Annotated in this window: 59 protein-coding genes (1 of these 59 running past the window's edge); 19 read left to right on the top strand and 40 right to left on the bottom strand. The window is 37.7% G+C overall.

Annotated elements, in window-relative coordinates; genetic code table 11:
• From EDD71_RS10550 to EDD71_RS10490, 14 genes are all read right to left on the bottom strand, one after another.
• A protein-coding gene (locus tag EDD71_RS10550; RefSeq protein WP_133628704.1) for an HAD-IA family hydrolase crosses the window boundary here: on the bottom strand, positions 1-369 show its 5' portion. Its footprint begins 255 nt before the window's first position; the window shows 369 of its 624 coding nt (coding positions 1-369); it begins with the start codon at positions 367-369; its stop codon lies off the left edge, out of view.
• Between the two features lie 131 nt (positions 370-500).
• Entirely contained in the window at positions 501-1,034 is a 534-nt protein-coding gene (locus EDD71_RS10545; protein ID WP_243116448.1) for a shikimate kinase, read from the bottom strand.
• The gene (locus EDD71_RS15385) at positions 992-1,132 is read right to left on the bottom strand and encodes a hypothetical protein (protein WP_166636444.1); all 141 of its coding nucleotides are present in this window, start codon (positions 1,130-1,132) and stop codon (positions 992-994) included. Before EDD71_RS15385 ends, EDD71_RS10545 begins: the two co-directional genes overlap by 43 nt.
• A 22-nt stretch (positions 1,133-1,154) precedes the next feature.
• Entirely contained in the window at positions 1,155-2,234 is a 1,080-nt protein-coding gene (gene aroC / locus EDD71_RS10540) for a chorismate synthase (RefSeq protein WP_133628703.1), read from the bottom strand.
• On the bottom strand, positions 2,206-3,489 hold the full coding sequence (aroA, locus tag EDD71_RS10535; protein ID WP_133628702.1) for a 3-phosphoshikimate 1-carboxyvinyltransferase: 1,284 nt from the start codon (positions 3,487-3,489) through the stop codon (positions 2,206-2,208). Before aroA ends, aroC begins: the two co-directional genes overlap by 29 nt.
• 543 nt (positions 3,490-4,032) lie before the next feature.
• Positions 4,033-5,457 (bottom strand): glycogen synthase GlgA, encoded by a 1,425-nt coding sequence (glgA, locus tag EDD71_RS10530; RefSeq protein WP_133628701.1) that lies wholly within the window; start codon positions 5,455-5,457, stop codon positions 4,033-4,035.
• Positions 5,458-5,471: 14 nt separating this feature from the next.
• A complete protein-coding gene (glgD, locus tag EDD71_RS10525; RefSeq protein ID WP_133628700.1) occupies positions 5,472-6,590 on the bottom strand; it encodes a glucose-1-phosphate adenylyltransferase subunit GlgD in 1,119 nt (372 codons plus the stop codon).
• A gap of 68 nt (positions 6,591-6,658) precedes the next feature.
• Positions 6,659-7,822 (bottom strand): glucose-1-phosphate adenylyltransferase, encoded by a 1,164-nt coding sequence (locus EDD71_RS10520; protein WP_133628699.1) that lies wholly within the window; start codon positions 7,820-7,822, stop codon positions 6,659-6,661.
• Positions 7,823-7,865: 43 nt separating this feature from the next.
• Complete coding sequence (gene glgB / locus EDD71_RS10515) at positions 7,866-9,749, bottom strand: 1,4-alpha-glucan branching protein GlgB (RefSeq protein WP_133628698.1); 1,884 nt, start codon at positions 9,747-9,749, stop codon at positions 7,866-7,868.
• A 396-nt stretch (positions 9,750-10,145) separates the two neighbouring features.
• Positions 10,146-11,357: an ABC transporter permease gene (locus EDD71_RS10510; protein ID WP_133628697.1), complete on the bottom strand. Its 1,212-nt coding sequence runs from the start codon at positions 11,355-11,357 to the stop codon at positions 10,146-10,148.
• A gap of 11 nt (positions 11,358-11,368) precedes the next feature.
• The gene (locus EDD71_RS10505) at positions 11,369-12,061 is read right to left on the bottom strand and encodes an ABC transporter ATP-binding protein (RefSeq protein ID WP_133628696.1); all 693 of its coding nucleotides are present in this window, start codon (positions 12,059-12,061) and stop codon (positions 11,369-11,371) included.
• Positions 12,058-13,209, bottom strand: a complete 1,152-nt coding sequence (locus tag EDD71_RS10500; RefSeq protein WP_133628695.1) for an efflux RND transporter periplasmic adaptor subunit — start codon at positions 13,207-13,209, stop codon at positions 12,058-12,060. Before EDD71_RS10500 ends, EDD71_RS10505 begins: the two co-directional genes overlap by 4 nt.
• Positions 13,206-13,646 carry a MarR family winged helix-turn-helix transcriptional regulator gene (locus EDD71_RS10495; RefSeq protein WP_166636443.1) on the bottom strand — a complete coding sequence of 147 codons (441 nt, stop codon included), beginning with the start codon at positions 13,644-13,646 and terminating at the stop codon, positions 13,206-13,208. Before EDD71_RS10495 ends, EDD71_RS10500 begins: the two co-directional genes overlap by 4 nt.
• A 146-nt stretch (positions 13,647-13,792) precedes the next feature.
• Positions 13,793-15,073 carry a S8 family peptidase gene (locus EDD71_RS10490; RefSeq protein ID WP_423244821.1) on the bottom strand — a complete coding sequence of 427 codons (1,281 nt, stop codon included), beginning with the start codon at positions 15,071-15,073 and terminating at the stop codon, positions 13,793-13,795.
• 728 nt (positions 15,074-15,801) lie between these two features.
• Here EDD71_RS10490 and EDD71_RS10485 point away from each other — a divergent pair.
• From EDD71_RS10485 to EDD71_RS10475, 3 genes are all read left to right on the top strand, one after another.
• Positions 15,802-17,073 (top strand): DEAD/DEAH box helicase, encoded by a 1,272-nt coding sequence (locus tag EDD71_RS10485; RefSeq protein WP_133628692.1) that lies wholly within the window; start codon positions 15,802-15,804, stop codon positions 17,071-17,073.
• Between the two features lie 375 nt (positions 17,074-17,448).
• Positions 17,449-17,949 (top strand): DUF3189 family protein, encoded by a 501-nt coding sequence (locus EDD71_RS10480; RefSeq protein ID WP_133628691.1) that lies wholly within the window; start codon positions 17,449-17,451, stop codon positions 17,947-17,949.
• 118 nt (positions 17,950-18,067) lie between these two features.
• Positions 18,068-18,568 carry a metallophosphoesterase family protein gene (locus tag EDD71_RS10475; protein WP_133628709.1) on the top strand — a complete coding sequence of 167 codons (501 nt, stop codon included), beginning with the start codon at positions 18,068-18,070 and terminating at the stop codon, positions 18,566-18,568.
• Between the two features lie 151 nt (positions 18,569-18,719).
• Here the strand turns inward: EDD71_RS10475 and EDD71_RS10470 are convergent, their stop codons facing one another.
• The 4 genes from EDD71_RS10470 to EDD71_RS10455 all read right to left on the bottom strand — a co-directional run bounded on the left by EDD71_RS10470 (position 18,720) and on the right by EDD71_RS10455 (position 22,059).
• The gene (locus EDD71_RS10470) at positions 18,720-18,899 is read right to left on the bottom strand and encodes a hypothetical protein (RefSeq protein ID WP_133628690.1); all 180 of its coding nucleotides are present in this window, start codon (positions 18,897-18,899) and stop codon (positions 18,720-18,722) included.
• A gap of 391 nt (positions 18,900-19,290) precedes the next feature.
• Positions 19,291-19,479, bottom strand: a complete 189-nt coding sequence (locus EDD71_RS10465; protein WP_133628689.1) for a hypothetical protein — start codon at positions 19,477-19,479, stop codon at positions 19,291-19,293.
• Between the two features lie 85 nt (positions 19,480-19,564).
• A complete protein-coding gene (locus EDD71_RS10460; protein WP_133628688.1) occupies positions 19,565-20,401 on the bottom strand; it encodes a rhomboid family intramembrane serine protease in 837 nt (278 codons plus the stop codon).
• A gap of 77 nt (positions 20,402-20,478) precedes the next feature.
• A complete protein-coding gene (locus EDD71_RS10455) occupies positions 20,479-22,059 on the bottom strand; it encodes a bifunctional metallophosphatase/5'-nucleotidase (protein ID WP_207669334.1) in 1,581 nt (526 codons plus the stop codon).
• A 186-nt stretch (positions 22,060-22,245) separates the two neighbouring features.
• Here EDD71_RS10455 and EDD71_RS10450 point away from each other — a divergent pair, with 186 nt between their 5' ends.
• From EDD71_RS10450 to EDD71_RS10440, 3 genes are all read left to right on the top strand, one after another.
• Entirely contained in the window at positions 22,246-23,514 is a 1,269-nt protein-coding gene (locus EDD71_RS10450) for an MFS transporter (RefSeq protein ID WP_207669333.1), read from the top strand.
• A 174-nt stretch (positions 23,515-23,688) separates the two neighbouring features.
• Entirely contained in the window at positions 23,689-24,948 is a 1,260-nt protein-coding gene (locus tag EDD71_RS10445) for a DNA polymerase Y family protein (RefSeq protein ID WP_133628686.1), read from the top strand.
• Positions 24,949-24,977: 29 nt separating this feature from the next.
• Entirely contained in the window at positions 24,978-25,241 is a 264-nt protein-coding gene (locus tag EDD71_RS10440; protein WP_133628685.1) for a hypothetical protein, read from the top strand.
• 30 nt (positions 25,242-25,271) lie between these two features.
• Here EDD71_RS10440 and EDD71_RS10435 read toward each other — a convergent pair whose 3' ends face one another.
• The 9 genes from EDD71_RS10435 to EDD71_RS10395 all read right to left on the bottom strand — a co-directional run bounded on the left by EDD71_RS10435 (position 25,272) and on the right by EDD71_RS10395 (position 31,645).
• Complete coding sequence (locus EDD71_RS10435) at positions 25,272-25,778, bottom strand: hypothetical protein (RefSeq protein WP_133628684.1); 507 nt, start codon at positions 25,776-25,778, stop codon at positions 25,272-25,274.
• Between the two features lie 198 nt (positions 25,779-25,976).
• The gene (locus tag EDD71_RS10430) at positions 25,977-26,168 is read right to left on the bottom strand and encodes a hypothetical protein (RefSeq protein WP_133628683.1); all 192 of its coding nucleotides are present in this window, start codon (positions 26,166-26,168) and stop codon (positions 25,977-25,979) included.
• A gap of 155 nt (positions 26,169-26,323) precedes the next feature.
• Positions 26,324-26,827: a phosphatase PAP2 family protein gene (locus EDD71_RS10425; protein WP_133628682.1), complete on the bottom strand. Its 504-nt coding sequence runs from the start codon at positions 26,825-26,827 to the stop codon at positions 26,324-26,326.
• A 275-nt stretch (positions 26,828-27,102) separates the two neighbouring features.
• Positions 27,103-27,558 carry a 2-amino-4-hydroxy-6-hydroxymethyldihydropteridine diphosphokinase gene (folK, locus tag EDD71_RS10420; RefSeq protein ID WP_133628681.1) on the bottom strand — a complete coding sequence of 152 codons (456 nt, stop codon included), beginning with the start codon at positions 27,556-27,558 and terminating at the stop codon, positions 27,103-27,105.
• Complete coding sequence (gene folP / locus EDD71_RS10415) at positions 27,555-28,391, bottom strand: dihydropteroate synthase (protein ID WP_133628680.1); 837 nt, start codon at positions 28,389-28,391, stop codon at positions 27,555-27,557. The genes folK and folP overlap by 4 nt, the downstream gene beginning before the upstream one ends.
• Positions 28,388-29,158 carry a GTP cyclohydrolase FolE2 gene (gene folE2, locus EDD71_RS10410; RefSeq protein ID WP_133628679.1) on the bottom strand — a complete coding sequence of 257 codons (771 nt, stop codon included), beginning with the start codon at positions 29,156-29,158 and terminating at the stop codon, positions 28,388-28,390. The genes folP and folE2 overlap by 4 nt, the downstream gene beginning before the upstream one ends.
• Positions 29,139-29,516: a 6-carboxytetrahydropterin synthase QueD gene (gene queD, locus EDD71_RS10405; protein ID WP_133628678.1), complete on the bottom strand. Its 378-nt coding sequence runs from the start codon at positions 29,514-29,516 to the stop codon at positions 29,139-29,141. The genes folE2 and queD overlap by 20 nt, the downstream gene beginning before the upstream one ends.
• A gap of 259 nt (positions 29,517-29,775) precedes the next feature.
• Positions 29,776-30,450, bottom strand: a complete 675-nt coding sequence (locus EDD71_RS10400) for an MBL fold metallo-hydrolase (RefSeq protein WP_133628677.1) — start codon at positions 30,448-30,450, stop codon at positions 29,776-29,778.
• Positions 30,451-30,466: 16 nt separating this feature from the next.
• Positions 30,467-31,645: a DNA polymerase IV gene (locus EDD71_RS10395; RefSeq protein WP_133628676.1), complete on the bottom strand. Its 1,179-nt coding sequence runs from the start codon at positions 31,643-31,645 to the stop codon at positions 30,467-30,469.
• A gap of 530 nt (positions 31,646-32,175) precedes the next feature.
• On the opposite strand from EDD71_RS10395, the gene EDD71_RS10390 reads away from it, so the two are divergent.
• The 3 genes from EDD71_RS10390 to EDD71_RS10380 all read left to right on the top strand — a co-directional run bounded on the left by EDD71_RS10390 (position 32,176) and on the right by EDD71_RS10380 (position 36,210).
• The gene (locus tag EDD71_RS10390) at positions 32,176-33,408 is read left to right on the top strand and encodes an aminopeptidase (protein ID WP_133628675.1); all 1,233 of its coding nucleotides are present in this window, start codon (positions 32,176-32,178) and stop codon (positions 33,406-33,408) included.
• Between the two features lie 67 nt (positions 33,409-33,475).
• A complete protein-coding gene (locus tag EDD71_RS10385; protein ID WP_133628674.1) occupies positions 33,476-35,176 on the top strand; it encodes an ABC-ATPase domain-containing protein in 1,701 nt (566 codons plus the stop codon).
• 470 nt (positions 35,177-35,646) lie between these two features.
• Positions 35,647-36,210 carry a GDSL-type esterase/lipase family protein gene (locus EDD71_RS10380; protein ID WP_133628673.1) on the top strand — a complete coding sequence of 188 codons (564 nt, stop codon included), beginning with the start codon at positions 35,647-35,649 and terminating at the stop codon, positions 36,208-36,210.
• A gap of 63 nt (positions 36,211-36,273) precedes the next feature.
• On the opposite strand, the gene EDD71_RS15940 is transcribed toward EDD71_RS10380, so the two are convergent.
• From EDD71_RS15940 to EDD71_RS10370, 3 genes are all read right to left on the bottom strand, one after another.
• Positions 36,274-36,408 (bottom strand): hypothetical protein, encoded by a 135-nt coding sequence (locus EDD71_RS15940; protein WP_279233023.1) that lies wholly within the window; start codon positions 36,406-36,408, stop codon positions 36,274-36,276.
• A 117-nt stretch (positions 36,409-36,525) separates the two neighbouring features.
• Positions 36,526-38,046, bottom strand: a complete 1,521-nt coding sequence (ptsG, locus tag EDD71_RS10375) for a glucose-specific PTS transporter subunit IIBC (RefSeq protein ID WP_133628672.1) — start codon at positions 38,044-38,046, stop codon at positions 36,526-36,528.
• Between the two features lie 329 nt (positions 38,047-38,375).
• Positions 38,376-39,620 (bottom strand): VanW family protein, encoded by a 1,245-nt coding sequence (locus EDD71_RS10370; RefSeq protein WP_133628671.1) that lies wholly within the window; start codon positions 39,618-39,620, stop codon positions 38,376-38,378.
• Between the two features lie 256 nt (positions 39,621-39,876).
• On the opposite strand from EDD71_RS10370, the gene EDD71_RS10365 reads away from it, so the two are divergent.
• Positions 39,877-40,455, top strand: a complete 579-nt coding sequence (locus tag EDD71_RS10365; RefSeq protein WP_133628670.1) for a hypothetical protein — start codon at positions 39,877-39,879, stop codon at positions 40,453-40,455.
• Between the two features lie 136 nt (positions 40,456-40,591).
• Here EDD71_RS10365 and EDD71_RS10360 read toward each other — a convergent pair whose 3' ends face one another.
• Positions 40,592-41,317, bottom strand: coding sequence for a YetF domain-containing protein (locus EDD71_RS10360; RefSeq protein ID WP_133628669.1), 726 nt, complete (start codon positions 41,315-41,317; stop codon positions 40,592-40,594).
• 286 nt (positions 41,318-41,603) lie between these two features.
• Here EDD71_RS10360 and EDD71_RS10355 point away from each other — a divergent pair, with 286 nt between their 5' ends.
• The 8 genes from EDD71_RS10355 to EDD71_RS10320 all read left to right on the top strand — a co-directional run bounded on the left by EDD71_RS10355 (position 41,604) and on the right by EDD71_RS10320 (position 47,118).
• Positions 41,604-41,810: a DUF1657 domain-containing protein gene (locus tag EDD71_RS10355; RefSeq protein ID WP_133628668.1), complete on the top strand. Its 207-nt coding sequence runs from the start codon at positions 41,604-41,606 to the stop codon at positions 41,808-41,810.
• A 14-nt stretch (positions 41,811-41,824) separates the two neighbouring features.
• The gene (locus EDD71_RS10350; RefSeq protein ID WP_133628667.1) at positions 41,825-42,685 is read left to right on the top strand and encodes a DUF421 domain-containing protein; all 861 of its coding nucleotides are present in this window, start codon (positions 41,825-41,827) and stop codon (positions 42,683-42,685) included.
• A gap of 13 nt (positions 42,686-42,698) precedes the next feature.
• Positions 42,699-43,178 (top strand): stage V sporulation protein AC, encoded by a 480-nt coding sequence (gene spoVAC, locus EDD71_RS10345; protein ID WP_133628666.1) that lies wholly within the window; start codon positions 42,699-42,701, stop codon positions 43,176-43,178.
• Positions 43,179-44,180 carry a stage V sporulation protein AD gene (spoVAD, locus tag EDD71_RS10340; RefSeq protein ID WP_133628665.1) on the top strand — a complete coding sequence of 334 codons (1,002 nt, stop codon included), beginning with the start codon at positions 43,179-43,181 and terminating at the stop codon, positions 44,178-44,180.
• Between the two features lie 17 nt (positions 44,181-44,197).
• Positions 44,198-44,551 carry a stage V sporulation protein AE gene (gene spoVAE / locus EDD71_RS10335; protein WP_133628664.1) on the top strand — a complete coding sequence of 118 codons (354 nt, stop codon included), beginning with the start codon at positions 44,198-44,200 and terminating at the stop codon, positions 44,549-44,551.
• A 29-nt stretch (positions 44,552-44,580) separates the two neighbouring features.
• Positions 44,581-44,787, top strand: coding sequence for a DUF1657 domain-containing protein (locus tag EDD71_RS10330; protein ID WP_133628663.1), 207 nt, complete (start codon positions 44,581-44,583; stop codon positions 44,785-44,787).
• Positions 44,788-45,017: 230 nt separating this feature from the next.
• Positions 45,018-45,527, top strand: a complete 510-nt coding sequence (locus EDD71_RS10325) for a superoxide dismutase family protein (protein WP_423244819.1) — start codon at positions 45,018-45,020, stop codon at positions 45,525-45,527.
• A gap of 589 nt (positions 45,528-46,116) precedes the next feature.
• On the top strand, positions 46,117-47,118 hold the full coding sequence (locus EDD71_RS10320; RefSeq protein WP_133628661.1) for a C40 family peptidase: 1,002 nt from the start codon (positions 46,117-46,119) through the stop codon (positions 47,116-47,118).
• 33 nt (positions 47,119-47,151) lie between these two features.
• Here the strand turns inward: EDD71_RS10320 and EDD71_RS10315 are convergent, their stop codons facing one another.
• The 6 genes from EDD71_RS10315 to EDD71_RS10290 form a co-directional block, all read right to left on the bottom strand.
• Entirely contained in the window at positions 47,152-48,093 is a 942-nt protein-coding gene (locus EDD71_RS10315; RefSeq protein WP_133628660.1) for a dipeptidase, read from the bottom strand.
• Between the two features lie 167 nt (positions 48,094-48,260).
• A complete protein-coding gene (locus EDD71_RS10310) occupies positions 48,261-49,259 on the bottom strand; it encodes a zinc dependent phospholipase C family protein (protein WP_133628659.1) in 999 nt (332 codons plus the stop codon).
• A gap of 254 nt (positions 49,260-49,513) precedes the next feature.
• On the bottom strand, positions 49,514-50,908 hold the full coding sequence (locus EDD71_RS10305; RefSeq protein WP_133628658.1) for an MATE family efflux transporter: 1,395 nt from the start codon (positions 50,906-50,908) through the stop codon (positions 49,514-49,516).
• A gap of 199 nt (positions 50,909-51,107) precedes the next feature.
• Positions 51,108-51,500 (bottom strand): YkvA family protein, encoded by a 393-nt coding sequence (locus EDD71_RS10300; RefSeq protein ID WP_166636441.1) that lies wholly within the window; start codon positions 51,498-51,500, stop codon positions 51,108-51,110.
• Positions 51,501-51,610: 110 nt separating this feature from the next.
• Entirely contained in the window at positions 51,611-51,934 is a 324-nt protein-coding gene (locus EDD71_RS10295; protein WP_133628656.1) for a hypothetical protein, read from the bottom strand.
• Positions 51,935-52,004: 70 nt separating this feature from the next.
• Entirely contained in the window at positions 52,005-52,883 is an 879-nt protein-coding gene (locus EDD71_RS10290) for a diacylglycerol/lipid kinase family protein (RefSeq protein WP_133628655.1), read from the bottom strand.
• A 338-nt stretch (positions 52,884-53,221) separates the two neighbouring features.
• Here EDD71_RS10290 and EDD71_RS10285 point away from each other — a divergent pair, with 338 nt between their 5' ends.
• Positions 53,222-53,641: a DUF3842 family protein gene (locus EDD71_RS10285; RefSeq protein ID WP_133628654.1), complete on the top strand. Its 420-nt coding sequence runs from the start codon at positions 53,222-53,224 to the stop codon at positions 53,639-53,641.
• Positions 53,642-53,674: 33 nt separating this feature from the next.
• Here EDD71_RS10285 and EDD71_RS10280 read toward each other — a convergent pair whose 3' ends face one another.
• The 3 genes from EDD71_RS10280 to EDD71_RS10270 form a co-directional block, all read right to left on the bottom strand.
• Positions 53,675-54,736 (bottom strand): HD-GYP domain-containing protein, encoded by a 1,062-nt coding sequence (locus EDD71_RS10280; RefSeq protein WP_166636440.1) that lies wholly within the window; start codon positions 54,734-54,736, stop codon positions 53,675-53,677.
• A gap of 240 nt (positions 54,737-54,976) precedes the next feature.
• Entirely contained in the window at positions 54,977-55,933 is a 957-nt protein-coding gene (locus EDD71_RS10275; RefSeq protein WP_133628652.1) for an ROK family protein, read from the bottom strand.
• A 290-nt stretch (positions 55,934-56,223) separates the two neighbouring features.
• Positions 56,224-57,309 carry a permease gene (locus tag EDD71_RS10270; protein WP_243116446.1) on the bottom strand — a complete coding sequence of 362 codons (1,086 nt, stop codon included), beginning with the start codon at positions 57,307-57,309 and terminating at the stop codon, positions 56,224-56,226.
• Positions 57,310-57,671 lie beyond the last annotated feature (362 nt).

Below are 57,671 nucleotides of genomic sequence, written 5' to 3'. Positions count from 1 at the left end.
GAGAGATTCCATTTCATAATATTTTAGATATTTATGAGTTGAATTTCCCCTGTGAGTGAGAAGAAAATTTCTTCCCTCCTTCTTAATCACAGCCTCACATATCTCCCTTGCATATGGAAATGGAGCCCTTTTAGTCTCTTCTATATTTTTTTCATAGGCGCTGTACCTTTCAATAAAATCATCCCTTAAAGAATATTTATCCTTATAATGATTAACTGCACAACTCAGCGAGCTTTTCATAAGACTTAAAATATCTTCTCCATCCTCCTCTATACCATCCTCCTTTAAAGCTCTTTGAAAAGCATCAACCATACCGGGATATGTATCAAAAAGCGTTCCATCAAAATCCCATATGATATCCGTGAACATAACGCAATCCTCCATTTTTTCGTTTTCATTTATTAGTATATCCCCATTATATCATTATCTTTAAAACTAAAAATTGCTGGAACATTTTTAGCAGTAATAAGCCGTGGATAATAAACTGATAGAAGTTCTAGCTACTCTAAACCATCATACAGCATTTTCCCTAAAAAACGAATGATTTTATTTACAACATCCTGAAACTCCCTATCATTCATAACCTCAATATCGCAATACTTCTTGTACAAGGGATATCTTTCCTGATAAAGCTCATAAATCTTTGACGCATCTCCTGCCAAAAGAGGTCGTACAGATATATCGATATCCTGAAGTATCTTCTCTATCGGCCGGTTTATAAAGAATATGACTGAATTTTCCCGTAATATTTTCATATTGAGAGGAACCTTTACTGCTCCCCCTCCGGTAGATATCACCGAGGGACGATTTTGACTGATTTCCCTTATGGCTTCGCTTTCTATTCTTCTAAAATGCTCTTCTCCATGCTGAAAAATCTCCTTGATTGTCTTTCCTGCTTTTTTTTCGATGTACTCATCCACATCATAAAAAGGCAGCTTAAGTCTTTCCGCAACAATCTTTCCTATACTGGATTTACCGCAACCCGGCATTCCTATAAATACGATGTTTTTATTGGTATCCATTCTTTTTCCCATACCTTCTCCCTCCTTAAAAACACTTTCAATAATCTAGTTATTGGAGGTATACCTGTCATTTGATGCATCTCTTTCCTTAATTCTAACAACTCCTTCATTTGCATCCCACACCTTAAAACCTTAATTGGAATACAGTAAATCTAAAATAGCCATGGCTGTTACAGCTTCCACTACGGGTATGGCCCTTTGTACAATACAGGGATCGTGACGTCCTTTCACTTGCAACTGTGTACTCTCTTTTTTAGATATATCAATGGTTTTTTGAATCTTTCCTATAGAAGCTGTAGGTTTAAAAGCAGCTCTAAAAATTAAGGGCATTCCACTTGTAATTCCTCCTAATATTCCTCCGTTATGATTTGTAAATGTCTTTACTTTTCCATTTTCTATGTAATACTCATCATTAGCCTGAGAGCCCTTCATTTTTGCAATCTCAAAACCTGTTCCAAATTCTACTCCTTTCACCGCAGGAATAGAAAATAATAGATGTGCTAGATTGCTTTCTACAGAATCGAAAAAAGGAGAACCTAAACCTGCCGGCAAATTCACCGCTGCCGCCTCTATCACTCCACCAATAGAATCCAGCTCTTTTTTTGTTTCCAATATCAAATTTTTCATTTCCTGGCCTTTTTTTTCATCTAACACGGGAAAACTGTTTCTTCTAAGTTCTCTCAAAAGCTGAGGTTCTATTCTTACTTTATCAAAAGGAACGTCATATATCCCTCCTATATGGTAGATATGACTTCCAATAAAAATCTCTCTTTTAGCTAAAATCTGCTTTGCCACAGCTCCTGCAAAGACCAGAGGAGCAGTTAAACGTCCGGAAAAATGTCCTCCCCCTCTATAGTCATTAAATCCTGCATATTTGACATAGCCTGTATAATCTGCATGTCCCGGCCGTAAAACGTTTTTCAGCTGCTCATAGTCCTTTGAATGCTGATCGCCATTCCATATAACAGCGCATAGTGGAGCCCCTGTAGTATGATCATTAAAATATCCGCTCAATATTTCAAAACTATCCTTTTCCTTCCTTGGAGTAGAAAATTCATTTTTTCCAGGGGCCCTTCTCCCCATCTCAAATTCAATCTCCTCCAAATCAAGGTTTATTCCAGGCGGAAGTCCATCAATAGTTATCCCTATTGCTTTTCCATGAGATTCTCCAAAAATTGAAAACTTAATCCTTTGCCCCCATACTCCACTCATTTACAATTCCTCCTAACATTAAAAAGTCTTTAAAAAATTCAGGATAGGATTTTTTTACAGCACCGCTGTTTATGATCTCCACCGGTTCAGTGCATTTTATGGAAGCAATAGAAAGTGCCATCGCTATACGATGATCATTCCAACTATCCACTGTTCCTCCTCTTAACTGCTCTTTTCCATGAATCACTAAGCCTTCCGACTCTTCTTTTACCTCTGCACCTAATTTATTTAGCTCTGTAGCAATCGCCTTTAATCGGTCAGATTCCTTTATTCGAAGTCTTCCTGCATTGATAATTTCAGTCGTCCCCTCACTGAGTGCCCCTAAAACTGTCAAGATTGGTACAAGGTCAGGACACTGGGAAGCATCAATGGTAATCCCCTTTGTCCTTGAAGCCCTTGTTGTGATTGTATCCCCCTCTATGGATATATTTCCTCCCATTTCCTTGATAATGTCTACAATGACTTTATCCCCTTGAAGGGAATTCCTATTTAAATCAGTACATTCAACCTGTCCTCCAAGTATTCCTGCTGCCAGCCAGAAGGCTGCTTGAGAAAAGTCTCCTTCCACCTTATAATTCTTTGCAACATATTTTTGATTCCCTGGAATGTAAAACTCTCTATAACGACGATTTTCAACCCTTATGAAAAACTCGCGTAAAACATCCAGGGTTAAATCAACATATCCTTTGGACTCCAATTCAGTGGTGATAATAACCCTGGAATCTCCCTCTAAAAGTGGAAGTGCAAATAGAAGCCCTGTAATAAATTGAGAACTTATATTTCCTGCTATTTCGTAATCTCCCGGCGCAAGATATCCCTGTAAAGTAAGGGGTAGCCCTTCTTGACTGCTATAATATATGTTTTGTTTTTCAAAGATTTTATAATAAGGAGTTAGGGGCCGACTTGTTAGACTACCTCTACCCTGGAACGTGATCTTCTCCCCTGTCAAAAGAGCAATGGGAATTAAAAAACGTAAAGTTGAGCCAGATTCAATACAATTAATTTCTTCTTCCCTTAGATGCAGCGGCTGTGCCCCTTTTATCACCAAACCGCTGCGGTTCTTTTGAATCTCTACTCCTAACGCTTTCATACCATTACAGGTAGCTGTAATATCCTCAGAAAATATCACATTCTCTATATGACTTATTCCACTGGCAAGTCCTGCAGCTATAATTGCTCTATGGCAAAGGCTTTTCGATGGGGGAATCTTTACTTTTCCCTGCAGCTTCGATGGTGTGATTCTTACACAGTTCAAACCCTGAGTTCCTCCCTTCTATTTCCTAAATATAAAGAAGCAAATTCAGCAATTCTCCTGCAAAAGCATAGAATCTTGTTTTGCCTCCACATTGATTTTAGTGGTTTGTCTCGGCTTTAACTCCTACCATTTATTTTAGCTATTTCTCTTAGGGATGTCATCAATGTACAGAATCTATCAGGTTTGATGGATTGTTCTCCATCGCTCTTATTTTAGGAGCTTCAGAGACTGTGCCTACAGTAAGACAGGCTTTCAGTGCATCAAAACAGATAAATCCTTAATACTTCATAAACATATGCAGATAACAAAAACCTCTCTAAGAAGCTAAATGCTTTCAGAGTTATCTCTGTTCACCATCTTTGACCGCAGTCTGTTCATATTTATTTTTAAGTTTAATGCTTTCAAATGCTCTTCCTCTAATCTATTTTTAGTGAGAAGAAACAGGGATTTTATAATTCCTGTTTCTTCTCATGATATAAAAATGTGCACAAAAATAATATGAAGAAAGTGGATGAACGATAAAATAGAAAGGCACAGGCCTTTCTATTTTATCATGCTTCTATAAAGCTTTTCATACTCTCCTGCCGACCTTTCCCAGCTAAAGTTGCTATCCATCGCATTTTTTACAATTCTGTTCCATTTATCTTTGTCGTAATAAAATCCTACAGCACGCCTTATGGTATAGAGCATATCGTGGGCGTTATAATTTGTAAAACTAAAACCATTCCCCTCTTCTGTATATTCATTGTAGGGCACTACCGTGTCCTTAAGCCCACCCGTTTCCCTGACTATAGGAAGGCTTCCATACCTCAGAGCTATTATCTGTCCAAGGCCACAGGGTTCAAAGCGTGAGGGCATAAGGAAAAGGTCCGATGCTGCATAGATCCTGTGGGCAAGGGTGTTATCAAACCTTATGTTTGCTGACATCTTATCACAATATCTATAAGCATAATATTTAAACATATCCTCGTATTTTTTTTCTCCCGTCCCTAAAACCACCATTTGAACATCCATATCGAGTATTTCATTTAATACACAATTAACTAAATCGAGCCCCTTTGAATCTACAAGCCTTGTTACCATTCCCATCAGGGGAACGTCCCTCTGTGGAAGCCCCAGTTCCTGCTGAAGCCTTATTTTATTCTCCTTTTTATTTTCAGCTCCATTTTCATAAACTGCGTATATAAACCTATCGGTATACGGATTGTACTCATCATAATCTATTCCGTTTAATATTCCTGTTAAATCACATTGCCTCTTTCTAAGTATTCCATCAAGCCCTTCTCCAAAGTAGGGGTATTTGATCTCACCTGCATAGGTTTTGCTAACAGTTGTTAGCTTATCTGAAAATACAAGGCCACCCTTCAGGCAGTTTACAGATCCGTAGTATTCCAGCCCGTCAATGTTGAAGTACTCATCCCCAAGTCCTAATATATCCCCAAGTATACTTTTTGAGAACACTCCCTGATAGTGGAGATTGTGGATTGTAAAAACCGTTTTTATATCGCTATAGAAAGGATTCCCTCCATAATGCGCCTTTAAAAATACGCTTAAAAGTCCAGTATGCCAATCATGGCAGTGAAGTATATGGGGCTTAAAACCGAGGTGGGGAAGGGATTCTAAAACTGCCTTAGAGAAAAATGCATATCTTTCGGGATCATCGTTATATCCGTAAAGCCCTTCACGCTTAAAGTAATATTCGTTGTCTATGAAATAAAAGTGAACACCATCATACTCCATTTCCTGTATTCCGCAATATTGATTTCTCCAGCTTAAAGGTACGTTAATTACCTGTCTGGTCGTCATCTTTTCCTTGAAACTCTCTTGTATGCCTCCATGTTTTGGAAGCATCACCCTTACGTCCAGCCCGTATTTCTTTAAAGCCTTTGGAAGGGATCCTATAACATCTGCAAGTCCCCCTGTCTTTATAAACGGAACCCCTTCTGAAGCTGCAAAAAGTATATTCATTTCATATCCCCCTGTTATATAACTGTTTTTTTCTCTATTACAATCGGAAAGCCATCAGAACCCGTAATGTGGCGCCCCTTAGTAATTTTGCTGTCTTTATCAAGAATTACATTTTCGAGTATGGCTTCCTCCCCTATTTCACAGTTTTGCATCACGATGCTGTTTTTAATCTGTGCTCCCTTATGAACTTTAACCTTTCTAAAAAGTATGCTGTTTTCAACATTACCTTCTATTATACATCCATTCGCTATTAAGGAGTTTTTAACCGTTGAACCCTTCATATATTTTGCAGGACCGTTGTCCATTGCCTTTGTATATATTCTTCCATTCTTAAAAAATATCTCGTGCCATTTATCGGTGTTTAAAAGCTCCATGCTGTATCTGTAATAATCCTGAATCGAATTGACGTGTGCAACATAGCCATCGAATTTAAAGCCGTATATTTTAAGCTTTCCTATGTTTTCTATTATTCCGTTTTTGACAAAATCAGTTTTTCCCCTTGATATGCATCTCTGGGTAATCTTGGCAAGAAGCTTCTTACTTAATATATACATATTCATTGACATGGCGGTTCCTATACTTTCATCGGGACCTACTTCCATATCAAGTATTCTTCCATCATCTCCAACCTCAAGATTGGTACACATCGATAAATCCCTCATATCATCTCCCATATCCTTGTAGATTACCGTAATATCGTTACGATTCTCCATGTGAAATCTCAGTGCCTCACTGTAGTTTATATTGCAGAGTATGTTTACACCGGATATTATAACTTCTTTCTGTTTACACCTTGCTATATAATCGAGATTACTGTGTATTACTTGAAGATCCCCCATTAAAGCCCCTGGTATTCCGAAATCATATCCAGGTGGAAGTATAAAAAGCCCATCTCTTTTCCTGTCGAGATCCCATTCCTTGGGTGAGCGCAAATGTCCTATAATCGATCGATAATTCCTCTGAACGAGTATTCCAACGTTTTGAATCCCTGAATTTATCATGTTTGAAAGCACAAAATCGATCATCCTGTACCTTCCCCCAAAGGGGATTGAGGCCATGGAACGGTAATTTCCTATCTCCTTAAGATTATAATCATATCTTGCGTCGTTGATGATTCCTAACACTTCATTCATCTATTTCACCCCAACCCGTTTTTATAAATCATCTCAGCATCTTTTGAAAATAAAACCATCACAATTCATTAAATCACAGTGTTTTCACCTATAACTATTATTCCAGTATCGGAGACATCGTAGTTTTCTGTCTGCTTATGCTCCTTTCCTCCGATAAGCTTTACTCCTTCCCTTACAATGCTACCTTCTCCAACAATTACCCTGTCAAGTGTAGCATTATCCATTATCCTTGCACCAGGCATAATAAGAGAATTCTTTATCTTTACATTCTTTCCTACGTAAACTCCCTGAAAGAGTATTGAATTTTCCACTTCTCCAAATACTACACAGCCTTCATTAATAAGGGAACACTTGACTGATGCATCTGGACCTGCATAATGGGGAGGCTGAGTGGAATTTTCAGAATATATCTTCCAGTTTGAATCGTAAATATCCAGTTCAGAACTGTCAGAAATGAGATCCATGTTAACTTCATAAAAGCTTTCAATGGTTCCGACATCCCTCCAGTACCCCTTAAATCTATATGCAAACATCCTTCTTCCATCCTTAAGCATGGAAGGGATTATGTTTTTTCCAAAATCATGGCTTGAATTTTCATTTTTGCTGTCCTCTATAAGGAAATCCCTAAGCAGTTTCCAGTTGAAAATATATATTCCCATGGAAGCAAGGTTGCTTCTTGGAACCTTTGGCTTTTCTTCAAACTCTATGATTCTTCCATCTCGTTCAGTATTCATTATCCCAAACCTGCTGGCCTCATCCCACGATACTTCAATAACTGATATTGTAGCATCCGCCCCCTTCTTCTTATGGAAGGCTAGCATTTTCGAATAATCCATCTTGTATATATGGTCTCCTGAAAGCACAAGAACATAATCAGGATCGAATTGGTTTACATAAAATATATTCTGATATATTGCATCTGCTGTTCCTCTAAACCATTTTCTCCCTTCAGTATCCGTATAGGGAGGAAGGAGAGTAACGCCTCCGTTGTTTCTGTCAAGATTCCACGGGCTGCCTATTCCTATATATGAATTTAATACAAGGGGCTGGTACTGAGTAAGCACCCCCACTGTATCTATGTCTGAATTACTGCAGTTGCTTAATGTAAAATCAATTATCCTGTACCTTCCTCCAAAGGGTACAGCGGGCTTTGCAAGATTTTTTGTAAGACTTCCAAGCCTGCTTCCCTGTCCTCCTGCAAGTATAAGCGCTATACATTCTTTTTTCTTCATGACCTACCCTCCAGTTCTGCCAATTACCCAGAAATTTTTTATTTTATTTAATCGGCTTTAGGAACACTGCACCATATGGTGGCACCTTCATGACTATTGAATAAGGTTGTCCACAACATTCAAACCCCTCCGCCTTTAATGGAACAGAATTATCTACGCCAGAACCTCCATAAATATTTAAGTCACTGTTAAAAATCTCCTTATATCTGCAGTTCAGTGGAACTCCAACTCTATATTCCTCATAAACCACAGGGGTAAAGTTACATATGAAGATAAGCATATCCCCTGCTTTTTTGCCTTTTCTTATAAATGAAACAATGCTTCTTGTATTGTCATCGGCATTTATCCACGTAAAGCCATCCCAGCCATGATCAACCTCCCACAGAGCTCGGTGCTTTTTATAAAAGTTGTTAAGGGTCTTTACATAATAATGCAAATTTCTATGCATATCATATTCTAAGAGATTCCAATCGAGGCTGCTTTTGTAATTCCACTCTATAAACTGCCCAAACTCTCCTCCCATAAAGAGAAGTTTCTTGCCAGGATGGGCCATCATATATGCATAAAGTGCCCTCAGGGATGCAAACTTCTGCCAGTAGTCGCCATACATCTTGCTTATAAGAGAACTTTTGCCGTGTACAACTTCATCATGAGAAAGTGGCAGTATAAAATTTTCAGAAAAGGTATACACAAAGGAGAAGGTTAAAAGGTTGTGACTTCCACTTCTAAATAGAGGATCCATCTCCATATACCTTAGTGTATCGTTCATCCACCCCATATTCCACTTATAGTTAAATCCAAGGCCTCCGGATTCTAAAGGCCTTGTAACAAGTGGATATGTAGTGGAATCCTCAGCCGCAATTATAGCATTTGGGAAATCTTTGAATATCACTTCATTGAGCCTTTTTATAAATTCAATTGCATGAAGGTTCTCGCTTCCTCCGTACTCATTTGGGATCCACCTGCCGTCTTCCTTTTCAAAGTTCAAATAAAGAAGGTTTGCAACGGCATCTACCCTTATACCATCGATATGAAAAACATCGAATAGGAAATATGCATTTGATATGAGAAAACTTCTAACCTCGGGCTTTTCAAAATCAAAGCTTAATGTACCCCATTTATAGTTTTCAGATATAAGTGGATTTTCATTTTCAAACAGTGGAGTCCCATCGAACCTTGCAAGTCCATGGGCATCTTTACAGAAGTGCCCCGGAACCCAGTCTACTATTACCCCAAGACCTTTTTCATGGCATTTATCAACAAAATACATAAAGTCCTCAGGAGTACCATATCTGCTTGTTATAGAGTAATATCCTGTCCCCTGATATCCCCATGAACCATCAAAGGGATGCTCTGCAAGGGGCAGCAGTTCTATATGGGTATAGCCCATATCAGCTGCATAATTCACAAGCTCCTCCGCAAGTTCTTTGTAGGATAGAAGATCCCCATTTTCCTTTCTCCTCCAGGACCCTAAATGCACTTCATATATAAGCACAGGCTTTTCGTAAACAGGAACTGGCCTTTTTCTCCTTAAATATGTATGTTTTTTCCATACATATTTGTTTAGTTTACAAACCCTTGAAGCTGTGGCAGGCCTTACCTCACTGAAAAAGGCATATGGATCTGCCTTCATAAACACCTCTCCACTTGAAGTTTCAATTTCATACTTATACAGATCCCCTTCCTCAAGTCCTGGTATAAACAACGACCATATGCCCCATTTCCTTATCCTTTCCATGACGTGGGAACTTCCATGCCAGTTGTTGAAATCGCCAACTACGCTTACCCTTTTAGCGTTGGGTGCCCATACTGTAAATCTTACGCCTGTGACTCCATCTTCTTCCACAATATGTGCACCCATAACATTATAGCTTTGATAACTCTCTCCATTATGAAAAAGTTCAAGCTCATCGGGTTTTATCCCCATGTAAATCCCCCCTGCTTTTTCTAAGGTTACTATAAATATATATATACTTATACCATAAATCTTATAACAATTAATAGTGTTTTTACATAAATTTTCCTGTTTAATTTGACGCAAGTTTCGCAATAAATTGCATGATTAGACATTTATATTAATATACAAACCTTATTGTCCAAGTATTTGCTATGAAATTACTCAATAATCGATCGATTTTCCTTCGAATCATAAAAAGGTATTATACTCAATTCATAACATAACTCGTTGTGTTAGATAAATTTACAGATCGGCGCTGCAATAAAAAATATATTTCATTCACCAGCACGCTTAGCAAAGAAGTTCTAAGGCTCGGGATTTGAAAAAAAAGTGTACAACCTATTTGGGTTGCACACTTTCATAACTCTATTCATATCTGAGTGCTTCAATTGGATCAAGCTTTGAGGCCTTATTTGCAGGATATATTCCAAAGAATATTCCAACCGCTGAGGAGAAGAGGAATGCAATAAGAACAGTGAGAAATGAAATTCCCGGAGCTATACCTAAAAACGATCCTATAATAGTCGCAAAGAGTATTCCAAGTGCCATACCAATTGCTCCACCTATAAGGGATATTATTACTGACTCAATCAAAAACTGAACAAGTATATCCCTTCTTGTTGCGCCTATTGCCTTTCTTATCCCTATTTCCCTCGTCCTTTCAGTTACCGAAACAAGCATTATGTTCATTACTCCTATTCCTCCAACCACAAGGGAAATTCCTGCTATTGCACCTATTATCATGGTAAATATATTGAGTATCCTATTTACCTCATCAAGCTGCTTCATAAGGTTGTCAACCTTATATTTATCCTTATTGTGATGGGCACTGCTGAGTATCCTGTTTATAGAGTTTGAAGCAGATTCAAAACTTTTAGCATTATCCACGAGTATCTCAATCTGATTGATTCTGAAGTCATCCTGAAACATTTTTTCCGCAAAGGTTATCGGTGTATACAATATAACTGGCATTCTATCGCCAAAGCTTGATGCAAAGGCTCCCCCCTGGCTTTTATAAACTCCTACTATCGTAGCGCTTACCATCATGGAGCGCTCACCAATTTTTATGGTCTTTCCCGTACTGTCTACATACCCAAACAGGCTTTTGGAGCTAATATCATCTATTATGACGACATTTCTTCCCGACAGGACATCCTTTTCAGATATGAACCTTCCATACAGCATATTGACGCTTAAAATGCTGTTATAATCATTGTTTGTCCCTATAACCACTGCCCTTTTTGTCTCATTTCCTACCTTAACGGTAACTCCACCTTTTTGAAATATGGGAGCAGCATTTAAAACCTCAGGTATCCTTGATTTTATATTTTTAACATCATTCATCGTAAAATAGTCGTTTTGATTGATTTGTGCGCTTGTGTCAATGGTGGCTTCCAAAACATTTACTCCTATCTTGTTAAACTCTCCTGTAATGGCACTCTGCCCGCCCTTTCCTATGGAAACTATGGTTATAACTGATGAAATTCCAATTATTATTCCAAGCATTGTAAGAAAAGATCTCATTTTATTCGATAAAATGCTTGCTATTGCAACCTTGAAACTTTCAAGTATATTCATTTTCTCACCGCCTAAAGGGTTATTCTGTTATCAACAGCCCTGTCTTCAATTATATTACCATCCCTAACCATGACTATCCTCTTTGTATACTGAGCGATATCGGGCTCATGGGTTACCATAACCACCGTTGTGCCATCGTTATTTAGTTCCTGAAAAATCTTCATTATTTCATAGCTTGATGCCGTGTCAAGGTTTCCAGTCGGTTCATCAGCCATAAGAACTGAAGGGTTAAGAACAATGGCCCTTGCTATTGCTACCCTCTGCTTCTGTCCTCCTGACAATTCGTTTGGTCTATGGTACATTCTGTCCTCAAGCCCAACCTTTGCAAGGGCTTCCCTTGCCCTTCTCCTCCTCTCCCATGCCGAAATCCCTGCATACATCATTGGAAGCTCTACATTTTCAAGGGCGTTGAGCCTTGGAAGCAGGTTAAAGGCCTGAAATACAAATCCTATTTCCCTGTTTCTTATCCTTGCAAGTTCATTGTCTGTAAGCTTTGATACATCCTTATTATTGAGTATGTACCGCCCCTCAGTCAGCCTGTCAAGGCAGCCAAGGATATTCATAAGGGTTGATTTACCGGAACCTGATGGGCCCATTATAGCTGTATACTCGCCTTTACCTATAAAAAGGTTAATTCCTTTTAATGCGGTAAATTCAATATTGCCTGTCCTATAAACCTTCCAGAGATTCTTAACCTCTATCATTGCTGCTCCTCACCCTTTTCAATGACCTTTGTTCCATCTGTTATATTGGATGAAGGGTTAAGTATCACCTTATCCCCTTCCTTAAGGCCTTCAATAATTTCAGTCTCAACATCAGATGCGAGCCCTATCTTTACCTTTTTCTTTCTTGCTACTCCATTTTCAATTACATAAACGCTTTCATTGTCATTTTTATCTGTAATCACTGCCTCCGCTGGAATCTTGATTATTCCGCTTTTTTCTCCCGTTTTTATATCAACATCAACATCATATCCTGATTTTAATGTTCCATCGTTATTTGAAATATCAACGGTAACCTTTACAACCGTTTCACTTCCAGTGGCCGATACGCTTTTCGTTGCAATTGGATTTATTCTTGAAACAACCCCTTTAAAGGTCTTACCGCCAAACTTTATAAAAGCTTCCTGACCTTCCTTCAAGTTTGATACGTCATACTGATTTATGTTTAGGTTTACAACAAGGCTTGAGGTATCTGAAACGACTGCCGCCGGCACTCCTACGTTTGCAGTGGCACCTTCCTTTAAGTTAAGGGTGGAAATTATTCCATCTGCATCCGCTTTAATGTACCTTTGCTGCTTGTTTATGCTATCCTCTATGGATTTCACGTTAAGCCTCGCTATTTCAACGGCGTTTTCCTGCATCTTAATTTGATCGTCGAGGCTCATTTGCCCTGTTTGACCTCCCTGTGCTGCCTGGCCTTCCTTAGTTATTTGACTAGCTTGTGGTATCTGCACTTGAGCCTGTGGCCTTTGACTATTCTTTGATAATTCATCCTTTGCGGTTTTTAGTGCATCAAGTTGTATCTTCGCATTTTCGTAGTTTTTCTGCGCTATCTTAAGCTGAGTCGATAAATCCTGAACATCCAACTCAGCTATTATGTCACCCTTCTTTACCGTGTCTCCAACAACCACATTAAGCTTTAAAACCTTTGAGGGGGTTTGTACATAATACTCTCTACTGTTCTTTGCTTCAACGGTTCCGCTTGTGGAATAATACACCACAATATCCCCCTTTGAAACAGTTGAAGTTTTTACCTGTAAAGCCCCATTCCTCCTTCTAACCACTCCAAATATTATACCTGACAAAACTAAAACTACAATTAAGATAATTGCCAGCCATCTCCTTTTCATACCCTTTCACTCTCCTTCAATATTTCATTCAGCCTTATTAAGCCTGATATAACGATTTCAATGTCGTCTTCATTTGCATTTTTCAAAATCCCTTCAATATAATCCTTATATTCATTTTCAACTGCTCTGTGCATTTCCTTAGCTTTATCGGTTATTGAAATGAGTGCCTTCCTTCTATCCTCCCTATCCTGAATCCTTTTTACATATCCCTCGTTTACAAGCCTCTCTATAATTCCTGATACTGTGCTGTTTGCAAGCCCAACACAGCTTGCGATCTCCTTTAAAGTCTTTGCTTCGCCATCCTTTAGGAAAAACATTATAGCCATAACCGATGGGTTTGCATTCTTAAATCCAAGCTTCTTCCCAACTTCCCTATGTATCGTCTTATTGATGGATTTTAAAAGTTCATAGATAACATATACGCTTTCTCTGGACATATTTACCATCCTTCGTTTTCGAATATTTCAATTTCGAATTAATATTATCATATTAATATTCTGACTTCAATTTAATCATTTTAAACAATGTGTAAACAAAATTTTGAAATTTGAAAGAATAAATGGGCACCATACAGGTGCCCACCCTAATTTATTCCGTTAAGTTTTTTTACTGCTCTATATGCATCAACAAGTCCATACCCCGTATACGGATCCTTTCCCTTTGTCATTATATCGACGGCTGTTTCATTGAGAAGTTTTTCAATTTGATCAGGGGGTAACTCCGGGCTGTTTGCCTTTATTATTGCTGCAACACCTGAAACTACTGGTGCCGACATGCTTGTCCCATCCCAGGCCTCATACCCTCCTTGCGGTACAGTACTTACAATCTTAATTCCCGGGGCTGCTCCCTGTATCCTATCTCCATAATTTGAAAAAGGAGCTTTCTTATATGCCGGCGTTATTGCAGATACCGCATATACCCCATTATCACCCGTTGGGCTGAAATTATCCGCATCCATATTATCGTTCCCAGCAGCTGCCACAACAAATACACCCTTATTTCTTGCGTATTTAATTGCGTTTGAGATATCCCTCGTTTTCCCCCTTGTTCCAAGGCTGAGATTAATGATATCTGCACCTGAATCAACGGCATATCTGATGCCATGTGCAATTATGTCTGAACGACCTTCACCCTTGGAGTTCAACACTTTTACAGGAATTATCTTTACATCAAGGGGTCCTGCAATTCCTGATATGCCTTTTCTGTTATTTGCCTCCGCAGCAATGATTCCCGCCACATGGGTTCCGTGCCCATGATCATCCATAGGATCGTTGTCATTATTTACAAAGTCATATCCTTTACTTTTAAGAATCCGGTTTTTAAGGTCAGGATGGGTATAGTCAACCCCAGTATCAAGGACAGCAACCCTTACCTCTCTCTTTTGCTTTACAAGCCTCCATGCCTTGTTGCTTTCAGTATAAGAAATAGCCCACTGTATCTTATACCCAGGGTCGTTTACCGCCCTATCATTTGGAGACTTTATCTGAGATAATGAAAAATTTTCATTTACATGTACCCTCTCAATTGGTTTTATTGCTCCTATGGGCTCCGATTTTCCAGATTTATTTGAACCGATTAAATCAGATATTCTCTCTTTTATTTCTTCCGGCGTTAATTTCCCGGTAAATAAAAGATATTCTCCTTCCCTTATCTTTACAATCGTAATGCGTGGGATTGAGTCAAGTATTTTATCTATACTAAAACTTTCAGGAATATCTTTGATTCTTTCAATACCATTTTTTATATTATCCTTAAATGTTGCGTTATTCCCTGTATCCAGTCTGAAAGAATATCCAAATCCATATATAATTGCTGCCACTGCTCCAAGTATAAACAAATTTCTAAGAAACTTCAAAGCTTTCACCTCCATCCCCGACTAATAAAATAATGCATATACCAATCCCATAATACATTATCTAATACATTTTACAGTAAATAAATTAATGCCCAATGAAAAAAGTATTAAATAATTTTAAAATACCACGGTAAGTTAACTTGTTGTGATAGTTCTTTTGCAAACACCATAATAAAAAAATATATGAAGCGAACTATTATAGCAGGTCTTAGAGCCTTTGTGCGCAGGCGCAGTTATATCTTGGTGTCTTTTAAAACAAAACTAGCTATACATGAAATAAAATTCACCACAAGATTATGAAAACAGTTTCAATAGTAATAATCTAAACTTAAGCTAAGAAAGCTTTTATATTTATCTTAACGGTTTGCAGTACCTTAAGGGTCGATAAAAAATATATGAAATTCACATAAATCTAAGAGCTAGGAGTTCTTGGCGAAGGGATGCAGAAAAATCCTAGAACTTTCGTGACTTAAGCAAGGCGAGTTTAACGAAAGTTCTTGATTTTTCAAATCCCGAGCCTTAGAACTTCTTTACTGAGCGCAAAAGTGAATGAAATATATTTTTTATCGCAGCGCCTACCTGTATATATTTTCTGCTTTTATTCCAATGGAATTTTCGTAGTAGAGTAGCACAACAAGTTAACATCAGATTGACTTATCTCATGCTGTTAAAGTAGAATAAAGAATGGCTTTGTCAATTTGCGTAAAAACTATATTAAAAAAGGAGGGATATGTTTAATGGCGTCAGATTTTCAATCCCTTGGAATAAGCGAAGAGTTAAAAAATATACTGGTAAAGCACGGTTATAAGGAGCCAACTCCTATTCAGCAGCAGGTCATACCTGTATTATTGTCCGGAAAGGATGCAATAGCCCAGTCCCAAACCGGAACAGGTAAAACCCTTGCCTTTGCCCTACCGATTCTTCAAAGGATAGATAACAAAAAACCATATGTACAGGCCCTTATAATCACGCCAACCAGGGAACTGGCACTCCAAATCACAAATGAAATAGAAAAACTCTCCAAGCCCCTTGGAATCAAGGCCTTGTCCCTTTATGGAGGTAAGGAATTAGAAACGCAGTCTAAAAAGCTTAAGGGAGGGGCAGTACATATAATAATCGGTACTCCTGGAAGAATACTTGATCATCTAAAAAGAAGGACCTTAAACTTTGGGGGGCTTTCGATGCTTGTTTTAGATGAAGCAGATCAAATGATAAAGCTTGGTTTTCTGGAGGATATTGAGATTATTATGAGTGCTGCACCATCACAGCGCCAAACAATGCTCTTTTCTGCTACGATGCCAAAGGGAATCAGGTCACTTGTAGCACGATACATGAGAAAACCTGTGGAAATTAGGGTCCAAGGTAAACACGTTACCCTTGATGAAATAAAGCAGATAGCCATAGAGGTTCCTGAAAAGCAGAAAATCTATGCCCTGTGCAAGCTCATAGACCAGTTAAACCCTTTTCTGGCTATTATATTCTGCATTAGCAAAGAAAGAGTCAAGGCCCTCAATCTAGAACTTGGCCAAAAGGGTTATGCGGTTGATGCACTTCATGGTGATCTATCACAAAATAAGCGTGAACAGATTTTAAAGCGTTTTAGAAACGCCGAGCTTCAGCTTCTGGTTGCCACCGACATAGCTGCGAGGGGTCTTGATATCGAGGGAGTAACCCACATATTTAATTATGATGTACCCAAAAACGCAGAAACCTACATACATAGAATCGGTCGGACGGGAAGGGCAGGCCAGGAAGGGATGGCCATAACACTTGTGGATGAAGCTGAGATTGAGCGTTTAAGATCCATTGAATCCGGAATAAATAAGAGGATAGATAGATGGACTGACGAAAATCAGGATAATCCTGGCGAAGGAAAGCTGGATTTTTTTGTACCTAAAAAATCCTTCGAAATCACCTCCGCAATAAAATCTGTAAAATCCAGAAAGTCTCCTGGAGTTAAACCTTCTGGCAGAAACAAAAGAGTTCAAAAATCTAATAAAAAACATTAAACGCTGATGATAATTATATCATCGGCGTTTAATACAGCTCTATCTAAACAAAATTATTCCACCTGCATCATGTCTAAAACTCCGTATGAAACCCGTGATATATAATTATAATAAAAATATACTCCTTGAATTTATTTACTATCTTAAGGAAATACTATTCACGATATTGAGATTTCTTATGACGACTTTATATTGTTTTTCCAACAAATTTCTTTAAATTAACTTGTTGTGCTGGTTCTTTTTTAATAAGCTGTGATAAAAAAATTTATGAAACAAACTATTTTAGCGAGCAACTGGAGGTTCTTGGCAAGTTGGCAGCTGAGAAGCTAAAGTAGAGTTCGTGAATCAGTTTATAATTTAAAGGAGTGTATGTACATGATAGTAATTTATCAGGATGTAGGAGGATGTCATTCCTCGGCAGTAGCTGCAAATATACATGCAAACAAACTTCCCATTGATAAAGTACCAACAGAAAAAGAGCTTTTAACCCTTCCTACATTTGATAAACTTGAGAAAAAGGATACTGCCCACCTCATATATATAGGCAAGGATGAATTTGGAAGTGCAGTTTATACCATAAGCAGGAGGTATAAACCCAACATGGTACTTAATCCTTTAACGGATATGTATAAGGTTTTAAATGGAGATACCGATGGCCTTTATATAATAAACACCGATCCTACGGTTAATACATTAATGAAAATAGGTGGCTTCAGCTCAAGACAGCTTCACCTTGTAAGCTTTGGAAGACCAATCGTTACCTATGGAACGCTAAAGGCCTATAATAAAATTGCAGATTTAGTCAGGCAGATTAAAGAACAAATACGTTTAGACTTAGAGCATAAAAATAGATTAGAAAGAAACTCCTATTCTTAATAGCTATAATATTTTTTATAGCATCGCTCTTTGAAAGCCCAAAATAGCACAAAAGGTTAATAAATTCATATTTTATTATAGAATCCCATTTATTTTAATATAAGATGCTTTGAGGGTGGTGCTGTTGAGAATCGGTATAATATCCGATACACATATACACAGACATTCTGAAAGACTAATTGAATTTGTTAATAGATACATGGAAAATGTGGATATGATTATCCATGCGGGGGATTTTACAAGCATAGAAGTCGTAAACGTTTTGATGAAATACAATAATTTTATAGGCGTTTTTGGTAATAATGATAATGAATCCATAAGAAGCGTTTTAAGGGATAAGGAAATACTACGGATTATGGGATATAAAATAGGTATTTTTCATGGCCATGGTGAAGGAAAGACAACCCTTGAAAGGGCATATGATAAATTCAAAGAGGATAGGGTTGACATAATAATATTTGGACACAGCCACCAGCCCCTAATTACCACAAAAAATAAAACTCTTATGCTTAACCCTGGCTCACCTACCTATAAGCGAAAGGGAAGATGGTATTCATATATACTTTTAGAGCTTAAAGAAGATGGCATAAATGTTGCAATTAAATTCCTGAACAAATAGCCTCAGCATGTATATTTATATTGCCTCAGGCTATCCCTAATCTTTCAGGCTTTAAAACTGTTTTTTACATTATAAATATTTATTTTATTAATAGCTTTCAGGTAGAGGTGTTTGAGGTAATAGCCTTAATAATTATGGAAAGATAGACAGTTTATTTTGTTTCTGGGCTGTCTATTTTTTTGTCTATGCCTTCTTTTTTGGAATTTACTTCAAACAGCAAATTTCGCATTTTTAGCCTTATAGAAATGGGGTTTCTACCGCTGCACAGTATAAATAGCGCGATAAGTAATGGAATAGATAAAACAATATAAACCATGTATTTATCTTCCATAACCTCACCCCCTAAAGACCATTTATCTCCTCAAACACCTCACATAGATGGGGGGTGCAGGCATAAAAATTAACTAAATTTATTCGTTGTGCTAGTTAAGTGGCTGAGGGTTGATAAAAATATATGAAATTCACATTTTTTCAAATCCCGAGCCTTAGAACTTCTTTGCTAAGCGTGCTGGTGAATGAAATATATTTTTTATCGCAGCAACCATCTGTAAATTTATCTAGCACAACAAGTTAAATTTAATTAATTATATAATATGATTAAAATATTTATTTTACATCTTAATTAATATAATATTACATATTTTTCCACTATGCAATATTTATTGAAAAAATTAATTATGAGCTTTAAAAATACCCGGAATATTATCCCGGGAATTCTTATTCTATAATCCTACCCTGTCATAGGAATGATCTTCTTCAGTGTGGGGAAAGGGCTCACTTTCCGGATTATCTATTAAATACTCAAGCCTATGATCCCTTGAGCTTAAAACAGGATTATATTTATCCAAAGTTTGTTCTAAAACATCTCTATTTTTACCTGACAATTTATTTTTTCCTTTCCTTTCTCTCACTTTACCACCCCTTTGATTTTATATTTTCCATGAAGGTGGGTTTTATACGTAATAAAAAGGGACGACCCGCGTCCCTGAACTTCCTTTAATCATCCCTGGAAGGAAATTGTATTATTTTATCCTCAGGATCTTCCTTTATATGTTCATGATTTTTTATATGGTTCATACAGTAGCAGCGGCGTCCTTCGCATTTTGAGCAGTACCTGAACTCCATGTCAGGGTCATCCTTTGAAGTTATTCCACATACTTCACATCTGTGTATAAGCCTTATTTCTGGGATCTGGCTTTTAAACTTTCTTCTTCTGTAGTGAACCTTACTTCTGTTTCTAATTCCATGAAGCACATCCGGCCCGAAGAATACAAAAAAGTTTATTATGGAAACAACCGCAGCCACCTTTTCACTAACTGGAGCAGTAATTAAAGTTCTTAATATAAAGAGCCAATAGAGCCATCCCAAATACTTTACCTTTACAGGCAGTATGAAAAAAATCAATATCTCGTAGTTTGGATACATATATGCAAAGGCCAAAAACATCGAAAGATTTATGTATGTTGCTGTTCCAATTCCTTCTGTTATAAACATCGCCAGGATGGTACCTATCATCCCTATTAAATAATAAAGGTTAAACCTAAAGCTGCCCCATGCATTTTCAAGGGCTGTACCTATAATGTAGTAAAAATAAAGTGCAAACAATACCCAGATTGGGTCTTTAGTTGGAGGGATAAATATAAAGGTTATAAGCCTCCATACCTCACCCTTTAAAACTTCTGAAGGTATAAGAAGTAATTTACTCTCAATAACTCCTGTAATGTCCAGATAACTTAAAGCAAACACTGCTGCCGTTATTCCAACTATGTATTTCATAAGTCCCCTTATTGCGTATCGGCCAAACCTTCTCTCAAGCTTATCCAGCCAATTCATAGCATCACCCCTTATAAAACGTTAACAATTGTATAAATCAATGATATCAGATATGCTGTTATCTTTCAAATATGGACTCAATCATGTATGACTTCCCAGTTATTATCAACCGCTGCTTCAATGGTCCCCTTTTCCATAATATAATTTGCTATAAGCTCCGCCATATCGATGTTTATATCCTTCACCACAGGCTTGCCTTTAAACATAAAATAATTTCCTCCGCCCGTTGCCCTGTAGTTGTTCATCACAACGTCATATTCTTCCTCCATATCGATTGGTTTTCCCCTGTATTTTAATTCTACAACTCTCTGGCCTGATGGGCGGGATATGTTGATTTTATACTCTATCCCTTCCCACATGTCGTAGTTATAGTGCTGAACTTTAGGGAATATAAATTCAGAATTTACCCTTATCTTTCCTCCGTCATAGGTTTCAAAGTAGGATGCAGACTTTTCAAGGGCTTCCTTTATGTCCTTCCCTTTAAGCCTTAATACCTTCAAAGTGTTAGGATAGATATAATTTGCAACTATATCCCTCATAGTAACATTCTCGGGAAATCCGGGGGCATTGTTGTCAAAGAGGGCTGTGCTGGATATTGTGGCCCCTGAACACTTCATCTGTACCCTGTTTATAAACTCAATGAAGGGGTTATCCTTAAGCCTTATCTCCATCGGATCTTTAACCCTCATATCCCCTTTAATCCTTCCTATAGGCTTATCCAGCCATTTCCGGACTTCCTCTTCATAGCTTTTAACTAAATCTACGATCTCTTTATCATCCTGGAACTCCTTTACATGGATTACCTCTGATTTTTTCTCAATAATAGACCACCTTTCATTTTGATTTTGAATCTTCAAAGTTACCTTGCCAAGGCTCTTTCCAAGGCTTCCCGGCTGCAATACCAAAACTCCATTCACATTTTTCCCTTCTATAACCCTGTGCTGATGTCCCGTTAAAAGTACATCTATTTCTGGAAGCTTCATACATATTTCATAGGCCTGGTTTTCTCCTGTAAGCTCTTCCGTAGGCTCACCTATTTCGATATCCCTTTCAAAACCTCCGTGATATGAAACTACAAGAACGTCCACCTTCTCATTTTCCCTTAAATGTTTAACCCATTTTTCTGCAGTTGCCACCGGGTTTTCAAATTTTATACCTTTTATATGGACAGGGTTCTCCCAGTTAGGTATATAGGATGTTGTTATTCCTAATACGGCGACTTTAATTCCATCAAAATCCTTAATTATATAGGGTCTGCCGCAGTAGGGCCTTCCATCATCCTCCCTTAATATGTTTGCAGAAAGCCAGGGAAAATCCGATTCCTCCATGGACTTTTCAAGCATTTCCCTGCCATAGTTGAAATCATGGTTTCCAACAACAGCTGCGTCATATTTCATATGGTTCATAGCCTTTATTATAGGGTTTATGGAGGTTTTGTTTATTCTTGCAAAATAATATGCAAGTGGAGTACCCTGAATTATGTCTCCGTTGTCTATAAGTATTAAATAGCTGTTTTTTCTTCTTTCCTCTTTTATAAGCGTCGAAACCTTAGCCAGGCCGTGTTCACTTCTTCTATTATCGGCATAATTTATTGGAAGTATATTCCCATGCATATCACTTGTTTCCAGTATTATTACTTCTTTTATCCTTCCTGACACACTCTTCACCCCTCAAGTTTAGTACCTTATTCTATTTTATCTCAACAGCTCAATATTCATAACCTGTAGGTCAATTTCCAGCTATTAACATTAAAATTATAAACTTTCAGATAAATTTTTATTGACAGAGGCTTTCCCATGTTCCATGCTAGAATTAAAGGAAATTTTTTGTAAGGAGTGAAACTTATGACTAAACAGGAACGAAGCTGGGTGCTGTATGACTGGGCAAACTCTGCCTATTCCATTACAATTACAACTGCTGTCCTTCCTATTTTCTTTAATCAATTTGTCTTAAGGGAAGGGGGAAGCGATACTGCAATGGCCTACTGGGCATATGGAAACTCCGTATCAACGCTTATAATTGCTCTTTTAGCTCCAATTCTTGGAACGATCTCCGACTACAGGGGATATAAAAAGAAATTATTCCTTTTCTTTTTCCTGATGGGAACTATTTTTACAGGGCTTCTTGCCACGATAAACGAAGGTGAGTGGATTACATGCATTATAATATATGCCCTGACTGCCATAGGTTTCTCCGGTGCCAACGTCTTCTATGATGCATTTATAGTTGACGTAACAGAGGAAAAAAAGATGGACTGGATTTCATCCCTGGGATTTGGATACGGTTATATAGGAAGTACCATACCATTTATAATAAGCATAGTCTTCATTATGAAGCCAGGATTGATTGGTTTAAGCTCCCAGGCTGCCGCAATGAAATTATCATTTATTATAACAGCTCTCTGGTGGTTTTTATTTTCAATTCCCATGCTTAAAAACGTCAATCAGATATATTATACTGAACCTTCAAAACATCCTGTTAAAGAAAGCTTTATAACCCTGTGGAAAACTATAAAGAACATCAGCGGTTATAAAAACATATTCATCTTTCTAATGGCATATTTCTTCTATATAGACGGCGTTGGAACAATTATAAAAATGGCTGGTATATATGGAAGCAGCGTCGGAATTAAGTCAAACGATCTTCTTATAATACTTCTTGTAACACAGTTCGTAGCCTTTCCCTTTGCCCTTTTGTTTGGAAAGCTTGCAAAGAAATTTTCAGCAAAAACCATGATTTTTGCTGGAATAATAATATATACGATCACCACAATATACGCATACTTTTTGAAAACAACTCTACAGTACTGGATAATGGCCATGCTTGTTGCAACATCCCAGGGTGGAATACAGGCCCTCAGCCGTTCACTGTTTGGAAGAATTATACCAAAGGAAAAGTCTTCGGAGTTCTTTGGATTCTATAATATTTTCGGAAGGTTTGCTGCAATAATGGGACCACTTCTAATTGGAGTATTTACAAACATTACAGGTGATTCAAGGCTTGGGGTTGTAAGTCTTATAATGCTCTTTATAATTGGAGGCATCTTTCTTATAAAGGTTAAGGATGAATCCCCCAATGCATATCAAATCCCCTCCGAAATGAAATCATTTTAATTTCAGATAGATTTAAGTTTAGCTGTAATGGATATCTACCCTGTTTATGGGTCAGATATCTTTTATTTTTTTCATAAAATCCACCTAAAATGCATAAAATTATAATAGCTTTACACCGAACATATGTTCGTGTATAATATGTCTGGAAATATGTAAAAGATGGAAGGGACTTATATGGTTAGCAGTAATAGAATAATTTTTCATATTGACGTAAATTCAGCATATCTTTCATGGACTTCAGTTTATAACCTACAGCATGGAGATACCTTGGACCTCAGGATGGTTCCATCGGTTGTTGGAGGTGATCCCAGGAGCAGGCATGGAATTGTGCTTGCAAAGTCCATCCCTGCCAAAAAATACGGCATACAAACCGGCGAGCCCCTCTTTAGTGCAAGGCAAAAATGCAGGGACCTTATTATAGTTCCTCCCATGTATGACCTTTATATAAGGTCCAGCAATGCAATGGTTGAGATTTTAAGGGAATATACTCCTTATATACAGAGGTTCTCCATAGATGAATGCTTTCTTGACTTTGCCGGCACGGAAAACATATATAAGGATTACATTGAGCTTGCCTACAAAATAAAGGACAGGATTAGAGAGGATCTGGGCTTTACAGTAAACGTTGGAATATCTACAAACAAGCTTCTTGCTAAAGTGGCTTCTGATCTTGAAAAGCCCGATAAAGTACATACGCTTTTTCCCCATGAGATAAGGGAAAAAATGTGGCCCCTTCCCGTTGAAAATCTATTTATGGTTGGAAGGGCTACCCTTCCAAAGCTTAACAAAATGAACATCTACACCATAGGTGACCTTGCAAACCACGACGTTGAAATCTTAAAAGCGTCCCTTAAGAGCCATGGAGTTTTAATATGGAATTATGCAAATGGAATAGAGGATTCTGAGGTTAGAAGCTGTAACCTTCCTGAGGTTAAAGGTGTAGGAAACTCCACTACAACCTCCTTTGATGTTGCAGACAGAAAAACCGCCCATATGGTTTTATTATCCCTTGTAGAAACCGCCTCTATGAGGCTCAGGAATTTAGGAAACTGCTGCAGGCTTGTTTCTGTCAGCCTCAAAACCAGCAGTTTCGTAAACTATTCCCATCAGAGAAAACTTCTCACACCTACAAACTCAACAAGGAAAATTGCCGAAACTGCCTATAACCTCTTTGACGAAATATGGAGAGGCGAACCTATAAGACATCTTGGCGTATACCTATCCGAGCTATGCAGCAGCGAGTTCTACCAGATTAGTTTCTTAGATGATGAAGACACGGAAAAAAGCAGCCGCCTCGACAAGGCCATAGACGCCATAAGGCTCAAATACGGTCCAAAGGCAGTCATGCGTTCAGTTTTCCTCCACTCCGGATTAAAACCCATGATGGGAGGAGTTACGGAAGACGACTATCCGGTTATGACAAGTATGTTATAATCTATCATTCCGCAGGGAGCGTGTTTAAAATGAAGGTTGTGGCAAAGCCCATAGAAATGGCAGCATGGTTTACCAGAGATGGAATTCCACACCCGATAAAATTCAGAATAGTAAACGAAGATGAAAGCTATACCGTAATAAAAATAGATAAAATCATATGTACCCATACTGAAAAACTTGCAGGCAACTGCATGTATGTATTCAGATGCCAGAGCGTTGTAGAAGGTATAGAAAGAATATTTGAAATCAAATATGAAATATCAACATGCAGGTGGATTTTGTTTAAGATATAAAAGGCAGGAAACTTGGAGATATCCTGCCCTTTATTCATCATAGCTTGTTACAAACCATGCACCATACTCAGATTTATCCGCCAGCTTTTCAAGATATATGGTCTTTATGCCTTTCTTATTCACCTTTATAATAGCCCTGTCATCCAGCCGTCTAACAACAATAAGGTCCTCCAGCATAACATCATATATCTCCTTCTCACTTATAAAAGCCATGGCTGTAAGTATTGGATCAAGCCTCCAGGGCTGGTGGCCGTTATCTACAGCTTTCTGTATTTCTGAAACTATTTCCCTATCCCATTTAACGAATATATCTCCACGCTCCTTGATAATCCCATCATCTTCACTATTCTCAAGAAACTCATAGGAACCTTCATATCCCTCAAGAAATTCTGCACCCATGCTCATCACATTTTCATCCCTGAAAGGCGAGTTTAAAAAAGCGAATACATAAAACTGTCTGTTAACTTCATACCCTGCAATAATGGATATAGATATGAGCATAAGAAATAGGAGCCTTTTATAGAATTTCCAAGTCAAGTATATCACCTCCCTTAAACAGATATTTCATCAATGAGCATTAACTTCATAATAAAGCTCCAACTTTTAATACTATAATTAAGTTTTACAATTTTAAGAAAAAATATTTCATATGCATATAAATTTGGAAAACGCGATGCGGATTAGAGTCAAAATATAAAAGGCACGAAACATCTTCAGTGTTCGTACCCTTAAGATCTAATCTATCTTATCGTCCTCCGTTTCATCGCTGAGCGGCATTCCATTAACTGTCCTTTCTATATCAGGTGCTGATAGAATATTTCCATCTATGAGGCTTATTCCGGTGCCAAATCTATACTTGCCTTTGCACTCAGGCGCAACCATTGCTTCCTTATCCTCAAGGTTCCTTTCTTTGAACCTTTTTTCCATAATAACACCTCCATAAATAGTTTATGCAGGTGGATTAATATTATTAGTACGAAAAACTATTTTGCATGGGTGATTATTATATACAATAATATTAAATTTGAAGCAGGTGCTTTTTAAACCGGAGAAAAGAGATTTAAAAGTTAAACACCTGTCAATTACAACAGGGCTTTAGTTAATGCAATGCCAATCAAGCCGCCGGCAACAACATCAGAAGGATAATGTACCCCCAGATATATTCGAGAGTAACCAATTAATGCTGCTATCATCAAGAATAGAACATTTGCCGAAGGTATTACATTGCTTATGGCTATGGCACTGGAAAATGCTGCTGCCGTATGGCCTGACGGAAAGGATTTATCCCTTTCAACTTTTAGTGGAATCACGTCTACCAAAGCCTCATATGGCCTTACCCTGTCCACCAAAAACTTAAACAACTGAACAACGGCAGTAACTATTATTTGAATCAATCCAAGCCTTAAACCTGTTTGCCTGGTCGATGGAAGTAACGTTAAATGTATAATGAGAAATATTTGAAAAAATACTCCTCCAATATTTGTAAAAACACAAAAAAATCTATTTAAATAACCTATGCGAAGGTTGCTTATCTTCAAAAACAGGCTTTTATCAGCTTTGAACAAGACATCTTTTATTCGGTGCATATTAACCTCTTCCTTCCAATTTCCCCATTACATTTTTACCTAAAACGATATTTTCTGCTCCAATAAACTCTTTTGTATCATTATACAAAAATCTTTTCTCATTTTCTACAGCAATTCGCTAACAGATTTTTCATATTTCTTTTAAAACGAACACAGCCCACATAATATATAAGATTTTAGACTTATATATTATGTGGGCGAAATCTCACTGCCTGCTGCATTTATTTTTTATCCTAATTTGTACTATTAATATGCTTCAATACAATCTTCTTCCATTATCCTAATTCTTGATAAAGTTCTATAACTCTTTTGTTTAAAATGGGATGCATAAAATCCGGTGCAATGTCACAGAGAGGCTTTAAGACAAATTCCCTGTTATGCATATCCGGATGTGGCACCTTAAGGTCCTCCTCATTATAAACCTCGTCATTATAGAAGATTATATCCAGATCTATTATCCTGGGTCCCCATTTAAATTCCCTAACTCTTCCAAGGCCTGCTTCGATATCGAGAAGTTCCTTCAATACCTCCCTGCAGCTTAAGCTGGTTTCTACTTCTATTACACCATTTATAAACGGCGGCTGATTTTTATAGCCATAGGGTTCTGTTTCATATATCCCGGATTTTTTTATTATACTCATGCCCCTCTGTTCAATTAGACTCAATGCTTCATCTACCGCCTTTCTTCTGTCACCTATATTGCTTCCAAAGGCAATATACACTCTATTCATTTTAACACCTCAATCATCAGTGCAGCCCTTTTGTTTTCCTTTACATCATGGACTCTAACCATCTCAACTCCCTTTAGTGCTGCAAAGCAGGTTACAGCGATGGTTCCCTCAAGCCTTTCCTCGGGGGGCAGGTTTCCAAGGGCAATTCCTATACTTGATTTCCTTGAAACTGCAAGAAGCATTGGTAAATTGTAAACCCTTAATTTCTCTATATTTTTTATAAGTTCTATGTTATGCTCAAACTTTTTCCCAAAACCTATTCCAGGGTCAAGAATAATCTTATTGAGGTCTATATCCTTTGATACTGCATAGTTAACCCTTTCTTCAAAATAATCCTTTACTTCCTTTACAACATCTTTATATTCGGGATTGTCCTGCATATTTTTAGGAGTGCCCTTAATATGCATTAGAATTACTGGAACCTTGTACTCCCTTACCACTTCAGCCATATTCTCATCAAATTCCATGGCACTAATATCATTTATAATATCCGCACCAGCCCTTATAGCCTCTTCGGCGGTCTTTGCCCTGTATGTGTCGACGGATATAAGAATGCTGCTGTTTATTTTTTTAATCTCTCTAATTAGAGGTATAACCCTTCGTATTTCCTCCTCCGTGCTTACCGGGTCTGCACCCGGCCTTGTGGATTCTCCTCCAACATCGATAATATCCGCCCCTTCTTCTATCATCTTTTTTACTTTTGCGATGGCATCCTCAAGGTCCACTACCCTTGAATCCTTATAAAAGGAGTCATACGTGGCATTAATTATACCCATTATTTTCATTCTATCAAAATTATATCTTCTTCCATCCCTCAAAGTTATATATCTCATATCTCCACCTTCTTTTCCGTATATGCAAAGGCATTGTGGTTGTGTATACTTTCCTGGCTTTCAACATGAACACTGTACCACTTAACCCCCTGGTAGTTCTCAAGCCTTATGGCTACATCCCTTGCAGCATCTTCAACGAACTTTGGGTTCATGTAAGCCCGTTCGGTTATCCATTTTTCATCAGGCCTTTTAAGAAGGGAGAATATCGGGGTACTTGCACTTTCCTCGGCAATCCTTACGATATCCTCAATCCAGATGTCCCTATCCACTTCAACATTTATGTGTATAGTTGCCCTCTGATTGTGGGCACCATAATCACTTATTTCCTTGGAGCAGGGACAAAGAGTACTTACTGGCACGACGATGCCCATAACAAATTTAAAATCCTCTCCCTTTTCACAATCAAAGCTGCACCTGACGTCATACAGAGATGGAATTTCAGTTACAGGAGCCTTTCTTTTTATAAAGTAGTCAAAATCAATCCTGCAGTGGGCAACCTTTGCTTCAAGCCTCTGCCTTAGATTTTCAAGCATAGTTTCGATATCCCCTAAAGACAGCCCCTTCATCTCTTTGACAGCTTCAACGAACCTGCTCATGTGGACTCCCCTGACATCGTGCGGAAGGTCGACGGAGAGTTCCATTTCCGCTACCGTGTGTTGAACTTCATCATACTTATTCATAACCGTTACAGGCCATTTCAAATTTTTAATTCCAACTTTTTTAAGGGGTATATTTCTCAAATCCTTTTCACTCTGCAAGTCTCTCATGGGCTTCCCCCCTGTATATAACTCCACTGGTTTTTGTTTCCCATACCTCTACCTCGTAGAGCCTGCAGTTGCTCCTTTTCAATACCTCCACAAGCTCATTCCAAACATAAACAGCTATGTTTTCAGCGGTAGGCTGTGAAATAATATCGTTAATATAGGCATGATCAAATTTATCTACAACCTTTTCCTTAACAATCCTTTTTAGTTCCACAAAATCAAAAACCATACCCTCGCTGTCCGGTGTTCCCTCAAGCTTAACCACTAATTTATAAGTATGTCCATGCAGCCTCTCACACTTTCCGTGGTACTTCACAAGATTATGGGCTGCATCAAATTCAAACTCCTTAATAAGTATCATATTCCTCACTCCATTGCGTCATTTTAACAAGATTATACACTATTTTTTCTAAACAGAGCAAATAAAATAGAGATGATTCGTATAGCCGACCTTTCCCTGTGGGGAAGTAATGTTAAATATAAGAACTATGTATTAACTTGTTGTGCTAGTTCTTTTTTAATAAGCTGCGATAAAAAATATATTGCTCTCACAACTACGCTTGCGCACAGAGGTTCTAAGGCTTGGGATTTGAAAAATGATTTGCCTGTATATCCCTTTCTCATATTCCTCGGTGTATCCTTGAATATATATACTCCATATTATTGATAATAATATCTTTTCCGCTTATTTCACTGTGGGATGGAATAATTGCTTCAAAATTTAATTTTAAATAGTTTTTCAGCGTAACTATATATGTTTGAAGTCCATTCCACTGTAGAAATGGAGTGGGCCTCTCAAGGTTATCCCCTGCATATAAAATCTTATCCTCCATATCAAAGCAGGAGGCTGAATCCTCTGTATGCCCCGGACTGTAGAAGAATTTAACTCCATCCTCTACAAAATCCATTTGGCTGTCAAAGGTCAGGTTTGGAGGTACAAGTTCTACCTTGCCCCTGTGAAAATCTCTGTACTCACAAAGCTCTCTATGGCCATTTTCTACTATTCTTTCCCTGCACAGCCTATGGGCTATAATCGTGTTTGTTTTAAAGAAGCAATTTCCCCATATATGGTCCCAATCGGAATGGGAGTTGAAGACTATAATGGGCCTTTTATCAAAATTTGCTTCAACATATGACATAATTCCCTTCATAGGCTCAGGACCTAAATAGGTATCGCATATAAAGATATGCCTTCTACCCCTGATAACATATACGTTTGTTATACATCCAAACCCATCCTTCAAATCGTCGAATGTAAATATCATTCCTCTTTTACCAATCCTCTGGATCTTCATAGGTACCTCCAAAACATTATTTTAACAGCCTTGCCCTCTTAATAGAATCAAAGCCATACTTCTCCTTGATTGTATCAAGGGCCCTTTCAAGCTTTTCCTCCTTTTTAATACTGCTTCTATCTCCTGCCATATCGAATAACGAAATCTGCTTCATGCCATCCTCTTCAAGGCCTCCAATACCTATGCCAATTAATCTTATTGGTCTTGTTCCATTCCAGTTGTCCCTAAGAAGTTTAACCCCTGTTTCATATATTTCCCTTGTTAAATATGTTGGTGCCACTGATTTTTGTCTTGTTATAGTTTGAAAATCGCTATACTTTATTATGATATAAACCGTTTTCCCCTTATAATCCTGTCTCCTTGCCTCAAGCCCTACCTCCTCAGAAAGCTCAAGTAATATAGTCTTTAAATATTCCATATCGATGGTATCCTTCGGAAGGGTTGTAGATCTGCTTATTGATCTATTGTCATGATGTGGATTTTCTTCAACGGGTGAATTATCTATTCCGTTTGCAAGCCTGTGAAGTTCCTCTCCGTATTTTCCAAACTCCTTTATTAAAATTCCAATGTGACATTTTGCCAAATCGCCTATTGTATATATGGAAAGGTTGTTAAGCTTTCTCTCTGTCTGCCTTCCAACGCCGTACATATCTCCGACCTTAAGGGGCCACATCTTTTCCTTTATATCACTCCGCCAAAGCTCCGTTATTCCAAGGGGCTTTTTCATCTCCGACGCCATCTTGGCAAGGAACTTATTTTCCGAAATACCTATTGAACACCATAGGTCAAGCTCATTTTGTATATCGCTCATAATTTTTTCAGCGATTTCCACAGGTTTTCCAAAAAGAGCCTCGCAACCTGTTAAATCAAGCCAAGCCTCATCTATGCTGTTTTGTTGTATTACAGGGGAATATCTTGAAAGTATATTCATAACCTTTCTCGACATACTATTATAATAGGAATGATCCGGCTGCACAAAAACTATATCCGGGCAAAGTTTTGCCGCCTCATGAACGAGCATTGTCGTCTTAATCCCATATTTTCTTGCATCATAATTTGGTGAAAGTATAATTCCACTTCTATTTTTAGGGTCCCCCGCAACAGCAGCAGGCCTACCTTTGAGCTTTGGGTTTCTTGCCATTTCACAGGCTATGTAAAAGGCGTTCATATCAACAAGAAAAACAAGCCTTCTCATATCCTCACCGCCCAAATATTTTTCACTTCAAATTATACCAATAAATAACGGCGCTTCACAAGGCACGTGCAGCTGTATACGGTCCCTTTAACGATTTTTATATATTTTTTATCAACCCCCAGCCCCTGAACTAGCTATACATGAAATAAATTTCACCACAAGATTATGAAAAACGTTTTGCAGTACCTAAGCGGAGATAAAAAATATATGAAATTCACATAAAGCGGGCAATTAGAAGTTCTTGGCGAAGGGATACAGAAAAATCCTAGAACTTTCGTGACTTAAGAGAAGCGAGTTTAACGAAAGTTCTTGATTTTTCAAATCAAAAGCCATAGAACTTCTTTGCTAAGCGTACTGGTGAATGAAATATATTTTTTATCGCAGCGCCGGTCTGTACATGCTTTCTACTTTTATTCCAATGAACTTTTCAGAGTAGCACAACGGATTAAATCAATCTTTCTGTGAAACTTTTACATTAATCCACATAATGGTAGAATATAAATAAAACTTATTAGCATGGAGGTGCTTGCATGGAAAAATTTAATGAAAAGCTTGATAAATATGCTGAGCTTGCTGTAAGGGTTGGTATAAATATACAGCCAGGCCAGACCCTTGTGATAATGGCCCCCATTGAATCAGCTGATTTTGTAAGACGGGCTGCAAAAAAGGCCTATGAAGCAGGTGCTAAAAATGTCCATGTTGAATGGAGTGACGAGGAGCTTACTCTTATAAAGTTTATGAATGCCCCCGATGAGGCCTTTAAGGAATATCCACTTTGGAAGGCCAAGGGCTACGAGGAAATGGCAAAGGAAGGTGCAGCATTTTTAAGCATCTCGGCCTCAAATCCTGACCTTTTAAAAGACGTTGATCCTGAAAGGGTTGCCACAGCAAACAAGGCAAGGGCTCAAGCTCTTCAGGAATATAGAAAGTACATACAGGCAGGAAAGGTAAGCTGGGCAATAGTATCCGTTCCTACAGAGGAATGGTCGGCTAAAATTTTTCCGAACCTTTCTAAAGAAGAAAGAATTGAAAGTCTCTGGGAAAATATATTCAAGGTTACAAGGGTCGATACGGAGGACCCTGTTAAAGCATGGAAGGAACATATAGAAAATCTCAATAATAAGCTCAACTATTTAAACAATAAAAAATTTAAAAAGCTTTACTACAGAGCTGAAGGTACAGACCTTATAATAGAGCTTCCTGAAAAACATATATGGACAGGGGGAGGCCTTACAAATGAAAAGGGTGTTTACTTCGTTCCCAACATGCCAACGGAAGAGGTGTTTACAGTGCCCTTAAGAACAGGTATAAGCGGCACAGTTAGAAGTACAAAGCCACTAAACTACGGAGGAAACGTCGTAGAAAACTTCACCCTTACCTTTGAAAATGGGAGGATAATTGATTTCACAGCAGAAAAGGGCTACGATACCTTAAAGAGGCTTATAGAAATCGATGAGGGTTCACACTTCATAGGAGAGGTTGCCCTTGTACCGCACAATTCTCCTGTATCGAATTCCGGAGTGATCTTCTACAACACGCTGTTTGACGAGAATGCTTCCTGCCACCTTGCAATAGGCTCTGCATATCCTCTATGCATTGAGGGTGGGGCTGAAATGTCGAAGGAAGAACTTGAAAAAAACGGTGCTAACACAAGCCTAATCCACGTTGACTTTATGATAGGCTCAAAGGATCTGGATATTGATGGAGAAACTGCAGATGGTAAAAGGGTAGCTGTATTTAGAAAAGGAAACTGGGCATTTTAGCATATAGAAATTAAAATAGAAAATCTTCGATGCATCATATATAAACTATTCCAAGGAGGTACTTCATTTGAATCGTTTAAGGAATAAACTCGTTGAAATCGATAGAAAAGGATATAAAGCATATAAGGAAATTACTGGTACCTATAAAGGGGATGATTATCTTCTTCATATAGACTATGTGCAGCCTGATCCATTTGCCAACCCCTCCAGAATAAGAGTAGAACTTCCAAAGGACGTAACAAAATACAAGGAAGAATGGTACAATTTAAAACATAGACGGATAGCCTTTGAGGATTTTCTAACACGGCAAATGGTAATAAAGCTTAAAGGCTTTAAACAGGATAGAAGTGGTACAGGGAAAAGCGGTTTGATATTCATTGATAGACCCGGTCAGGAGGTTCTTGAAAGGACATCCGTAAAGGTAGGGTCTAAGGGAGTTGAAGTTCGTCTTTCCATAGGTCTTCCCGCCAGCGGAAGAACCATACTTGGAAGTAATGCAGAGGAGCTTTTGTGCAGGGTAATACCCTCATTAGTTAAGGATGCCCTTCTTAAATTCGATGAAAGGCTTTTGATGAAGCATTTAGTCCTGTCCGACAATCAAAATGCCATAAGAAACTTCTTGAGGGACAACAATTATGTCTGCTTCATAGGAAACGATTCAATACTTCCAAGGGAAAGCGGCATAAGCGACCTTCCACTTAAAAACGGCAGGGCAGTCCCCTTCCATTCGCCCTCTTCCCTTGAAATTGAAATACCCCTGCCCGATGGCAGTTCAATAAAGGGAATGGGAATACCTGAAGGTGTAACCCTTATAGTGGGAGGAGGATATCACGGAAAGAGCACACTCCTCAACGCAATAGAAAGGGGTGTCTATAACCATATTCCCGGAGATGGAAGGGAATATGTGATAACCAACGATACCGCATTTAAAATAAGGGCTGAAGACGGAAGAAGGATTGAAAAGGTAAACATATCACCCTTTATAAATAATCTTCCCTTTGAAAAGGATACAACAAGGTTTTCAACGGAGGATGCCAGCGGAAGCACCTCCCAGGCGGCCAATATAATTGAGGCCCTTGAGGCAGGATGCAAGGTTTTGCTCATAGATGAGGATACAAGTGCTACCAACTTCATGATAAGGGATGCAAGGATGCAGCAGCTTGTAAGCAAGGATAAGGAACCCATCACCCCATTTATTGACAGGGTAAGGCAGCTTTATGAGGAGCATAAAGTGTCAACAATACTTGTCATCGGAGGCTCAGGTGACTACTTCGACGTTGCCGATAATGTAATCATGATGGATGAATACATACCCTTTGATGTTACATTGAAGGCAAAGGAAATATCAAACAGCATAAAAAATATGAGAAAGTCCCAAATAGATGATAATTTTAATTACATCACTCCGCGCTATATCAAAAAACAGGGTCTTAATCCCTTGGCGGATAAAAAGGAAAAGGTGGATACGAAGGGACTCCATACTATTATCTACGGAACAGGTATAATAAACCTTTCCTTTGTAGAACAGCTTGTAGATGAAAGCCAGACCCGCTCAATAGCCTATATGATAAGATACATATATAACAAACTGCTTAAGGACTCTGCCCCCCTTCATGACGTTATAGATATGCTGTATAGAGACATAGATGAAAAGGGGCTTGATATCATCTCGCCCTACTTTGGAAAGCATCCGGGAGACCTTGCCCTTCCAAGAAAACTTGAGCTTTCCGCAGCAATTAACAGAATGCGCAGCCTGCAGGTAAAGTAAAAAATAAACTGCTATCCTTTAGGTAGCAGTTTGTTCAGATTGTTGATAAACCACATGATTTTCAAAAAATAATTAGGCTAACGCCCATGCAATCTTTTTCATATTCTGCACTGCCGCAGTAAGTAAGCATTACTTACTGCGGCTAATCCATGGAAGCAGAAGTAGCAATTTATAGTCATTTCCTTTACAAGTTTTTTATCACGGAGTTTTATTATATAATCATAGCAGTGGATTTTTTTAGCTTTTCATATAGTATGCAAAGATAGCAATGTATACAATAGGGGCGATAAAAAATATATGAAATTCACATTTTCAAATTCCTCGCCTTAGAACTTCTTTGCCAAGCATGCTGGTGTATGAAATATATTTTTTATCGCAGCATCGGCCTGTAGACATTTTTTGCTTTTATTCCAATTGGCTTTTCAGAATAACACAACGCGTTAAATTATGTTTCGAAGGGAGCAATTACTATGAAAATAATTTGCATTGGTGACAGTTTAACATATGGATATGGAGTTAACAAAGGAGAGTGCTGGGTTGATCTTTTGAAAAAGAAGCTCGATGCAAATATTATAAACAAAGGTCAAAATGGAAATACAACCACCGATATGCTCTTCAGGTTTGGGGAGGATGTTATTTTTCAAAAACCTGATAGAGTTATCATAATGGGAGGAACAAATGACCTTCTAAATGGATATGACCATAAACATATAATCCCTAAAGTCAAAATTATGATAGAAGAAGCTATAAAAAACGATATCCTGCCAGTGCTTATAATTCAAATCCCGGTTTATCCTGATATGTCAAAAAAATACTGGTCCTCCTATCCGGACTACAATAGGATAAACTATGAACTTCAAGAATATAGAAAGTGGGCACTTAATTATGCCCATGAGCAGAATATACAAATAATCGATTTTTATAAAATTTTTATGGAATATACCCACAACAATTTTGAAGGCTGTTATATAGATGGAATACATCCATCTGCTGAGGTACACGAGCTTCTGTGCAAAAGCATAGATTTAATATAAATTAACTCGTTGTGCTAATTCAGGTACTGAGGATCGATAAAAAATATATGAAATTCACATTTTTCAAATCCGAGCCTTTGGAAGTCCCCTTACAGGGTCACTCATATCGTCTTTAACATCTACTACAACTGGGTTTTTCTCCTTGTTTTCTTTTCTTTCCTTATATTCCCTTCTTCTTTTTTCATCCCTCGTTGGCATAGAATCACCTCTCAAGCTTTATGGTGCCCATAAATAAGAATTTAATGTATAACGGCTTTATTGAAAGAATATCTATATCATTTAAAAAGCCTACGGAAGTTTTCCGTAGGCTTTTTATTATAATCCTGCAATCTTTTTAATTTGTTCCTTAAGCTGATCTGACTTTGGCCCAAATATAGCCTGAACGTTATTTCCAACCTCAAGCACACCTGCTGCACCAAGGGCCTTAAGTCTTTCCTTATCAACATTTTTAATATCCTTTACGGATACTCTAAGCCTTGTAATACATGCATCAAGATGAGTAATATTTTTCTTTCCACCCAGCGCTTCAAGAATGTTTCTTGGAAGGTCGCCTGCCGTATCTGCGGCTGCCTCACTCTTTGCTCCAACTTCATCGTCTTCACGTCCTGGAGTCTTGAGATTAAAGGTTCTTATGGCAAACCTAAATCCGAAGTAGTAAATTACCGCAAATACAAGTCCTACAGGAATTACAAGCCACCATGCTGTTCTATTTGGTATTACACCAAAGAGTATGAAGTCTATTACACCACCTGAGAATGTCATACCTATTTTGACATTTAGCAATTGCATTACCATAAATGAAAGTCCTGCAAATACTGCATGCACTGCAAAAAGGGCAGGTGCAACGAATAGGAATGAAAATTCAATTGGTTCTGTAATACCTGTTAAGAAGGATGTAAGGGCTGCCGATGCCAATATACCTGCAACGAACTTCTTCTTTTCAGGCTTTGCTTCATGATACATAGCAAGGGCCGCTGCTGGAAGACCGAACATCATAAATGGGAACTTACCAGTCATGAAGGTACCTGCTGTAAAAGGTACACCGTCCTTAAGCTGTGCAAAGAATATCTGCTGGTCCCCATGTACAATCTGTCCTGCCTTTGTTGTATATTCTCCAAACTGATACCAGAATGGATTGTAGAATATATGGTGAAGTCCAAATGGAATTAATGAACGTTCAATTAAACCAAATATGAACGCTGATAATGTCTGGTTAGCATCTATCATGGAACGTGAGAATGCATCAAGTCCATGCTGTATTGGAGGCCATACCCATACCATCACAATACCAAGAAGTATTGATGCTGCCGCAGTAACTATTGGAACGAACCTCTTTCCTGCGAAGAATCCAAGGAATTGTGGCAGTTCAATGTTATAGTATTTTTTGTAGAGCGATGATGCCAAAATACCTACTATAATACCTCCAAATACACCCGTTTGAAGGGTTGGTATACCAAGAACGCTTGCATAGGCTGGATTCTTTGTAGCCAGCGTATTTGCCGTTATATTAGCAACTACGCTCATTGTCTTATTCATTATAAGAAATCCTACTATGGCCGCAAGACCTGCAACACCTTCTCCTCCCGCAAGTCCTACAGCAACACCCACTGCAAACAGGAGTGGAAGGTTACCAAATATAATATCTCCAGACTGCTCCATAACCCTTGCAACCAACTGAATCCATGATGCATTAAATGCTGGAGCCTTTGCAAGAAAGGCAGGGTTTTGGAACATGTTGCCAAAAGCAAGCAGAATACCTGCAGCTGGCAGGAGAGCAACTGGAAGCATTAATGCTTTACCAACTTTCTGTAATGTACCAAAAGCCTTCTTTGACATATGTCTTTCCTCCTTTTTTTATTTTTTAATTCCAAATACAACACAAAAAGGCATGAGTAAAAGTTTATACAGATGAATGTATCATAATAATATGATACCCATCATACTTAACCTTTTACTCATGCCTGATCGAATCAGTAACACGTAAAATCGCATTTTGTGTCGTTTTTTTGTTTTACACTTCAATTATATTATGGTATTTTTTGAAATGCAAGAATTTTTGATGTTAAATATTTTTAATAAATATTGCAATTATCACTACCAACCTTGGTAGAGAAGTTCCAAGGCTTGGGATTTGAAAAAGACAGCCGTTTTAGAGGGTGCCCTTTTCAGTGATTCTTATACGAGTCAGATGACAATAATTCCGTATTCATAAGCTTGTTATTTTCATAAACTTTTCTATAGGTCTTATAGATGGTTTTTCCATTCGACTGCACCGTTTCACTTTCAATTTCGACCCTGCGCTCTGGATGTTCATTGAATCCATAAAAATTTACAGTGATTTGTCTGTCATTTACAATGGTCTGTATATATATTGGATAATTAGTTGTATTTTTAAATTTAAGATCCGGCCCTCCTCCTGATATAGCAGCATCCCTTCCCAGGGGAACATAACTCACAGAAAGACTGTGGGGATGTCTTTCCACTATCTTCAGGTTTGCCAGAAGTGCCACATTGTAAATGGTAGTTGAAACCTGGCATATACCTCCTGCAAGATCAGTATCAACCTTGCCATTGTTAAATACAGGGGCCTCCTTATACCCTCTCGCCGCTGTTCTTGGCCCTATAGCCTTATCTGCTGAAAAAACCTCCCCGGGAAGCAGAAGGGTTCCATTAACATGGCTGGCAGCTATTTTTATATTTGTTGTCCTGTTAGGATTATTTGATAAATATGTTGTAAAGCTTGCTATCTTTTGATTTACCTTTGAAAGAACCTCTGATTTAAGTTTTGGCTCAATGGTAGTTACAGGTATATCTATACTTTCTTCTCTCGACATTAATGCATCTTTAATGAGCTTTTTAAGCTTATCATCTTCAACGCGCCTTCCTACCACTTCCTTTGTCACTTCAAACCTGTCCCCTTTAAAAAGCAATTTTGCATTTACCGGCTCTCTGTTTATCTTTTTTGAAATACTGCTCAAGAATTCATCTATGGTCCTACTATCATAGGAAAGACTAAGTTCTATATTGTAGTCGTTGTTTTTTGAAATAATCCTGTCCAAAGTTCTTTCAATAATATTTTCGCCATCTTTTCCATGTGAAAATGCCTGTTCAACAGCTTCCTCTATATTATAGTTTAGACTAAAATCTTTGTAGCTTTTAGAAAAAACATTGTTTTCATATTTTAAAACTATTTTTTTGTCCTTAAGAGGCTCGTTGTATTTTTTCTCCAGCATTTCCTTTGCATAGGCCTTGGACAAAAGCCCAACACCTTCTTTGTTTATAGATACACCCTCAGGTATTAGTTTGTCCAGGAAAGTAGCGATTTCAAGAGGTATGTAAATTATAATGAATAAACAAAGAGCAGCAATTGACAGGTAAATACTTACTTTTTCCCCTTTGCGCAATTTCATTTTCCCTCCCTTCGTTTGCTACTATAAAATTTATTAAATCTACCAAAAAATTATGCTTTAAAAAGTAAATTCCAGAGCGAAAATATGCTGAGGAAGGAGGGACAGTTAATAAATCTTTGTAAATTCTAAAGGTATTAGATCGCCATAGAGTTCTATATAATAACCAAAATATATGCGCATAATATAAAAATCAGCACCAGATTTGCCCTTTTAAGATATTATAATAATACAGCTTTAAAATTCGGGAAGGTTTAATATGAAAACGAACGATTTTCTTCAGAAGATATATGAAATAAACCCTGAAACCGGAAACTATATAATTGAAATATCCCTTGATACCTACTCCGACATATTTAACGATTGGGACCACTCAACAATAATGAAAAGGGATTTAAATCCTGATTTAAGCGAGTTTCTCAATGGATGTTCAGCGGATATTCCTCTAAGGTATGGAGTAGACATAGTTTTTTATATTTCAAATCAGGCCCGCAACAGGGAAGTTGAGGAAAAGATTACTCAAAAACTCAAAAACTATTATTCCTTTTATCTCAGGTCACATAAGAGATTATTAAAGGATTATTATAAAAGAACCGTTGTCTATGCTGGTGCATCCTTTTCCTTCCTTGCAGCATCCATATTTTTAGAAAACATACTTCCTGAAAGCATTTTCTTTGAAACCTTGCTTGAGGGGCTTGATATAGGTGGATGGGTTTTTTTATGGGAGGCTATATCATTTTTTTTCTTTAGAAGAAAGAAAATATTAAATACGATAAGAGGATATGAACGCTTTGTCAATTCCTCTGTTTATTTTAGATATGAGGGTAAGGTAAGATAGTATGTTTCACACTTTCAATTGTCCCTTTAGCGATTTTAGGTGTTAATTTTCTATGAAGATTATAATTTCCCGGAAGAATTTTTTTCTCCCGGGAATATTTTCAGCTGTCTTTCCATTCCATTTGCAAATTTTGATGCTAGCTTTTTTTACCCTCTGTAATGTCGGCGGGTTTCTGCAGACTGTCGCTTACATAATCGATATATATCTTGTTATTTTTATCGACGGCAGCATAATAAATATCTTTAATATCCTTTACGCCCATCATTTTTAACTGCTCCAATAGCCATTTAACTGATAGATTCCTTTTCTTCAAATTTTCATATATTATGTTTCCGGTTACGATAATATCCGTATTCAGCTCCTCCTGATTTACAGATAAATGTAAATCCTCTACCTTTATGTTTTCCTTCTGTGCAACTTTAACAACGCTTATTTCGCCTGTCGTCTCCAGGATTGCATATTTAACATCAGCAATGTTAAAAACATCCTTCTTTCTCAGCAGATGGGTTAGATCATCTATGGTGTAACAAAATCTCTCCAAATTCTTTTCCAATATTCGCCCATCCTGTATAACCAGCACCGGCTCGCCCTGTATAATTTTTGCTGCATTTCTGTTCTTCAATGAGATATGGGACATTAAATACGTTAGGGCTCCAAATAAAACAAGTCCTACGAAATGGGGCCAGCTTTTTTGCCCAAGGTCAGTTGCTAAAGTTGCAGCAATAGAACCAAAGGTAATGCCGTTTATATATTCAAAAACAGTAAGTTGAGCCATTTGCTGTCGGCCAAGTATTCTTGTAATAAATAATATTGAAAAAAATGCTAAAAGAGTCTGAAGTGCCACTTCGATCAGTGTTTTCATAATTTTCACTCTTTCGTATATAGTATTTTATTTGCTTAATAATAATAATGTGAAGCAATCTATCAAAAATTATACAGGAGGAATTGTAATGGAATTGTGGATTAAAGCCATTTTAACATTTGCATTTATTATTATTGGATTTGTTGTTTTATATTTTCTACATAAAAATAAAAGAATATAAAGACAATCTGTCAATATTTTCAATCAATGGTAAATAAAGAAATAATATTTTTAATAAATTTGATAAAAATAATTTCAGTGACACTAAATCAGGAGGATGGTATTTATGACGGTTGGTTCAAAAGTTAAGCAAACTTTAGCAAATTTAAAGGGAATAGAAAGCACATTAAGAATTTATTCAATACAAGGTAGGAATGAAGATGAAAGAAGGACCTTTGAAGAAGCTCTTCAGACAACTGCAAAAGTTATAAGCGATTTAGAATTGAGAATGAAAACATTAGAATATGAGGAACCTCAATATAAGGGTTTCTAAGCGAGGGGATATGAATGCCAAATTGGATTATGATATTGCTGCGATCATCCATATTGTTTTTTCTAACCGTTCTATTAATCAGAATTTTAGGTAAAGTCAGCCCTTCAAGGATGACTCCTTTCAAATTTGTTAACTATATGGTAATTGCCTTTATTGTTGCCTTGATATCAACAAATATAATTATAAATCCAATCTTGGGATTTATTGCTCTTGGCGTATGGACTTTATATACGATAGCATTAGATTATTTATCCATCAAGAGCAAATGGATACACGACTTAATAAATGGCAAAGAAACCGTTTTAATCAAAGATGGTAAAGTAATGGAGGAAAATTTAATTCAGGTGAGGTTAACAGGGGAGGAACTTTTAAGGGAGCTGCGCTCTAAAAATGTATTTAATCTGGGCGATGTTGAGTTTGCAGTCATGGAATCAACCGGAGAGATAAACGTTTTATTGAAGTCTGACAGAAAACCAATAACTGCCCATGATCTTCAGAGAAAGGTCGATCCTAAGTCTGAACCTCAAACTGTAATACTCGATGGGAACATACTTGATGAATCGCTGTCAAATATGGGGTTAAACAGGAATTGGCTTGATACTGAGCTGCAAAAAATGGGAGTTTCACTTGACAATGTTTTCATAGGGCAGGTTGATTCATCAGGAGATTTATACGTTGATCTTTTTGACGACACCTTACAGGTTCCTCAGCCCAAGGTCAAAGAGCTGCTTTATGCTAATTTGGAAAAGAGCCAGGCGGATCTTCTATCGTTTGCATTGGAAACGGAGGATCGCAATTTAAAGTCTATGTTTTCAAAGGATGCAGATAAGCTTAAAAAAGTTATGGATAAACTAAAACCCTACTTACTACGCTAGAAGGTGATTATAAATGTCAAGTAAGAAAAACAAAAAACTAACTCCTGTTCAACAGGAATATCAGACATTTGCAAAGATAAGGGAACCTAAGCGTCCAGTTTTTCAAAATTGTGTAAGGGCATTTCTGGTTGGAGGTATTATATGCACTATAGGACAGGGACTTCAATGGATATTTATGAAGTATTTTAAATTCACTCAAGAAACGGCTGGAAACCCCAGTACGGCAGTTTTAATTATAATTTCCATACTACTTACAGGTTTGGGAGTGTTTGATCATATTGCACAATGGGGCGGTGCAGGAACGGCTGTTCCTGTTACAGGATTTGCCAATACCATATCATCGGCTGCCATTGAGCATAGAAGTGAAGGATATGTATTAGGAGTCGGAGGTAATATGTTTAAAATAGCCGGCCCTGTAATAGTCTACGGGGTAGTCTCCGCCTTTATTGTTGCTATTATAAAAATTACTATTAAATGGTTAGGTGGGATGTAAATGCTTAAGGGTCATCAATCATGGATATTTAATTCTAAACCAGTCATAATTTCATCGGCTACAGTCGTAGGCCCATTTGAAGCACAGGGTCCTTTAGCAGGAGATTTTGATATACTTCACGAAGATATAATGCTTGGTCAGGATAGCTTTGAAAAGGCTGAAAAAAAACTGCTGGAGCAGGCATGCGAAATAGCCATTAACAAAGCAAATATGAAAAAAGAAGATATCCAGTTTTATATAAGTGGAGACTTAATGAATCAAATTATATCAAGCAGTTTTGCAGCCCGTACACTCGGAATACCCTATCTTGGTATATTTGGCGCCTGTTCAAGTTCTATGGAAGGCCTGGCGCTTGCCTCCATGATTGTTGATAGCAAATCAGCAAACTACGCACTGGCAGGGGCATCAAGCCATAATGCAGCGGCCGAAAAACAGTTTAGATATCCAACTGAGTATGGAGCTCAAAAGCCTCCCACTGCCCAGTGGACAGTAACTGGTGCCGGTGCAGCACTGGTTGCAAGTCAGGGCGAAGGTCCAAGGGTTACAGCGGCTACAATAGGAAGGGTTGTGGACATGGGAATTTCAGATCCATTTAACATGGGAGGGGCTATGGCCCCCGCTGCAGTTGATACCATTGAAGCACATTTCAGGGATTTGGATATAGATGCATCCTATTATGACATCATTGCCACCGGCGATCTTGGAAGGGTTGGCCATAGAATAGCCAGTGATTTGCTTGCCAAACATGGTGTAAAAATTCCACCTGAAAAATTTACCGATTGCGGACTTCTCATATATAGTGAAAAGCAGCCTGTTTTTGCAGGTGCCAGCGGATGCGCATGCTCGGCCGTGGTAGCCTATGGCCACTTCCTAAACCGCATGAAAAAAGGTGAATTAAAAAGAATTTTAATTGTTGCAACGGGAGCCTTAATGTCTCCACTTTCATATCAACAAAAGGAAAGTATACCCTGTATTGCACATGCAGTTTCAATAGAAATGTAAGAAGGGGTGATAATAATATGGAAAAGTTCATTTGGGCATTTATAGTTGGGGGAGGAATATGCGTTATAGGACAGATCTTAATGGATGTGTTTAGGCTTACCCCGGCACATACTATGTGTACACTTGTAGTAGCAGGTGCGGTTCTTGGAGGTTTGGGGTTATATGACCCATTGGTGAAATTTGCCGGTGCAGGTGCTTCAGTACCCATAAGCAGTTTTGGGAATTCACTTCTAAAGGGGGCAATACTTGAATCACAGCAAAATGGTATCATTGGTGCACTTACAGGTATATTCGAAATTACGAGTTCTGGTATTTCTGCAGCAATAGTATTTGGATTTTTAGCTTCTCTTATATTTAAATCAAAGGGCTAATAGTAAGATTTTAAAAGGAGGTGATAAATATGACAGTAGGAACTCAGATGCAGCAGGCTATTGCAGGAATTCAAAGTGCTGCAGCTACTATGAAGACCTTTGCTCTTGAAACTCAGGATAAACAGGCCAAGAAGCAGTTTCAGCAAATAGCTCAGCAGCTTGATAGTGTACTGCAGACTTTACAGCAAAGACAGCAGTACATTGAACAGCAGGAACCCCAATATAAACAACAATAATACAAAGGATAGTAATTGTAAATTAAAGCTGAAAGTTAACCCTTTCGGCTTTAATTTATTATTATATAATTACCTAATATTTTATCTTTTATACCAAAATTCACTAACAACCATAGGTTCAGTTACATAATATAATGTATACTGTTTATCATAAGCCCTTTAAAGGAGGATTATTGATGTATTTTGAAAACTCCCTGAATTCATATGATGAAGTTCAAGAAAAGTACAGGATGGGCGAAGCCATTAACTTTGCAAATAAAAATGCTTATAGGAGTGAAATCAACAGAAAAACAGCAAAGGCAGACATAATAGGCGGCCCTCTGGCTCCGGAGATAAGAGGAACAGTGACCTTCACAGATGTACCTGGCGGCACCGAAGTAAGGGTTGAAGTAAACGGTCTTCCTAAGTACAAGCCAGCGGACGGCAAAAACCCACCCATAGGCCCCCATGGATTTCATATACATGAAAACGGAAGCTGTCTCATAGGCGATCCGGACAATCCATTCCAGGCTGCAGGAGAACATTGGAACCCTACAAACCAGCCCCATGGCAATCATGCCGGTGATTTCCCTGTACTTTTTTCAAACAATGGATATGCAAGGATGTGCTTCTTTACAAATAAATTTAAAGTATCCGATATCATAGGTAAATCAGTAATAATTCATCAAAGTCCCGATGATTACAGGTCACAGCCTGCAGGGAATGCAGGAAAAAGGCTTGCCTGCGGGGTTATAAAATAAATTTTATTCCACCATAAGCATGAAAAGGAGCCCTCCATGGGGCTTTTCTTCTTTGTTCTATATTTTAATACTACTTCCCACTACGTTTTTTCAATTATTTTATCCCATATCCTTCTATAAAGCTGCTTTCATTTCCTGCAAGTCCCTCTGCACACTTCGCAAATTTTCCATTTCACAGTCTGCAGTGAAGGCATTTGAAAAATCCAAATTTCAATGTATATTTATTTACAGCAGAAGTATTTTAAGGAAACTTGTCCTTCATATTTTTCCTTTTTATGTAATAAATTATATATATATCCTTTTTTATATGCTATAATATAAAAGGTGGTTTTATTTAATTATTCCTACAAATGTAAAATATATCGAAGGTTATAGTTTTTACTTAAGCTATAAATTTACTTGTTAGGCTAGATAAATTTACAGATCGACGCTGCGATAAAAAATATATTTCATTCACCAGTACGCTCAGCAAAGAAGTTCTAAGGCTCGGGATTTGAAAATGTGAATTTCATATATTTTTTATCGACCCTCAGCCACTTAACTAGCACAACAAGTTAAATTTATAAACAAATATAAAGGAGGTGGAAGCATGATTAAGAAGAAATTCTTTATTGCCCCACTTATTGTACTGATATTATCAGTTAATTCAGTTGCCTATGCAGAACCATCCGCAAATAATGCTGGATCAACACAAGAAAATGAAATTGAGGATCTAGAAGATAGTTTAGCAAGGATCGATAATCAAATCGAAGATTATATGTATCAAATCCAGGATTTAGACGGGCAAATCAAACTTTCAGAGGATAGAATAAAGGAGAAGGAAAAGGAACTTCAAGAAATCAAAGAGGAGTATGAGAAAACCAAGGAACTTTTCAACAAAAGGTCAAGGGCCCTTTATGTAAACGGATTCGACAGCTACCTATATGTGCTTCTAGATGCCGAAAGCTTTAGCGATTTCATTTCAAGGGTATCCACTATTAAAACTGTTGTGGAATACGACAGGAAAATCATTGATAACTTCAAGGAAAAGGAAATGGAGATTGCTGCCGCAAGGAATACATTAATTGAGGAGAATAATAGGCTTTTATCAATGAAGGTTGACATTGAGAACAAATTATCCAACATTAAGAAGTTAAAGGAACAGCAAAGTTCTCTCCTCAGCGAATTGAAAACCTACCAGGCAAAGGAGCCTGTTTTAAAACCTGGACAAATACTCCCATCAAGGGGAGGTTCTCTTTCAAATACCTTCGGCAGCAACATTGTAGCCTATGCTAAAAACTTTCTTGGGGTGCCCTACGTTCATGGAGGAAGCACACCTGAAGGATTTGACTGTTCCGGTTTCACAAAATACGTATTTGCAAACTTTGGGATTACACTAAATAGAACAGCTTCAGGCCAGTCAAAGCAGGGAGCCTCTGTATCCTATTCTGAGCTTTTGCCAGGGGATCTTGTGTTTTACGGAAATCCCGCATATCATGTTGGAATATACGTTGGAAATGGCCAATTTATTCATGCACCTCGTACAGGTGATGTTGTTAAAATAGCCCCTGTCAGCCCCAAGTTCTTCAGTACAGGAAGGAGAATATATTAAAAGATTTAATGCCCCGTCGGGGCATTAAATCTTTTAATATAAAGTATCCTTTATTACTCTCAGGGCATTTCTATAGAATATCCTTTCGATTTCATCCTCGGTAAATCCATTTTTTTGAAGTTCACCAATTAATTTATCCACTTCCCCATAGTTTTTCATTTCAAGGTTAGGGCTTATTCCATCGTAGTCAGAACCTAAAGCAATAACATCTATTCCACCCACATTTTTAATATGCTTTATATGGGCCACCATATCCTCTACCCTGCTTATTTCACCTTCACCCAGGAAATGGGCTGCAAAGTTAATTCCCGTTACCCCTCCCTTTTCTGCAAGAATTTTAATCATATCATCGGTAAGGTTTCTGGGATGATTTGTAACGGCCCTGGCGTTGGAGTGGGATGCTATAAATGGCTTTGAGGAAAGCCTTGCAACATCGTAAAAGCCTCCATCCGAAAGATGTGAAACATCTATAAGCATTCCAAGGCTGTTCATCTCATGGACAACTTCCTTTCCAAACTCCGTTAGTCCCTTATCGCTATGTTCCCACCTGTGGTTCGGATATCCTATTTCGTTCGGAAAGTTCCACGTTAATGTAATAAGCCTCACCCCGAGCCTGTAAAGATTTCTGAGATTATGTATTTTTCCCTTAAGAACTCCTCCTTCTTCCACCGTTAAAAAGGCTGATATTTTACCATTTTTGTCATTTTCCATAAGTTCATCATAATTTCTTGCAAGGGCAACATCATCCTTGCTTCTTTCAAGCTCAAGATAAAATTTATCAGCCATTTCAAGGCAAAACTCTAAAGGATCCTTTACATCCTTCAAATTCACATAGAGGGCAAAAAACTGTGCCAGGGAACCGCCCTTCTTAAGCTTTTCAATGTCAACTGAAAAGTCGTTTTTATCAATATGAAGATTTTCCTTATCCTTCATAAGTTCAAGTATGGTGTCACAGTGAAAATCGATTAATCTCATTCTTATCCTCCTTTAATGAAAACTTTCACTTAATCTCCAATGTTTGAATTAATAGAGCAACTGAATATCATATATACTATTCTATATAAAGGGGCAATATCCTTTAAATAAAACCTGAATCAGAGAAGAAATAAAATCTTTTTACCATATAAGAGCAGTTGATAGGATTAGCGACTTTCAAATATCGGCATGTAATATCTAAGCTTGCAGTCCTTTTCAGCAGATCTTCCAGAAATATATGAAATATTTGGGAAATACTTACTCAATGCAAATACATCTATTTTTCCTTCGATGAATTCTACTGACGCATTTATCATGTCCCTGCTCTCCCTTACCGCTCTGCTGAAAATGTCGTAGAAGCTGTAATTGTAAACCTCATTTTTATCACAGGGGTGGCTCCATGGAATATGCCTGGAATTCATGTAATCATATCCCATATCGATTTTATTGGAATACATTGCGGAGTTTATATACTGAGCTTCCCTTGAAAAATTGCCAAGGGCCCTAAATATACAGCTTTTTATTCCATACGGATCATGCAGCAGTTTCAAGGCACTCTTCATATCGTTATAGGCTTCGTTTATCGTGACGGAACAGGTCGTTTTTTTATATATACTGTTTAAAATATACCTGTAAAAATCGACGACGGCATCGGGAAGCTTCTCTCCTGCATCTATTTCTTTATAAACGGGATGCGCTGTGCTGTCTATACCTTTCTTTTCCTTTAAAAGTATCGTATCGATTATAATTTCGAGCCTTTTATGATAGGACCTATATATCTTTGTCTCTGTCTTTTCCCTATTGTAAACTCCTCCATGATAATATATATAGGGATGGGCCATACTGTCCAATCCAAAATGGCACATAAAACCTGAAAGATATATAAAGAGCTCCTTAAACCTTTCCCAGCTTTGATTTTTAAGGTACTTTATTCCCTCTATAAAAAACCTTCCTGTTTCCTTTGAGTGCAGAAGCCTTCCAATACTTTGAATATTATGTCTCCTCCTTTTCCACGGTATGATGTCATGATAGAAAAATATATCTGGGCCCTGGGCTCCAAGGTTGAAAAGCCTTTGATTTTCATCTATATACGTTTTGTATTCATCTTTGGCTATTCCCTGTAACGCTTCCTCAGCGCATAGTATGTGAGTTAAAACATCGGGCATGATATTTTCCTCCAATATTATTGTTTTAGATGGAATTTATCTATATTATGCATCATATACAAATTTAGTTACTTTATAACTATAATACCATTGTATAACAAAAGAAAAAAGTACATTGGTTTATCCAATGTACTCCAAAGTCACCGTAGGTCATTTAGCCTCCGCAAGGTCTCCGGGCTATATAAGTCCCAGTATTACATGAAGCTTGTTCATAAATTCATCCCCCAACGCCTAAGTCTGATGTAGATGCCGCTTTACCCTTCAATCGGTTTGTCGGATACCAGCCTGTGCCCATATAAATCCCTCGTTTTATAAAGGACAAGGCTGAATATAAATCTAAATCCAAGATCTATACACATAACAGACCATATGGCCACAATGCTCATGTGGTAAAATTTCGTTAATATTATTGAAAATGGTATTCTGATTCCCCAAAGTCCTGCCCCCGCAACTATCATAGGAACCCTTGTGTATCCTGCTCCCCTCAGAGCACCATTTAATACCCCGGAAATGTTTTGAGGGATCTGCACAAGCCCCATAAGGATTAAGTAAATAGAGCCAAGCTTTATAACCTCTGCTTCCTTTGTAAGAAGTCTCATAACAGCTCCCGGAAGGAATATAAGTATAAAAGCACTTATACTGGTTATAATAAGCGATCCTATAATAAGCTCCTTCATACACCTCTTTCCTAATTCCCTGTCCTGTGCTCCAACGGCCTGACCTATAAATGCAGTTGCTGCAACTCCAAATCCGATTGCAGGCATATAGGATATGGATTCGGCCTGAAGACCAAGTTGATGGGCGGCAAAGGCTGTCTCTCCAAAGGAAAGTATTATCATAGTAAGTATAATGGACGCCATCTGCCAAAATATAGATTCAAGGGCAGAGGGCATTCCAACTCTATAAATGGATAAAACCTCTCTTATATCAACCCTGAAAAACTGCTTTCCAAACATTGAATAAAGCACCCCATTTTTTCCAAATAGCACTGAAAGACCTATCATCGCTCCTGTAAACTGAGCAATTATAAGCCCTATTGCAGCTCCCTTTATTCCAAGGGCAGGTACGCCGAACTTTCCAAATATAAGAATATAGCTAAAAACTATATTACTCCCATTCATTATGAGCGCTATAACCATAGGGGTTTTTGCATTTCCCATACCCTGAAGTACTCCTCCTACTATAAGCATTACTGCAAGGAAGGGAAGCCCCCAGGAAACAATCCTAAGATACGATGCGGCGCTTTCCATAAGTTCTGGCTTTGGGTTAAATATACTTAGCAGCATGGGTGCTTTCCAGAAAACAAGCTGCTGAAGAAGTATGACAACAAAGACTGTGGAAAGCAGCGTCTGCTGTATTACGCTTTTAAGTTTCCTGTAGTCCTTTGCCCCATAGGCCTGTGCAACAAAAACAGAGGCTCCTGTTGTTATTCCCTTGATCAATGCCCATATGAGCTGCGTTATACGTGCACTTATTCCAAGGGCTCCAACTGCTATAATTACGGGCATTGTCTGTATATATCCAATCATGGATGTGGATACAAAGCCTGCCAGCATTTGAAGTACGTTTTCCCCCGTTATGGGAAGAATCATTGAATATATCTTTTTTCTTAGATCCTTTGCACTGAGTTTTTCTAATTTTTGTTCCATTACAATCTCTCCTGGTTTAAGTATTGCAGCAAATATTATACCCTAATGAAGTTCTACAAAATATACAAAATTCCTTTAAAATATTACTCAACATTCATAAATATTTCTATTCTATAATAAGCTATAAATCCTTACGCAAGCTCCATCTCAAAAAAAAGAACCCATGAAAAACATGAGTTCCAATCGGTGAAGTATGAAATTATTTATCACCTGACTCCTTCCACATTCTATACCTAATAACATCCTCATTTATTTTATTCATGACAAAGGCTATTACAGCCATATCGTCTATAATCCCTCCAAGTGGTATAAGATCCAGTATGATATCCACAGGGGAAACAAAGTACAATATTGCCGCTGCAATAGCAAGTATAGAAGCTTTAGGTATATCCTTGTACTCTCCATTTACCCAATCCCTGAAAATTTGAATCAAAGTTGTAAGGTTTTTCAGGCTTCTAAGCACTGGAAACTTTCTTCTCCTGGATAATATAACGGCCCTGGTTATAAGCCCCAGCGCCCTTCCTCTGTTTTCTATATATGGCGCTGCCTTTAAAAGGTATCTTTCAAGTCCTCTTCTTCCATAGGGTTTCATATCCATTCCTCCATAGTAAAATATATCAGTTACCCATATTATTTGAAACCCTAAATATATTATTCCCCGCCATGTTAAAAACCACCCCGAATTGGTGGATATATATTCTTTTATTGTTTACTCTTACTTGAAACCGTATAGGATGAACTTCCGATTTTCTTGCTCTGATAAACCTGACCCATACTTCCAAGAATATCATGTATAAAATTAGAGCCCCTGCTTATCAAAAGCCCGGTAAGGGCACTGCCAAGGAAGGGAACCTTGAGTGTAATGCCTGCAAGCTCAAACAGATCAATACCTGTAACTAGTGCCACCAGTACTCCCAGCAGCATTACTCCAATCCTGTCCAGGTTGACACCGCCGGGACTTTTTATCATCTTTAACGTCTCCCATAATGCCTCGGTTATAAGTGCAACCATAATAATCTTATCCATAAATATCCTCCCAAAATTGATTACAGTAAATTATATGAGTTGGAAAGGAGTATTAGAATTTTTCACTGCTTCATTTCCTCGGAAATATGACATTTATTGCCCCTTCGATAATTTCAAACTCAGCAGTATTATCCTTTATTATTTCGCCATCGATATTTATGGATAAAGATTCATTGGAACTTAGCTTAACCCTTTTGCTTCTATAAAAGGATACCTCATTTATGGAGCCATGTTTTCCCTTCATAAACCTTGGAAAGAGGGCAAATATCTTAAGCTTTGAAACCATTCTTATATGGCATATATCAAAGCATCCATCCTTAATATCAGCTTCAGGCGCCGGAATCATTCCTCCTCCATAATACCTGCCATTTGCAATGGCAATTAGAAGTGTATTTGTTTCAATGGCTTTGCCATCAACCTCAATTCTTATCATCTTTCCCTTATAAGTAAAAATAGTATTTAGTAAAGCTGCAACGTAGGCGGCCTTTCCCGAGAAAAAACGTTTTGCACTTTCTGTCTTTATAACCACTTCTGCATCAAACCCTACACTTCCAACGTTTATAAAATACCTTCCGTTGCAAAGTCCAAGGTCAACTCTTTCTGGAATTCCCTTAATAACATCAACTATAACCTCTTCAAGGGGTTTATGGCTGTCTATACTCCTTATGAAATCATTTCCAGATCCGCCGGGAATAATCCCAAGTGCCGCACTCCCCCCTGCCATACCGTTTACAACCTCATTTAATGTTCCATCTCCTCCAACGGATACTATCCTTTTAAACCCATTTTCAGCCCCCCATTTTGCAATACGCGTTCCATCACCAGGTCCTGAAGTCTGCCTTATTTCATATTCCACGTTGTTTTCTCTACATGTTCTCTCTATAAGTGGAATTAAGGACTTAGCTTTGCCCTTGCCTGCTTCTGGATTTACTACAAAGAGTAATGACATATATAGCCCTCCTTTAAGCGCTTAAAACCTTCAGCCTTGGTCTTATAGCAAATATTTCCCTGCGCCTTTTATCAGCCACATTAAGCTCTAGAACTTCCATCTACAAGCGTATTTGTAAATGAAATATATTTTTCATCACATCGTCTTTTTAAAGATAAAACTGGCGCAACACGTATATATAAGAATATAATATATTTTTTCAAGCGGCATTTAATAGTTTCTAAATGCTAAAACAATTATAACATATTCAATCATAACCAATTTGAAAATTTTTTGATTTTTATATCATCTACCCATATAATATATTTGTAGCATATAATATACGTTCGGAGGTAGCTATGAAGATTGCTGTCATTGATGGTCAGGGTGGAGGACTTGGAAAAACGATAATCGAAAAGATAAGAAGAGAACTTGGAAACACAGTTGAAATATTTGCCCTTGGTACAAATGCATATGCCACTGCCAGCATGGTAAAGGCAGGAGCAAACGACGGTGCAAGTGGCGAGAGCGCCATATGTTTTTGCTGCAAAAACGTAAAATTCCATTGCATTATAGGCCCCATTGGGATAATATGCCCTAACAGTATGCTTGGAGAACTTACACCTTCAATAGCTGAAGCAGTGTTTAACGCTGACTGCATTAAATATTTAATTCCCATAAGCAAACATGGTCTTTACATACCTGGAGTACAGCATATGCAAATAAACGATTTTATACAGGAGATAATTCTTGAGCTTAAGAAAAAGCTCACACATTAAATATCTCCCCTGTCTGACGAAATGGGGAGATTATTATATAATTATTTTCTCTATACACACATCAAGTTTTTGAATCAGATTGATTTCAACAGGAGTTATACTATTATTGCCTTCATCATATATTATTCTAACAACTGGCCTGTCTGGAAATCCCTTATTATGTCCCACAACAAATCCTTCAAGCCCATTTGAGAGCCTTACACATGCTCCAAGGGGATATATAGAAAAGTTCTGCTTGAATATGTTTACAAGTTCAAAATCAAAAAAGCTTCCGGCACCTCCTAAAATAAATTCATAGGCTTCGTTTGCAGCAAGGCCATTTCTGTACACCCTGTCACTTACTATTGCGTCATAAACATCGCTTATACAGGCTATTTTACCGAATTTTGATATCTCATCCCCCTTAATCCCAAAGGGATATCCTCTGCCATCTACTCTTTCGTGATGCTCAAGCACTATTAGTTTACCCCTTTCACCTATGTAATCAACATTTTTAACTATCTCATATCCTCTTTCAGGATGGGTTTTCATTATATCGTATTCGTTTTTCGTAAGCTTTCCTCTTTTATTAAGTATTTCAATGGGAACCTTAGTTTTCCCAATATCATGAAGAAGTGCACCAGCACCGAGGTCAATCAGCATGGATTTTGAATATGAAAGCTGCACTCCGAAAAAAAGTGCCAGCACGCTGGTATTCAGGGAATGAACATAGGTATAATTATCAAAGGTTTTAAGTTCCAGCAGGTATGTGGAATTTATCTCTTTGTTATCTATTAGATATTCTACTATATCGGCAATCGTTGCCATGACATCTTTTATTGATGACTTATCATTATACTGAAGCCTTGAAAACACCTTTGAAAGGGATTTTGTCGCCGCAATCTTTATTTTTAAAAATTCCGGATCAAGGGATTTTATGTCATCCAGTCTGTCATCCTTGATATAAATATATTCTATTTCAAGTTCCATAAGCTTTTTTATATATCTTTCAGTTAAAGTAACACCTTCTCTAAGGAGTATCGTACCGTCAACCCCTAATAAACTCTGGGCTAAAACATCCCCTGGATTGACTTTATTCAAGCTTACCAATCTCATAGTACACCCCATTACAATTTATTATATTTTTCAGCAATAAATGCCAACTTACGATTTAATTTTAAGTTCTTTTAAATTATATTTCAAGTAAAATACAAATTTTTTTAAAAGTTTATACTATGAGATTTCGAATTAAAATTGGCCTGTACGCTTATTTCCTATTAAAAAATTTATATACATATAATTATCCAGAATGGTGATATATAAAAAGAGACTGCCTTTAGACAGCCTCCTTGGTCTTTATAGATTAAATGCTATCGCAGCAGCACCTAAAACTCCAATATTATCTCCAAGCTCTGCTGGAACTACCTTGCATATTTCAAAGGTTGGCCTTAAAGCCTTTTTCTTTGCCGTTTCCATCATCTTATCATAAAACATATCCAATTGTTTGGACACTCCGCCTCCTATTGCTATAAGCTCTGGATTATACAGATTCATTAAGTTTGCAAGGCCAACTCCAAGATAAAACCCTTCATTATCTATGAGCTTAGAGGCTAATGCATCTCCCTTTCTTGCAGATTCAAATACATGCTCTGCCTTAATAGGTCCATCCCCTGCAAGTTCCTTCATCATAGATTCCGCGCCTTTGTTAACTTCTTCATTTGCCAGCCTTGCAAGGCCAGTTCCTGATGCATATGCTTCAAAACATCCGTAGTTTCCACAGTTGCATTTTGGACCATCAAAATTTATTGTTATATGCCCAATCTCAGCAGCATTTGAATTAGCACCATGGAGTATTTTCCCATCAGTTACAACTCCTCCACCTATACCTGTGCTTATGGTTATATAAAGGAAATTCCTGATGCCCTTTCCTACTCCAAACAGGTATTCTCCGTAAGCCGCTGCATTTGCATCATTGTCAAGCTTAACATTGTCTATGTTTAACTTTTCCTTTATTCTGTCAACTAATGGTATGTAATCCCATCCAGGCAAGTTTACTGCTCCCATGATCACACCCTTATCTGCATCGAGGGGCCCTGGAGAGCCAATTCCAATTCCATATAAATCAGATACCTTTAAATTTGACATGGCAAGGACGTCCTCAATGCTTTTAACAATTCTGCCAATAACAGCGTCGGGGCCTTCCTGTGCTAAAGTTGGAATCTTTACACTGTTTAAAACCTTTCCATCCTCAGTTACAATGCCTGTGCTGATTTTTGTCCCTCCCAAATCAACTCCACAAACTAACCTACTCATACAAAACCTCCTATTACTAAATTTTACAAAACTTATATTATTTCTCTAATAGTCCATAGTGCCATCAGCCGCTCCCAAACGTCAATAAATAAATTTGGACTATCAATTAACTATATGAACAAGAGATATTTTGTAAAATATTTAGAAATCAATATTATCATACAATATTATAAATTAATAAACAATAGGAAATTAGGGGACAGTTCACAATTAAAACATCATAAAGAGGTCTTGCCGAAAAACAAAGAACACCATCAAATATAAATTTTTAGATGGTGTTCTTAAATTTATTAAAATACAAACATTCCTATTATTCCGCTTACTATTCCGATTATCGCCACTGACACGCCCACAAATACCAGTACACGCTTTGGAAAAGCCCTTTTTATTATCATAAGCGATGGAAGGCTGACCGATGGCAGCGTCATAAGAAGTGTAGCTGCTGGCCCACCTCCAAGCCCAAAGCTCATCAGCGTTTGAACAATTGGAATTTCTGCCGCTGTTGGTATAACAAACAAAGTTCCAGTTATTGAAAATAATATAATGGCAAATATATTGTTTGCCCAGTCAGAATCTACTGCCGGAAATAACCATGCCCTAAAGGCTCCTAAAAGAGCTACAACTATCAAATAGGCAGGAATTGTATCCATTATGAGCTGCCAAAGTGCCTTTGCCCATCGTATAAGTAGATTATCATCATCTCCATCGATTTCTTCTTTAGAAGACAGCAGCGATTCCTGTACCATATCCTCATCTTTAACGAATTTACCGGCAAAATAGGATATTCCAAACACCAGTATAATTCCCATAATTATTCTAAATACTGCAAAATTCCATCCAAGAACAAACCCCATAAAAATTATTGTTGCCGGATTTAGCGTAGGATTTCCAAGGAAAAATGCCATTGAAGCGTTTATTGATGCGGAACGTTTTCTAAGACCAACTGCTACTGGTGCTGCACAGCAAGAGCACATCATGCCTGGAAGTGCCGCCGCTCCAGCAGCTATAGTGCTGCCAAAATTTTTTCCGCCAAAAATCTTTTTAATCCAGTCCTTTGGCAGCGCCACCTGTATAAGAGAACCCAGAAGAAGCCCTAAGACCACCGCCTTCCATACGGACTTAAAATAAGCAACAGCATATCCCCAGGCTGCAGACCATGAAGGCGCAGGTGCTGACGAACTATTTCCCGACACTATTGAGTTTCCAATGGAGTGCTTTGAAGCTGCAACAAATGCCTTGTTATAATAGGGATTCCATTTTACATAATAGAGACCTATAACTGCTACAAGCATAAACACGATAGGAAGTATTATATACATTAATCTATATTGTGAATCCTTTTTAATCGTATTTTGTGTAGATAAGTTCTGTGACAATTAACATACCTCCTTCATTAAAAGTATAATTACAACAGTAATTTATATGTTAATTTTATTTCTTATATAAATCAAATATATAAATATAATAAAGCTGCAGTTTGTTATTTATTAAATCTATAGATATTAAATTGGGGACGGTTCATAATTGAGCAACACTCGCAGAAACTTCATTTTTTCTCTGAAATTACAGTTATTTTACTTCATTAGCGCCTACTAGGCCTAATTTTAAGCTAAACTTTTAAGCTTCATATCCCTCAAAAAAACCTTAAATTGCAATATTAAATGCAACACTTAGTGAAAAATCATGTTGAATAGGGTAAGATAGCCCATACTTAACCTTAAGCCCATCTTAATTACTA

Source organism: Fonticella tunisiensis (genome assembly GCF_004364155.1).
Classification (GTDB): domain Bacteria; phylum Bacillota; class Clostridia; order Clostridiales; family Caloramatoraceae; genus Fonticella; species Fonticella tunisiensis.
The sequence above is the reverse complement of the archived record's forward strand: the minus strand, read 5'-3'. Positions and strand labels throughout refer to the sequence as shown.

Excerpts from the sequence above, each read along its gene's own strand:
- EDD71_RS10545 (WP_243116448.1), bottom strand. The coding sequence starts at position 1,034 with ATGGGAAAAAGAATGGATACCAATAAAAACATCGTATTTATAGGAATG.
- EDD71_RS15385 (WP_166636444.1), bottom strand. The coding sequence starts at position 1,132 with ATGAAGGAGTTGTTAGAATTAAGGAAAGAGATGCATCAAATGACAGGT.
- aroC (WP_133628703.1), bottom strand. The coding sequence starts at position 2,234 with ATGAGTGGAGTATGGGGGCAAAGGATTAAGTTTTCAATTTTTGGAGAA.
- glgA (WP_133628701.1), bottom strand. The coding sequence starts at position 5,457 with ATGAATATACTTTTTGCAGCTTCAGAAGGGGTTCCGTTTATAAAGACA.
- glgD (WP_133628700.1), bottom strand. The coding sequence starts at position 6,590 with ATGAATGAAGTGTTAGGAATCATCAACGACGCAAGATATGATTATAAT.
- EDD71_RS10520 (WP_133628699.1), bottom strand. The coding sequence starts at position 7,822 with ATGAAGAAAAAAGAATGTATAGCGCTTATACTTGCAGGAGGACAGGGA.
- glgB (WP_133628698.1), bottom strand. The coding sequence starts at position 9,749 with ATGGGGATAAAACCCGATGAGCTTGAACTTTTTCATAATGGAGAGAGT.
- EDD71_RS10510 (WP_133628697.1), bottom strand. The coding sequence starts at position 11,357 with ATGAATATACTTGAAAGTTTCAAGGTTGCAATAGCAAGCATTTTATCG.
- EDD71_RS10505 (WP_133628696.1), bottom strand. The coding sequence starts at position 12,061 with ATGATAGAGGTTAAGAATCTCTGGAAGGTTTATAGGACAGGCAATATT.
- EDD71_RS10500 (WP_133628695.1), bottom strand. The coding sequence starts at position 13,209 with ATGAAAAGGAGATGGCTGGCAATTATCTTAATTGTAGTTTTAGTTTTG.
- EDD71_RS10495 (WP_166636443.1), bottom strand. The coding sequence starts at position 13,646 with ATGTCCAGAGAAAGCGTATATGTTATCTATGAACTTTTAAAATCCATC.
- EDD71_RS10485 (WP_133628692.1), top strand. The coding sequence starts at position 15,802 with ATGGCGTCAGATTTTCAATCCCTTGGAATAAGCGAAGAGTTAAAAAAT.
- EDD71_RS10480 (WP_133628691.1), top strand. The coding sequence starts at position 17,449 with ATGATAGTAATTTATCAGGATGTAGGAGGATGTCATTCCTCGGCAGTA.
- EDD71_RS10470 (WP_133628690.1), bottom strand. The coding sequence starts at position 18,899 with ATGGAAGATAAATACATGGTTTATATTGTTTTATCTATTCCATTACTT.
- EDD71_RS10460 (WP_133628688.1), bottom strand. The coding sequence starts at position 20,401 with ATGAATTGGCTGGATAAGCTTGAGAGAAGGTTTGGCCGATACGCAATA.
- EDD71_RS10450 (WP_207669333.1), top strand. The coding sequence starts at position 22,246 with ATGACTAAACAGGAACGAAGCTGGGTGCTGTATGACTGGGCAAACTCT.
- EDD71_RS10445 (WP_133628686.1), top strand. The coding sequence starts at position 23,689 with ATGGTTAGCAGTAATAGAATAATTTTTCATATTGACGTAAATTCAGCA.
- EDD71_RS10440 (WP_133628685.1), top strand. The coding sequence starts at position 24,978 with ATGAAGGTTGTGGCAAAGCCCATAGAAATGGCAGCATGGTTTACCAGA.
- EDD71_RS10430 (WP_133628683.1), bottom strand. The coding sequence starts at position 26,168 with ATGGAAAAAAGGTTCAAAGAAAGGAACCTTGAGGATAAGGAAGCAATG.
- EDD71_RS10425 (WP_133628682.1), bottom strand. The coding sequence starts at position 26,827 with ATGCACCGAATAAAAGATGTCTTGTTCAAAGCTGATAAAAGCCTGTTT.
- folK (WP_133628681.1), bottom strand. The coding sequence starts at position 27,558 with ATGAATAGAGTGTATATTGCCTTTGGAAGCAATATAGGTGACAGAAGA.
- folP (WP_133628680.1), bottom strand. The coding sequence starts at position 28,391 with ATGAGATATATAACTTTGAGGGATGGAAGAAGATATAATTTTGATAGA.
- folE2 (WP_133628679.1), bottom strand. The coding sequence starts at position 29,158 with ATGAGAGACTTGCAGAGTGAAAAGGATTTGAGAAATATACCCCTTAAA.
- queD (WP_133628678.1), bottom strand. The coding sequence starts at position 29,516 with ATGATACTTATTAAGGAGTTTGAATTTGATGCAGCCCATAATCTTGTG.
- EDD71_RS10400 (WP_133628677.1), bottom strand. The coding sequence starts at position 30,450 with ATGAAGATCCAGAGGATTGGTAAAAGAGGAATGATATTTACATTCGAC.
- EDD71_RS10395 (WP_133628676.1), bottom strand. The coding sequence starts at position 31,645 with ATGAGAAGGCTTGTTTTTCTTGTTGATATGAACGCCTTTTACATAGCC.
- EDD71_RS10390 (WP_133628675.1), top strand. The coding sequence starts at position 32,176 with ATGGAAAAATTTAATGAAAAGCTTGATAAATATGCTGAGCTTGCTGTA.
- EDD71_RS10380 (WP_133628673.1), top strand. The coding sequence starts at position 35,647 with ATGAAAATAATTTGCATTGGTGACAGTTTAACATATGGATATGGAGTT.
- EDD71_RS15940 (WP_279233023.1), bottom strand. The coding sequence starts at position 36,408 with ATGCCAACGAGGGATGAAAAAAGAAGAAGGGAATATAAGGAAAGAAAA.
- ptsG (WP_133628672.1), bottom strand. The coding sequence starts at position 38,046 with ATGTCAAAGAAGGCTTTTGGTACATTACAGAAAGTTGGTAAAGCATTA.
- EDD71_RS10370 (WP_133628671.1), bottom strand. The coding sequence starts at position 39,620 with ATGAAATTGCGCAAAGGGGAAAAAGTAAGTATTTACCTGTCAATTGCT.
- EDD71_RS10365 (WP_133628670.1), top strand. The coding sequence starts at position 39,877 with ATGAAAACGAACGATTTTCTTCAGAAGATATATGAAATAAACCCTGAA.
- EDD71_RS10360 (WP_133628669.1), bottom strand. The coding sequence starts at position 41,317 with ATGAAAACACTGATCGAAGTGGCACTTCAGACTCTTTTAGCATTTTTT.
- EDD71_RS10355 (WP_133628668.1), top strand. The coding sequence starts at position 41,604 with ATGACGGTTGGTTCAAAAGTTAAGCAAACTTTAGCAAATTTAAAGGGA.
- EDD71_RS10350 (WP_133628667.1), top strand. The coding sequence starts at position 41,825 with ATGCCAAATTGGATTATGATATTGCTGCGATCATCCATATTGTTTTTT.
- spoVAC (WP_133628666.1), top strand. The coding sequence starts at position 42,699 with ATGTCAAGTAAGAAAAACAAAAAACTAACTCCTGTTCAACAGGAATAT.
- spoVAD (WP_133628665.1), top strand. The coding sequence starts at position 43,179 with ATGCTTAAGGGTCATCAATCATGGATATTTAATTCTAAACCAGTCATA.
- spoVAE (WP_133628664.1), top strand. The coding sequence starts at position 44,198 with ATGGAAAAGTTCATTTGGGCATTTATAGTTGGGGGAGGAATATGCGTT.
- EDD71_RS10330 (WP_133628663.1), top strand. The coding sequence starts at position 44,581 with ATGACAGTAGGAACTCAGATGCAGCAGGCTATTGCAGGAATTCAAAGT.
- EDD71_RS10325 (WP_423244819.1), top strand. The coding sequence starts at position 45,018 with ATGGGCGAAGCCATTAACTTTGCAAATAAAAATGCTTATAGGAGTGAA.
- EDD71_RS10320 (WP_133628661.1), top strand. The coding sequence starts at position 46,117 with ATGATTAAGAAGAAATTCTTTATTGCCCCACTTATTGTACTGATATTA.
- EDD71_RS10315 (WP_133628660.1), bottom strand. The coding sequence starts at position 48,093 with ATGAGATTAATCGATTTTCACTGTGACACCATACTTGAACTTATGAAG.
- EDD71_RS10310 (WP_133628659.1), bottom strand. The coding sequence starts at position 49,259 with ATGCCCGATGTTTTAACTCACATACTATGCGCTGAGGAAGCGTTACAG.
- EDD71_RS10305 (WP_133628658.1), bottom strand. The coding sequence starts at position 50,908 with ATGGAACAAAAATTAGAAAAACTCAGTGCAAAGGATCTAAGAAAAAAG.
- EDD71_RS10300 (WP_166636441.1), bottom strand. The coding sequence starts at position 51,500 with ATGAAACCCTATGGAAGAAGAGGACTTGAAAGATACCTTTTAAAGGCA.
- EDD71_RS10295 (WP_133628656.1), bottom strand. The coding sequence starts at position 51,934 with ATGGATAAGATTATTATGGTTGCACTTATAACCGAGGCATTATGGGAG.
- EDD71_RS10290 (WP_133628655.1), bottom strand. The coding sequence starts at position 52,883 with ATGTCATTACTCTTTGTAGTAAATCCAGAAGCAGGCAAGGGCAAAGCT.
- EDD71_RS10285 (WP_133628654.1), top strand. The coding sequence starts at position 53,222 with ATGAAGATTGCTGTCATTGATGGTCAGGGTGGAGGACTTGGAAAAACG.
- EDD71_RS10280 (WP_166636440.1), bottom strand. The coding sequence starts at position 54,736 with ATGAGATTGGTAAGCTTGAATAAAGTCAATCCAGGGGATGTTTTAGCC.
- EDD71_RS10275 (WP_133628652.1), bottom strand. The coding sequence starts at position 55,933 with ATGAGTAGGTTAGTTTGTGGAGTTGATTTGGGAGGGACAAAAATCAGC.